This is a genomic window from Paraburkholderia sp. SECH2 (assembly GCF_030464795.1).
GTDB lineage: Bacteria > Pseudomonadota > Gammaproteobacteria > Burkholderiales > Burkholderiaceae > Paraburkholderia > Paraburkholderia aspalathi.
The window spans coordinates 286,381-344,051 of the sequence record NZ_JALPRH010000005.1; the positions used below are offsets into that span (position 1 = coordinate 286,381).

At 60.5% G+C, this 57,671-nt stretch carries 46 protein-coding genes (2 of these 46 only partly in view); 15 read left to right on the forward strand and 31 right to left on the reverse strand.

Annotated features, from left to right (window positions below):
* The 8 genes from M0D66_RS12385 to M0D66_RS12420 all read right to left on the reverse strand — a co-directional run.
* On the reverse strand, positions 1-492 hold the 5' portion of the coding sequence (locus tag M0D66_RS12385; protein ID WP_054036000.1) for a bestrophin family protein. It extends 420 nt beyond the left edge of the window; 492 of the gene's 912 nt are visible here — the first part of the coding sequence; it begins with the start codon at positions 490-492; its stop codon lies off the left edge, out of view.
* Positions 493-528: 36 nt separating this feature from the next.
* Positions 529-1,536, reverse strand: coding sequence for a cytochrome d ubiquinol oxidase subunit II (gene cydB, locus M0D66_RS12390; RefSeq protein ID WP_093636022.1), 1,008 nt, complete (start codon positions 1,534-1,536; stop codon positions 529-531).
* A 4-nt stretch (positions 1,537-1,540) separates the two neighbouring features.
* Complete coding sequence (locus M0D66_RS12395; protein ID WP_093636024.1) at positions 1,541-2,929, reverse strand: cytochrome ubiquinol oxidase subunit I; 1,389 nt, start codon at positions 2,927-2,929, stop codon at positions 1,541-1,543.
* 120 nt (positions 2,930-3,049) lie between these two features.
* The gene (locus M0D66_RS12400) at positions 3,050-5,332 is read right to left on the reverse strand and encodes an FdhF/YdeP family oxidoreductase (RefSeq protein WP_093636026.1); all 2,283 of its coding nucleotides are present in this window, start codon (positions 5,330-5,332) and stop codon (positions 3,050-3,052) included.
* Between the two features lie 251 nt (positions 5,333-5,583).
* Entirely contained in the window at positions 5,584-8,373 is a 2,790-nt protein-coding gene (locus M0D66_RS12405; RefSeq protein ID WP_093636028.1) for an ATP-dependent Clp protease ATP-binding subunit, read from the reverse strand.
* A 448-nt stretch (positions 8,374-8,821) separates the two neighbouring features.
* On the reverse strand, positions 8,822-9,202 hold the full coding sequence (locus tag M0D66_RS12410) for a TraR/DksA family transcriptional regulator (protein WP_211706963.1): 381 nt from the start codon (positions 9,200-9,202) through the stop codon (positions 8,822-8,824).
* 98 nt (positions 9,203-9,300) lie between these two features.
* Positions 9,301-9,501, reverse strand: coding sequence for a hypothetical protein (locus M0D66_RS12415; RefSeq protein WP_211706964.1), 201 nt, complete (start codon positions 9,499-9,501; stop codon positions 9,301-9,303).
* Positions 9,502-9,529: 28 nt separating this feature from the next.
* Positions 9,530-9,781 carry a hypothetical protein gene (locus M0D66_RS12420; protein WP_093636035.1) on the reverse strand — a complete coding sequence of 84 codons (252 nt, stop codon included), beginning with the start codon at positions 9,779-9,781 and terminating at the stop codon, positions 9,530-9,532.
* Positions 9,782-10,011: 230 nt separating this feature from the next.
* On the opposite strand from M0D66_RS12420, the gene M0D66_RS12425 reads away from it, so the two are divergent.
* A complete protein-coding gene (locus M0D66_RS12425) occupies positions 10,012-10,350 on the forward strand; it encodes a DUF6566 family protein (protein ID WP_244869788.1) in 339 nt (112 codons plus the stop codon).
* 72 nt (positions 10,351-10,422) lie between these two features.
* Here the strand turns inward: M0D66_RS12425 and M0D66_RS12430 are convergent, their stop codons facing one another.
* From M0D66_RS12430 to rhaM, 7 genes are all read right to left on the reverse strand, one after another.
* On the reverse strand, positions 10,423-10,782 hold the full coding sequence (locus tag M0D66_RS12430; RefSeq protein ID WP_234487718.1) for a host attachment protein: 360 nt from the start codon (positions 10,780-10,782) through the stop codon (positions 10,423-10,425).
* Between the two features lie 291 nt (positions 10,783-11,073).
* Positions 11,074-12,081 carry a rhamnose ABC transporter substrate-binding protein gene (rhaS, locus tag M0D66_RS12435; RefSeq protein ID WP_054035983.1) on the reverse strand — a complete coding sequence of 336 codons (1,008 nt, stop codon included), beginning with the start codon at positions 12,079-12,081 and terminating at the stop codon, positions 11,074-11,076.
* A 94-nt stretch (positions 12,082-12,175) separates the two neighbouring features.
* The gene (locus tag M0D66_RS12440) at positions 12,176-13,192 is read right to left on the reverse strand and encodes an ABC transporter permease (protein WP_211706965.1); all 1,017 of its coding nucleotides are present in this window, start codon (positions 13,190-13,192) and stop codon (positions 12,176-12,178) included.
* On the reverse strand, positions 13,185-14,243 hold the full coding sequence (locus M0D66_RS12445) for an ABC transporter permease (RefSeq protein WP_211706966.1): 1,059 nt from the start codon (positions 14,241-14,243) through the stop codon (positions 13,185-13,187). The genes M0D66_RS12440 and M0D66_RS12445 overlap by 8 nt, the downstream gene beginning before the upstream one ends.
* Positions 14,240-15,769, reverse strand: coding sequence for a sugar ABC transporter ATP-binding protein (locus tag M0D66_RS12450; RefSeq protein WP_266210784.1), 1,530 nt, complete (start codon positions 15,767-15,769; stop codon positions 14,240-14,242). Before M0D66_RS12450 ends, M0D66_RS12445 begins: the two co-directional genes overlap by 4 nt.
* A 53-nt stretch (positions 15,770-15,822) precedes the next feature.
* Positions 15,823-16,716 carry an amidohydrolase gene (locus M0D66_RS12455; RefSeq protein WP_211706967.1) on the reverse strand — a complete coding sequence of 298 codons (894 nt, stop codon included), beginning with the start codon at positions 16,714-16,716 and terminating at the stop codon, positions 15,823-15,825.
* Positions 16,717-16,747: 31 nt separating this feature from the next.
* Positions 16,748-17,071 (reverse strand): L-rhamnose mutarotase, encoded by a 324-nt coding sequence (gene rhaM, locus M0D66_RS12460; RefSeq protein ID WP_200651976.1) that lies wholly within the window; start codon positions 17,069-17,071, stop codon positions 16,748-16,750.
* A gap of 140 nt (positions 17,072-17,211) precedes the next feature.
* On the opposite strand from rhaM, the gene M0D66_RS12465 reads away from it, so the two are divergent.
* A complete protein-coding gene (locus tag M0D66_RS12465) occupies positions 17,212-18,210 on the forward strand; it encodes a LysR family transcriptional regulator (protein ID WP_200651975.1) in 999 nt (332 codons plus the stop codon).
* Positions 18,211-18,225: 15 nt separating this feature from the next.
* On the opposite strand, the gene M0D66_RS12470 is transcribed toward M0D66_RS12465, so the two are convergent.
* The 6 genes from M0D66_RS12470 to M0D66_RS12495 form a co-directional block, all read right to left on the reverse strand.
* Positions 18,226-19,008, reverse strand: coding sequence for an SDR family NAD(P)-dependent oxidoreductase (locus M0D66_RS12470; RefSeq protein ID WP_200651974.1), 783 nt, complete (start codon positions 19,006-19,008; stop codon positions 18,226-18,228).
* 75 nt (positions 19,009-19,083) lie between these two features.
* Positions 19,084-20,262, reverse strand: a complete 1,179-nt coding sequence (rhmD, locus tag M0D66_RS12475) for an L-rhamnonate dehydratase (RefSeq protein WP_200651973.1) — start codon at positions 20,260-20,262, stop codon at positions 19,084-19,086.
* Between the two features lie 49 nt (positions 20,263-20,311).
* The gene (locus M0D66_RS12480) at positions 20,312-21,640 is read right to left on the reverse strand and encodes an MFS transporter (protein WP_211706968.1); all 1,329 of its coding nucleotides are present in this window, start codon (positions 21,638-21,640) and stop codon (positions 20,312-20,314) included.
* Between the two features lie 109 nt (positions 21,641-21,749).
* Entirely contained in the window at positions 21,750-22,502 is a 753-nt protein-coding gene (locus M0D66_RS12485) for an SDR family NAD(P)-dependent oxidoreductase (protein ID WP_054035966.1), read from the reverse strand.
* Between the two features lie 172 nt (positions 22,503-22,674).
* Positions 22,675-23,922: an MFS transporter gene (locus tag M0D66_RS12490; RefSeq protein WP_200651972.1), complete on the reverse strand. Its 1,248-nt coding sequence runs from the start codon at positions 23,920-23,922 to the stop codon at positions 22,675-22,677.
* Positions 23,923-24,223: 301 nt separating this feature from the next.
* A complete protein-coding gene (locus M0D66_RS12495; RefSeq protein ID WP_211706969.1) occupies positions 24,224-24,532 on the reverse strand; it encodes a hypothetical protein in 309 nt (102 codons plus the stop codon).
* 787 nt (positions 24,533-25,319) lie between these two features.
* Between M0D66_RS12495 and M0D66_RS12500 the strand changes: the two genes are divergently transcribed.
* A complete protein-coding gene (locus tag M0D66_RS12500; protein ID WP_093636065.1) occupies positions 25,320-25,646 on the forward strand; it encodes an H-NS family nucleoid-associated regulatory protein in 327 nt (108 codons plus the stop codon).
* Between the two features lie 79 nt (positions 25,647-25,725).
* On the opposite strand, the gene M0D66_RS12505 is transcribed toward M0D66_RS12500, so the two are convergent.
* The 3 genes from M0D66_RS12505 to M0D66_RS12515 all read right to left on the reverse strand — a co-directional run bounded on the left by M0D66_RS12505 (position 25,726) and on the right by M0D66_RS12515 (position 27,537).
* Entirely contained in the window at positions 25,726-26,247 is a 522-nt protein-coding gene (locus tag M0D66_RS12505) for a low molecular weight phosphatase family protein (protein ID WP_093636173.1), read from the reverse strand.
* Positions 26,248-26,461: 214 nt separating this feature from the next.
* Positions 26,462-26,662, reverse strand: coding sequence for a hypothetical protein (locus tag M0D66_RS12510; RefSeq protein ID WP_093636175.1), 201 nt, complete (start codon positions 26,660-26,662; stop codon positions 26,462-26,464).
* Positions 26,663-26,856: 194 nt separating this feature from the next.
* Positions 26,857-27,537, reverse strand: coding sequence for a J domain-containing protein (locus M0D66_RS12515; RefSeq protein WP_093636177.1), 681 nt, complete (start codon positions 27,535-27,537; stop codon positions 26,857-26,859).
* A gap of 473 nt (positions 27,538-28,010) precedes the next feature.
* Between M0D66_RS12515 and M0D66_RS12520 the strand changes: the two genes are divergently transcribed.
* The 8 genes from M0D66_RS12520 (at position 28,011) to M0D66_RS12555 (ending at position 35,425) form a co-directional block, all read left to right on the forward strand.
* A complete protein-coding gene (locus M0D66_RS12520; protein WP_097396232.1) occupies positions 28,011-28,670 on the forward strand; it encodes an NADPH-dependent FMN reductase in 660 nt (219 codons plus the stop codon).
* A gap of 477 nt (positions 28,671-29,147) precedes the next feature.
* A complete protein-coding gene (locus tag M0D66_RS12525; RefSeq protein ID WP_093636067.1) occupies positions 29,148-29,363 on the forward strand; it encodes a transcriptional regulator in 216 nt (71 codons plus the stop codon).
* A 179-nt stretch (positions 29,364-29,542) separates the two neighbouring features.
* Positions 29,543-30,997: an indoleacetamide hydrolase gene (gene iaaH / locus M0D66_RS12530; RefSeq protein ID WP_211706970.1), complete on the forward strand. Its 1,455-nt coding sequence runs from the start codon at positions 29,543-29,545 to the stop codon at positions 30,995-30,997.
* A 73-nt stretch (positions 30,998-31,070) separates the two neighbouring features.
* A complete protein-coding gene (locus M0D66_RS12535; protein WP_200621499.1) occupies positions 31,071-31,865 on the forward strand; it encodes a CDP-diacylglycerol diphosphatase in 795 nt (264 codons plus the stop codon).
* A 201-nt stretch (positions 31,866-32,066) separates the two neighbouring features.
* A complete protein-coding gene (locus M0D66_RS12540) occupies positions 32,067-33,095 on the forward strand; it encodes a fatty acid desaturase (protein ID WP_266210785.1) in 1,029 nt (342 codons plus the stop codon).
* Positions 33,096-33,484: 389 nt separating this feature from the next.
* Entirely contained in the window at positions 33,485-33,772 is a 288-nt protein-coding gene (locus M0D66_RS12545; RefSeq protein WP_200621031.1) for a hypothetical protein, read from the forward strand.
* 395 nt (positions 33,773-34,167) lie between these two features.
* Positions 34,168-34,437 carry a hypothetical protein gene (locus M0D66_RS12550; RefSeq protein WP_211708067.1) on the forward strand — a complete coding sequence of 90 codons (270 nt, stop codon included), beginning with the start codon at positions 34,168-34,170 and terminating at the stop codon, positions 34,435-34,437.
* Positions 34,438-34,843: 406 nt separating this feature from the next.
* The gene (locus tag M0D66_RS12555) at positions 34,844-35,425 is read left to right on the forward strand and encodes a hypothetical protein (protein ID WP_211708068.1); all 582 of its coding nucleotides are present in this window, start codon (positions 34,844-34,846) and stop codon (positions 35,423-35,425) included.
* Positions 35,426-35,603: 178 nt separating this feature from the next.
* Here the strand turns inward: M0D66_RS12555 and M0D66_RS12560 are convergent, their stop codons facing one another.
* From M0D66_RS12560 to M0D66_RS12570, 3 genes are all read right to left on the reverse strand, one after another.
* Entirely contained in the window at positions 35,604-36,326 is a 723-nt protein-coding gene (locus tag M0D66_RS12560; protein ID WP_211708069.1) for an OmpA family protein, read from the reverse strand.
* A gap of 81 nt (positions 36,327-36,407) precedes the next feature.
* A complete protein-coding gene (locus M0D66_RS12565) occupies positions 36,408-42,830 on the reverse strand; it encodes an ESPR-type extended signal peptide-containing protein (protein ID WP_211708070.1) in 6,423 nt (2,140 codons plus the stop codon).
* A gap of 1,238 nt (positions 42,831-44,068) precedes the next feature.
* A complete protein-coding gene (locus tag M0D66_RS12570; RefSeq protein ID WP_211708071.1) occupies positions 44,069-45,898 on the reverse strand; it encodes a YadA family autotransporter adhesin in 1,830 nt (609 codons plus the stop codon).
* Positions 45,899-46,341: 443 nt separating this feature from the next.
* On the opposite strand from M0D66_RS12570, the gene M0D66_RS12575 reads away from it, so the two are divergent.
* The 3 genes from M0D66_RS12575 to M0D66_RS12585 all read left to right on the forward strand — a co-directional run bounded on the left by M0D66_RS12575 (position 46,342) and on the right by M0D66_RS12585 (position 51,888).
* Positions 46,342-47,151, forward strand: a complete 810-nt coding sequence (locus tag M0D66_RS12575; protein ID WP_211708072.1) for a response regulator — start codon at positions 46,342-46,344, stop codon at positions 47,149-47,151.
* Between the two features lie 7 nt (positions 47,152-47,158).
* Positions 47,159-49,474, forward strand: a complete 2,316-nt coding sequence (locus M0D66_RS12580) for a sensor histidine kinase (RefSeq protein WP_211708087.1) — start codon at positions 47,159-47,161, stop codon at positions 49,472-49,474.
* Positions 49,475-49,671: 197 nt separating this feature from the next.
* Complete coding sequence (locus M0D66_RS12585) at positions 49,672-51,888, forward strand: TonB-dependent siderophore receptor (protein WP_211708073.1); 2,217 nt, start codon at positions 49,672-49,674, stop codon at positions 51,886-51,888.
* Positions 51,889-52,155: 267 nt separating this feature from the next.
* Here the strand turns inward: M0D66_RS12585 and M0D66_RS12590 are convergent, their stop codons facing one another.
* Positions 52,156-53,109, reverse strand: a complete 954-nt coding sequence (locus M0D66_RS12590; protein WP_211708074.1) for an alpha/beta fold hydrolase — start codon at positions 53,107-53,109, stop codon at positions 52,156-52,158.
* 224 nt (positions 53,110-53,333) lie between these two features.
* Here M0D66_RS12590 and M0D66_RS12595 point away from each other — a divergent pair, with 224 nt between their 5' ends.
* Positions 53,334-54,089, forward strand: coding sequence for a TetR/AcrR family transcriptional regulator (locus M0D66_RS12595; protein ID WP_266210786.1), 756 nt, complete (start codon positions 53,334-53,336; stop codon positions 54,087-54,089).
* Positions 54,090-54,147: 58 nt separating this feature from the next.
* Here M0D66_RS12595 and M0D66_RS12600 read toward each other — a convergent pair whose 3' ends face one another.
* The 3 genes from M0D66_RS12600 to actP form a co-directional block, all read right to left on the reverse strand.
* Positions 54,148-54,738: a YceI family protein gene (locus tag M0D66_RS12600; RefSeq protein WP_200621040.1), complete on the reverse strand. Its 591-nt coding sequence runs from the start codon at positions 54,736-54,738 to the stop codon at positions 54,148-54,150.
* A gap of 444 nt (positions 54,739-55,182) precedes the next feature.
* Complete coding sequence (locus M0D66_RS12605) at positions 55,183-56,070, reverse strand: LysR family transcriptional regulator (protein WP_054036079.1); 888 nt, start codon at positions 56,068-56,070, stop codon at positions 55,183-55,185.
* A 323-nt stretch (positions 56,071-56,393) separates the two neighbouring features.
* A protein-coding gene (gene actP, locus M0D66_RS12610) for a cation/acetate symporter ActP (RefSeq protein ID WP_211708075.1) crosses the window boundary here: on the reverse strand, positions 56,394-57,671 show its 3' portion. It continues 369 nt past the right edge of the window; only the last 1,278 of its 1,647 coding nucleotides appear in the window; the start codon falls outside the window, past its right edge; the stop codon is at positions 56,394-56,396.

The window sequence follows — 57,671 nt, forward strand, 5'->3', positions numbered from 1 at the left end:
ACGAAGCTCATTGAGCAGCGCGGTCGGTTTGTAGCAGGTGTGCTGCAATGCCTCTGTGCGCGTGCGTCCGAGAAAGCGAACGAGATCGGAAGTCGGGTCGGTCCCGCGCAGTTGATGCTTCAACGCGTACACACTCGCAATCAGCGTATGAGCCATTTGAACGTGGTGATCGCTCCGCGGCACGTAACACAGCATCTGCGAAGTCAGCGCCCGCGCCGAGATCAGGATGCTGCCCCAAAGATGGCGCGCCTCATTGAAGCGCTCGTAACTTGCGTTGTTGCGGAACGCCAGGAAGATCGCAAGCGCCAGGCCGAACAATGTGAACGGCGCCGTATTAAGTGGGATTTTCTCGCCGAAAATGCGCCCTTGCGTCACGACAGCAAGACTGCTGACCGCGGCCATAAAAACCAACTGCGGAATAATCGACTGCAACACGGAACCGTTCCAGACAAACAGCAGCCGGAACCAGTTCTGCCCTGGCCTCACAATCATAATGTGCTCTTTTAATGGTCTGGCTGCGCCGTCACCTCAGTGGTAACCGGCATCCCCTTCGCGCACCTTGCCCCGGAACACGCGATACTGCATGACGTTGTAGACAAGGATGATCGGCAGCACGATCACCGTGCCGACCAGCGCAAACAACTGGCTCGAGTGGCTCGACGATGCTTCCCAGATCGTCAGCGACGGCGGAACGATGTTCGGCCAGATGCTGATGAGCAAACCGCTATAGCCGAGAAAGCACAGCGCGAGCGTGAGCAGGAACGGCGTCGCCTCGTGCTTCTGGCGAAGCGAACGGAAGACGCCCCACACACAAGCGACCACAAGAATCGGCACCGGCAGAAACCAGCCGAGATTGCCGCTGCCGAACCAGCGATGTGCAACCGCCGGCAAGCCGATTACCGTCCATAGACTCACGACGACCATCACCCCGAGCAGGATGCTCACAAGCGGCCGCATCACCTCACGCATCTTGTGCTGCAATTCGCCATCCGTCTTCAGGACAAGCCAGCCGCAACCGAGCGTCGCATACGTGGTGAGTACGCCGATTCCGCAGAACAGGCTGAACGGCGACAGCCAGTCGAACGCGCCGCCGGCAAAGCGGCCATCGACGATCTTGATGCCTTGCAGCAGCGACCCCAGCACGATGCCCTGGCAGAGCCCCGCGAGCGCGGAACCGCCAATGAAGGCGAGGTCCCACGCGTGTTGGGTCCTGACGGCCTTGGCGCGCAGTTCGAAGGCCGCCCCGCGGAAGATCAGGCCGATCACCATCAGGATCAGCGGGAGATAGTTCGCCGGCAGCAGCGTCGAATAGACCACCGGGAACGCCCCGTAAAGCCCGGCGCCGCCGAGCACGAGGAATGTCTCGTTACCGTCCCAGACCGGCGCGATGGTATTGAGCATCACTTGCCGGTCGCCCTTCTCCTCGAAAAACGGAAACAGCAGGCCGATGCCCAAGTCGAAGCCGTCCAGCATCACGTAGATAAAAACGCCGAGTCCGATGATCGCGGCCCACACAACAGGAAGATCGATTTGCATGGCGTCACTCCCCTTCCAGTGCGTCCAACGGACGATTACGCAGGACCGGATGCCGACGGGAATCGCGGCGCTCGACGTGCTCTTCAGGTCCGCGCTTCATCATCTTCATCATGTAGTAGAAGCCCATGCCGAACACGAGGAAATACACCAGCACAAAAATCAGCAAGGAAACGCCGACCTGCTGGGAACTGACCGGCGAGACAGAGTCCGCAGTGCGCAGGACACCGTAGACCGTCCACGGTTGACGGCCGACCTCGGTCGTTACCCACCCCGCCAATAGCGCCACGATTCCGGAAGGCCCCATGCACAGGACGAAACCCTGATACCAGCGCGTCTCGTAGAGGCGGCCGCGCACTCTGAGCAGCAGACCAAGCAGCGCCGTCAACAACATCAACATGCCGAGACCCGCCATGATCCGGAAAGTCCAGAACACGATCGGCGAATACGGACGGTCCTCGGGCGGAAACTCTTTCAGGCCGCGAATCTCGCCATCCCAACTGTGAGTCAGAATCAGGCTGCCCAGATGCGGTATCTGGATCGTGTATCGCGTCACTTCCGCATCCATATCGGGCAGGCCGACCAGATTGAGCGCGGTGCCCCCGTGCTCGGTTTCCCACAGGCCTTCAATCGCCGCGATCTTGGCCGGCTGATATTTGCGCGTGTTGAGTCCGTGCGCATCGCCGACGAAAATCTGTATTGGCGTCAGGAAAAGCAGAATCCACAGCGCCATCGAAAAACTACGCGTGACGGGTTTGTCGCGCCGACCCTGCAACAGATGCCACGCACCGCACGCGGCAACAATGAAGCCCGCGACGATGAACGCGGCAATCGTCATATGCGCGAGGCGATACGGAAACGAAGGATTGAAAATCACCTTCATCCAGTCGACCGGTACGATCCGACCATTCTCGACAGCGAATCCTTGCGGCGTCTGCATGAAGCTGTTCGACGCGAGAATCCAGAACGTGGAAATGAGTGTGCCCACCGCAACCATTAGCGTGGCGAAGAAGTGCGCGCGTGGACTGACGCGTTGCCAGCCAAACAGCATGACGCCGAGAAAGCCGGCCTCGAGAAAGAATGCGGTCAGCACTTCGTAAGTCAGAAGCGGCCCCGTGACGTTGCCGGCCACGCTGGAAAAGCCACTCCAGTTGGTGCCGAACTCGTAAGCCATCACCACGCCCGAGACCACCCCCATGCCGAAGCCCACCGCGAAGATCTTCGACCAGAACTGGAACATCTCCTTATAGGCAACGTCGCCGGTGAGCAGCCAGCGCCATTCCAGCACCGCGAGGAAACTCGCCATGCCGATACTGATCGCGGGAAAAATAATGTGAAATGAAACCGTAAACGCAAACTGCAACCTGGCAAGGTGGAATGCATCGAAGATTTCCATAATTGATCAATGGCTCCAGGTGACAACCGCATTTGCGTAAAACGGCGTTCACGCCCGTTATCCTGCAGGCCGGTCAACTGGACGCGCACGTCCGGTTGATCGACCCGTCATCGCTCAAAGTCAGGCTTGTGCCGAGCGCACAACATGAACCGGAACAGACTTGTACGAAGGCGTGCCGCTCTCCTTATCGATAAAGTCGAGCGGCACCAGCACGTTCGCTTCAGGATAGTATGCCGCCACTGAACCCGGTGCGATGTTGTAAGCAATTACCGTTATTTTCTTCAAGCTTCGCTGCCTGCCCGCTGAAATCGTTTCAATGTCGACCAGATCGCCATGCTCGAGTCCACGTGCGGCAAGATCGTCTTCGTTCATAAACAGCACGTCACGGCGACCGAACACGCCCCGGTAACGATCGTCCATGGCATAGATGGTGGTGTTGTACTGGTCGTGGCTGCGGATTGTGATGAGTCGCAGCACATTTTCAGCGCCGAAAACGTCTGCATCTTCCTTCACCCCGCCGTACACCGAGAACATCGCCTTGCCTGACGGCGTGGGCCACACGCGTTCGGTCGGGGGAAGCGGCATACGGAATCCGCCCGGCACTCTGATTCGTGCGTTGAATGCCTCGAATCCCGGCACAGTTTGCTCGATCAGGTCCCGAATCTTGTCGTAGTCGGCAACCAGTTCCGACCATGCCACCTTGCTATTCGGTAACGCAGCTCTCGCAATACCGGCGACGATCGCAGGCTCAGATAGCAAGTGTTCGGAAGCAGGCTTCAGCTTGCCCGAAGAAGCGTGGACCATCGACATGGAATCCTCGACCGTAATGGATTGCCGGCCGGTCGCCTGGATATCCAGTTCCGTGCGCCCCACAACTGGCAGCACGTACGTTTCTTTTGCCACCAGCAGGTGCGAACGATTGAGCTTGGTACCGAGATGGACGCTCAGATCGAGCTTGCCCATGGCCGGAAAGCACTGCTCGGAATCAGGTAACGCAACAGCGAAGTTTCCACCGAGACAAATCAGCGCCTTGGCCGTACCGTCGATCATTGCCTGCATCGCCTGGACGGCATCGTGTCCGTGCGCCGCGGGCGGCTTGAAGCCAAATACATCTTCGATCTGCTTGAGGAAGGTGGCGGACGGTTTTTCGGTGATACCGACCGTGCGGTTCCCCTGCACGTTGGAATGCCCGCGCAAAGGACAGATGCCTGCGCCGGGTTTGCCGATGTTCCCGCGCAATAGCAACAGATCCGCAATCAGACGGACATTGGCGGTACCTTTGTTATGCTGGGTAACGCCCATACCATACGTGACAATCGTCGCATTCGATTTTGCATAGGCAATCGCAACCTCGTCGATATCCTCACGCGTGAGTCCACTGGCCTTTTCGATATCGTCCCATGACGTCGCTTCCAGATCGGCGGCAAACGCGTCGAACCCCTGGGTATGCGTTGCAATGAACTCGTGGTCCAGAACCGTGTTGCCCTGTTCCGCGTCCATCTGCAGGAGCGCCTTCATGATGCCTTTGAGGGCGGCTGCGTCTCCACCGGCGTCGAGCTGAAAATAGGTCGACGCGATTCGGGTCGACGCGAAGGTCGCCATTTCGAAAACGCTCTGCGGATCAGCGAAGCGCTCCAGCGCGCGCTCGCGCAGCGGATTGAACACGATGATCGGCACGTTGCGCCGCGAACATTCGTGGAGCGTCCCCATCATGCGGGGATGATTCGTGCCCGGGTTGTGGCCGATCGAGAGGATCAGTTCGGTCTTGTCGAAATCATCCAGCGATACCGTACCTTTGCCGATCCCGATCGACTGGGGCAAGCCAACGCTGGTCGGCTCGTGACACATGTTCGAGCAATCCGGGAAATTGTTGGTGCCATATTCCCGCGCAAGCAACTGAAAGAGGTAGGCGGCCTCATTCGACGCTCTGCCTGAGGTATAAAACTCGGCCTCGTCGGGCGAGGACAAGCCGCGCAGCACTTCACCAATGCGAGCAAATGCGTCCTCCCATTCGACCGCCCGGAATTTGTCCGTGGCACGGTCGTAGACGAGCGGATGCGTCAGGCGGCCGAGATCCTCCAGTTCGTAATCCGTCCGTTGCAGCAGCGACGACACCGTGTTGTTCTCGAAGAACTCCGGCGTGACCCGCTTGGTCGTCGCTTCCCATGTGACCGCCTTGGCGCCGTTCTCGCAGAACTGGAACGTGGATTTGTGCTCCTTGTCAGGCCACGCGCAACCCGGACAATCGAAGCCATCAGGCTGATTGGTCCGCATCAACGTGATCGGCGCCTCGATGCTTTCCATTTGTGTTCGGACGGCCTGAGCTGTCGCCCGGAGCGCTCCCCAGCCCCCAGCGGGTCCGTCATACGGTCGGATTCCAGGCACTTCGCGTCGTGTGGTCATCTGAAACTCCATGGCCTTTATTAGGATGCCTGATGGCTATCCGGATTGAGGTTACGCCGCATCACGGCATAAAGCGTGGATACGAGATCAGTCTAATCAGGTTGATGCATCGTGAAAGGTACAGATCGATCCGTGGCGGGCGTGCACAGTACACGCAGCACAAGCACTGTCACATCGCCCGGATCACCCAGGCTGGGACCCCGTACACCGTCGGCAATGACGTAGCGGTGGCTCCCAGCTGGTTATGCACCTCATTGCTTCGAGTGAGCGCTTTCCGTTTCCTCGGGGCTGCTGGCCTCTTTGGACGGTTTCTTCTTCGCACGTCCGTTGCTACCCTTCGCGCCCGTTGCCTTGGGCGTGGATGGCGCCTCGCTCTTGCTGAACTTCACTTTGCCGCTATCCTTGTCGTAACTGACATCGACGGTGTCACCCGACTTCAGGACGTCGCCAAGCATCTCCTTCGCAAGCCGCGTTTCCAGTTCCTGGCGAATCTGGCGCTTCAACTCGCGTGCACCGAACTCCGGCCGGTAACCAGCATCGGCGAGGTGATCGACAACCGATTCGTCTATCTTGAGAGTAATGTCCTGTGCAGCGGCAGTGCGCACGACCCGTTCGAGCTGGATCTGCACGATCGAGCGGATGTTGTCGCGCGAGAGCCCGTGGAAAACGATGATCTCGTCGATCCGGTTCAGGAACTCAGGCCGGAAGTGGCCCTTGAGCACCCCCATCAATTCCTCGCGGATTGCTTTCTCGGTCTGGCGGTCCCCCTCCGGTTTTTCGAGGTTGTCCATGATGATCGATGCGCCGAGGTTGCTCGTCGCAATGATGATCGTGTTGCTGAAGTCCACCACGCGGCCCTTGCCGTCGGTCAGCCGCCCGTCGTCGAACACCTGCAGCAGCACGTTGTACACGTCGGGGTGCGCCTTCTCGATCTCGTCAAGCAGGATCACGCTGTAAGGGCGCCGCCGCACGCGCTCGGTCAGTTGCCCGCCCTCGTCGTACCCGACGTAGCCCGGAGGGGCCCCGATCAACCGCGCGACCGAGTGACGCTCCATGTACTCGGACATGTCGATACGAACGACCGCCTGCTCGTCGCCGAACACCGTTTCTGCCAGCGCCTTAGCGAGTTCGGTCTTGCCGACGCCCGTGGGTCCGAGGAACAGGAACGTCGCGATCGGCCGGTTCGTCTGGCCGAGTCCGGCTCTTGACAGGCGCACGGCATCGCTCACGGCAATCACCGCGTCATCCTGGCCGACCACGCGTTCGCGCAGCTTCTTCTCCATATCCAGCAGCTTCTGGCGCTCTTCCTGCGTGAGTTCCGTGACCGGAATCCCGGTAAGACGCGACACCACTTCGGCGATTGACTGCACGGTCACTTCGAGCGTCTCCGAACCGGTCTTGCGCTGCCATGCTTCCATCTGCTCGTCGAGTTTCGTCTGCTTTTCGCCGATAGTTGCCTCGAAAGCCTTCGCTTCATCGAAGCGTTTGCGCGAGGAGGCATAATCCTGCTCGCGCTTCGTCTGCGCGATTTCGGCTTCGAGTTCCTGGATGGCCGCGGGACGCGAGGTCGCGCCGATGCGCACACGTGCCGCCGCCTGGTCAATCAGGTCGATGGCCTTGTCCGGCAAAAAGCGCGACGTAATGTAGCGATCCGACAGTTCGGCTGCCGCAACGAACGCATCGTCGGCGAACGTCACCTGGTGGTGTGCCTCGAGCTTGTCGCGCAGGCCACGCAGGATGACGATGGTCTGCTCGACCGTCGGCTCCGGCACCAACACCGGCTGGAAGCGCCGCTCGAGCGCGGCATCCTTTTCAATGTACTTCTGATACTCGTTGAGTGTCGTTGCGCCGATCAGACTGAGTTCGCCGCGCGCAAGCGCAGGCTTGAGCACGTTCGCGATATCGAGGCCGCCCTCGCCCCCGCCCTGCCCCGCGCCCACGATCGTGTGCAGTTCGTCGATGAACAGAATCAGCTCGTCCTGCTTCGCTGTGACTTCATCGATCAGTTGCTTGGCGCGCTCCTCGAATTCGCCGCGATACTTCGCGCCCGCTACCATCGAGTTGATGTTGACTTCGACGAGCCGCTTGCCGCGCAGCACTTCAGGCACGTCGCCGTTGATGATGCGTTGCGCCAGCCCTTCGACGATCGCTGTCTTGCCGACACCCGGCTCGCCGATCAGCACGGGGTTGTTCTTCTTGCGCCGCGCGAGCACTTCGATCGTACTTTCGATTTCCTGCGCGCGGCCGAGCACCGGGTCGAGCTTGCCCTGACGTGCCATGGCTGTGAGGTCGCGCCCGAACTTGTCAAGGTTGGGCGTGCCGGTGGGCGTGTCGACACGACCGTCCTCCGCGCCTTTGCCCACGACTTTTACGACCTTCTGCCGCAACGCCTCTGGCGTCACGCCATATTTCTTCAGCAGTGTGCCCGCGATACTGTCCGGCACGGCAGCAAGCCCAATGAGCAGATGTTCTGGGCCGACGTATGAATGCCCGAGATCGCGCGACGCCTGGAACGCATACTGGAACGCCTTTTTCAAACGAGGCGATATGGTCATCTTGTCGACCGGCGAGTCAGGATCACCCTTTCCTTTTTGCGCATGCTGATCGATGTAAGCCTTGATGTCCTGCGGCGAGAGCTTGAGTTCCTTCAGCAACGCCGCACACACATCAGTGTCCGCGAGCACGTACAGCAGGTGTTCGGTGTCGAGTTCGTTACGGCCAAGCTCGTGTGCTTTTTCCGCGGCGCGCTGTAACAATTCGAGCGTCTGCTCGCTGAAAGCATCGGTGGCATCGACCGATTCACGCGGCACTTCGGCATAGCCAGCATCATCTTCCTCGTCCCCGCCCTCCATGCCGCCGAAGAAGCGCGACAGGCCTCCGCCTCCCAGCAGTGAATCGAATGGGTTCTGCATGCTTTGATGTCGCATCAATTGCCGATAGTCGTAGTCGCAGATCGATAAGGACTTCCGCTCGCCGTTTTGCACAACGGTTACACGGGCGACAGCGGGACGGGCATTACAGATTTCGCAGAGAGCTGGCATCGGGAGTCACCTTTTCGGTTAAGGCATCCGGCTACGTAAAAGGTTATGGGGCACGGTCATATGGGTTGCGAACGTTCGACGGGCTTGGTGAACATGTCACCTGAGTGACGGTTGATGGCCCGTTTGTCTGGCTCAATAACCGGGGACACGTGATAGTGATAGCTCATCGAGCGCGTTTAAGCATCGGCGCGGAGCAGCTGTTCGTGCTCGACGAGCACTGTCTGAACAATACGGATTGGTTACAACGGCGATATCAGCATGATTAGCATAACGAAACCCTGAATCCGTCATTGGATTCTATGAGGGGCTTGTGAATAATGGAACATTGGTTTTTCCGATGATAGGCATTGGCGCAATCTGCCAGCGGCACCTCATGGAACAGGATTTCGCGGTCCGGATTCAGGACCGCATCAGGTCTTTTCTGACATCACAGCGGCGTTGGACACCATTATTTGCCGGTCTCGCGCCGGCTCTGCTCTTCAACAGTCAGGATCGCTTCCGGGGCGACTTCGAGCCGGCCTTTCGGTATCGGGTCACCACTCTCATCGGAGAGACCGTAAGTCCCCTCGTCGATCTTCTGAAGCGCGCGCTCGATATCGCTGATGCGTTGGTCGTTCACGTCGTGCAGCGCCTGGTTGACCTCGTTCTGCGCCATGCCCTGCGCCTCGTCCTCGAACTCGTGCGCTTCGTCGCCGTGCTCCTCCTCGGCCGTTCGCTCGTCCGCGATCGTATTCTCCTCTCCACCCAACAGTTCCTGGCGTAACGCGAGGAGGCGCTTGCGCTGCTGCGCGATGAACTCGTCACTCAACGTACCCTGCTGCTCCGACATGGTTCTCTCCCTCGCCCTATATCATTCGACAGCGCGCTTTCAGCCAGCCTAAGGCAAGAATAGTACTAATCTGTAGAGATCAAAGTGCTATGTCGCGGTCAGGCGCCCAACTCCTGAAACGCATGGCCGTTGGCCTCGAGCCCCTTCAGAATGTCCGGCGTCAGCTCGCCTTGCCACACGTGTCCACTGAGTTGCCAGTCACTTGTGTCGACGAGGTCGGGGAGGCCCGCTCCCGCGCGCACATAGAGACCGAGTGTCGGCTTCTTCAGGTTGATGTAGAAATCGAATTCCTGCTGCATGGCAGCACCTCATGCGGGATACGGAGAATCAACTATCGTCGACGTTGTCCGCATAGTGGTCGATAGTGACTTTGCATTCGTCCACAACGACCTGAAGGAAAGCGGGCTCATTTCTTTCAACCCATCGTTCCACATGGAGAAAGCGTGCCGTTCCCAGATCGGCAATGCGCGCCTGATCGGAGGTTGTGACATCGACTGTGACGATCCCCCGGTTACCCTGCAGCGGTGAGATCGTTGCGGCGATCTGGAACCGCCGATATGAAAGTTCATTCTGTGCCATGAAACCTCCCATCAATCGAAAAGTTTGAGCCTCATGATTCTTTTGTACTCGAAGTCTATGAGCAAAGTCATGCTCATGTGAACATCGGTTTCTCCGATGCTAGATATTGGTGAAATACGTCTACCGGTTTGTCACTTAACCTCAATAATCCGCGTGTCGGACTGCTGGAGTTACGGCATGATGACGCTGGAAGAGAAGCCCGCACGCCGCGTTGCGGGCGGATATCGATCATGACCGCTGCAAAGGAGAGAACGATGCCAGCACGCACTGTTTCTTACGGCGAATTCGAAATCGCCGTGCGCCCTGAGCGCAACAAGCTCGGCGCCTGGATCGCAAGTGTGAGTGTGAGTCACGGCACCCGAACAGTCGTCGATATTCGTCCCATGACCGTTCAACCCGAGTGGCTAACCGAAGAAGAGGCAGCAAGAGACGGGGTCGAATGGGGATGCCGGTTTGTCGATCGCGAGTTCAACTCGCCGCCGTCCCGCTCATGGGTTGCCGAGCGCTCTCATGCGGAAACCTGGTTCCGTGATGCAGAAGAATCGGGTAGCTCTGAAACCAGCGCGTAGATAACACACTGACACAGAAACCCTGCGAGGCCACGAATCGTGGCCTCGCAGGGTTAAGTGTGTGAAGGCCGATCAGTGTCGCCGCAGGCGCGCCTCGATTTCCCGGGCATTGAGCGTCGACAGATCCTCACTGGTTTGCTCGAATATCAGTCGACGGGTTTCCTCGCTGAGATCCGCTTTGACCATGCCGAGAAATTTCGGCTCGATGGCAAGTCTTAGCCGATTGTAGAGTTGATGGAGCCGCCCTGCCTCCAGATACTCGGCAACGCGCTTCGCGAATTTCTCGCGGTCCTTTTCCGTCAGCATCGTGCCGGTATATTCAGTGTTGATGAGACTTTCTTTTTCATGCAAGTCGAGTGTGAGCCCGGGCGTCTGGAAAACACGCGCACGGCCTCCGTCAGCCACAACAAGCCACGTCATTCCGATCATCATGCACCTCTAAGCAGGGATTTATCTGCGTGTACGGCATCCGTTCTGACTGCTCGCCTCCGTCCTCGCCGAAAACCGCGACCGCCAACTGCTGCGTCAATGATCATCCATGGTCTGAACGGCGATCACTCAAGATAGCAGTTCGGAGCCACCACGCCCACGGTCGATTTACCGATTCATAGTATAGGTCTTAAAGTTCACGACAACGCCTCCCGTGCGCATCCGCAGCGGCTTCCGGTTTGGCCGGGAGGCACGCATATCCCGTACCCGAATTGCGGGTCTCTGGCTTGCTGGTTAGAAATTGAAGTTGTCGATATTGCTTGAGTCGAACGTGGTCGGCGGTCCAAGAATGATTTCGCCTTGCGGTCCGATCGTGCGCTTGCCGAGCTTGCCGGCATCAAACGATTCGCCTTCCTTGCCGGCAATCGTCCCCGACGACAGCGCCGCTGCCGCATAGGCCGCCAGATAGCCGAGCTGATTCGGATCCCACAACTGGAACGCCTTGACGGTCCCGTTCTTCACGAATGCACGCATCTGATTCGGCGTGCCCAAGCCGGTCACCTGTACCTTGCCCTTGCTCGACGACGACGAGATGTAACGCGCCGCCGCTGCAATGCCCACCGTGGTCGGCGCAACGATCGCCTTCAGATTCGGATACGCCTGGAGCAAGCCTTGTGTTTCGACGAACGACTTCTGGTCGTCGTCATTGCCGTACGCGATCTTCACGAGCTTGATCTTCGAATACTCGGGCTTTTTCAACTCCTCCTGCATCCACTTGATCCAGGTATTCTGATTCGTCGCGTTAGGCGTGGCCGACAGCACGGCAAACTCGCCCTCGCCGCCCATCAGTTTCGCGACCAGTTGGATCTGGCCCCGCCCGATTCCCTCCGCGTTCGCCTGGTTGACGAAAAGCTGACGCCCTTCAGGCGCCGTGTCCGAGTCGAAGGTCACGACCTTGATGCCTTGCGACATCGCTTTCTTCAGATACGGCACGACCGCGTTCGCGTCGTTGGCCGCGATCACAATTGCGTCCTGCCGCTGCGTGATCAGCGTATTGATGTATTGCACCTGCGACGATGCGCCCGCATCCGACGGTCCCACGACCTTGCCTACCCCGTTGAATTCCTTGATCGCGGCCATGCCACCGTCGTCGGCAATCACTTCATAGGGGTTGTTGATCTGCTTCGGCACGAAGGCAATCTTCAGACCGCTTTTCAGGCCTGCTGCGGATGCGGCACAACTGATCGCGACCAGCGCAATGCACAGCGCAGTCTTGCCGGTGTGACGTAAAGGATTGAACATGAGGTGTCTCCTGCTTTGTTGTTGGACGACATGCTGTCCGGGTTGTCGGTATTTGGTATTGGGTATTTCTTGTGGAGCCGGTTATAAGAGAACGTTATAAAGAAGAAGCGGACTTCGCGATGAAACGCCGGTCACGCGCCGCACGCCAGCGCGCAACCAGATTGGGAATCAGCACCGATGCCAGCAGCAGCACGCCGGTGACGATCGCCAGCGTTTCGCTCGACACGTCGTCGAGCGTCAGCGCGTTCTTCAACACGCCGATAATCAGCAGCGAGAGCAGAACGCCGAACATCGAGCCGCGTCCGCCGAAAATACTCACGCCGCCGAACAGCACCGCCGCGATCACGGACAATTCGAACCCTTCGCCGTTATCACCACGGGCGCTGGTGAAGCGCAGCGTGTAGACGACGCCCGCCAGCGCGCTCATCGCGCCGGACAGCACGAACAAACGCAGCCTGATCTTCGCGACCTCGATACCGGAGAAAGCCGCCGCGGTAGGATTCGCGCCGATTGCGTAGAGGCTGCGGCCGAACGCCGTGGACTGCAGCAGCACGGTAAACAGCACCGCGCCGACGATCACGATCGCAAAGGGCAACGGAATGAAAGTCGAGCCGACCGTATCCATGCCGAACGCCGTATAAGCTGCGGGAAAATCCGCGACCGCCTGATCGCCGAGCAACACATAAGCCAGACCGCGAAACAGCGCTAGCGTGCCGATGGTGACCGCGAGCGAAGGCAGGTTGAGTTTGACGATCACGAGGCCGTTCAGCAGACCCGCCAGCGCGCCGGCAATCAATACCAGCACGATCACGACCGGCATCGGCAAGCCCATGTGCCACAGCACGCCCATCAGTGCGCTGGACGCGCCCAGCACTGACGCCACCGAAAGATCGATTTCCGCGGCGACGATAATCAGCGTCATGGGCAGCGCCATCAATGCGATCTCGGTCAGATCGGCGAGGATATTGCTGACATTCGCACCCGTGAGAAAGACCGGCGACAACAAGCGCCCGAGCACGAGCGACAGGGCCAGTACGATGACCAGCAACACTTCCCATTGCAAGGGCGTTTCGCGTTTGCGCGTGAGCAGTGCCGAATCGGGTTTAGCCATGATCGCGTTTCCTCATCATGCGTTTGGCGACGGAGCGGGCCAGCAAGGTGTCGGCGGTAATGGCGGCGACGATCAGCGCACCCTGAATCGCCTGCTCCCAGAATGGCGAGACGTGCAGCACAACGAGCGCGATGCTGATCACACCCAGCACGAGCGCGCCAAGCGTGGCGCCAAGAATGGTGCCCACTCCACCGGTGATCGCCACGCTACCCACCACGGCGGCGGCAACGACCTGCAATTCGATGCCCTTTGCGGTGCTTGCATCGACGGTGCCGAAGCGAGCGAGCCACAATGCGCCCGCGAAACCGGCAATCGCGCCGGACAGCAGAAAACCCGCCATCACGCGACGTTCGACGTTCACGCCGGCAAGCCGCGCCGCCTCCGGATTCGAGCCGATGGCGTAGTGTTCGCGTCCGCCGCGAAACTGCTTCAGATAGACAGCCAGCCCCGCCAGCAGGACGATTGCGATCAGCGCGAGCGTCGGTATGCCGAAGAAAGTGCCGGTAGCGAGACGGGAAAACGCGTCAGGCAAACTGGTCGCGTTGATCTGGCCGCCGTGTACCCATGCATAATCCGCGCCGCGAAAGATGTAGAGCGTGGAGAGCGTCGCCACTAGCGACGGCACGCGCCCCACGGCAACGAGCAATGCGTTGATACTGCCCGCCACCAATCCGATCGCAAGTCCGGCCAGCAACGCGACGATCACCGGCATATGCGGGAACGCAACGTACAGGCTGCCGACCGCATATGCGCTGATACCGACCGTCGACCCCACCGACAGATCGATATGCCGCATCAGGATGACCACGGTCATGCCGGCCGTCAGCAAGCTGATGATCGACACATTGAGCAACACATCGCGCAGATTCTGCAGATTCAGAAACTGCGGTTTCGCGAGCCCCGTACCCACGATCAACAGAATCAGCACGACGAAAAGCGTCGTTTCGCGGCTCTTCGCGACGCCCGCAATAAAACCGCCTGGCGCACTGCCGGTGCGCTTGGGGGCTGACGCCTGAACCGGCGCGGGATGGGTCGTCGAATGGCGCATCATGCGGCGTTCCCCAAGGGTGGAATCGGTTGACCGAGCGCCGCACCCATGATGCGTTCTTCATCGGCTTCAGCGCGCGCTATGTCTGCGCTGATACGTCCCTCGTGCATGACCAGTACGCGATCGGCCATGCCGAGTACTTCCGGCAGCTCGCTCGAAATCATCAGTACGGCCATGCCATCGCGCACCAGTTCCGCCAGCGCGCCATACACCTCGGCCTTGGCGCCGACGTCGATGCCACGCGTGGGTTCGTCGATGATCAGGACCTTGGGATTCGTGGCGAGCCACTTGCCCAGCACGACCTTCTGTTGATTGCCACCTGAAAACGTGCCGACTGGCGCGTTCGGGTCACCCGCTTTGAGGCGCAAACGCGTGCCCCACTGATTGGCCAGTTGCGTTTCGCTTCGCGTGGAAATCAGCCCATGTTTGACCAAACGCCCGAGTACCGTCATCGAGGCATTGCGCGCGATGCTCAACTCCAGTGCCAGGCCTTGCTGACGACGGTCCTCCGGGACCAGCGCGAGACCGGCACGCACCGCGGCGGCCGGACTCCCTGCAGCGAGCCGTTTACCGCCAAGCGAAATTTCACCCGAATCGAGGGGATCGATGCCGAAGATTGCGCGTGCCACCTCACTGCGTCCCGCGCCGACGAGCCCCGCCAGCGCGACGATCTCGCCCGCACGGACGTCGAAGGAAATATCCTTGAATACGCCGATGCGCGTGAGTCCACGCACGGACAATCGCACTTCGCCCGGTGGCCGGTCGGCCTTCGGATAGAAGGTTTCCAGATCACGGCCCACCATCTTCGCGACGATGGATTCAGTGGTGAGATCGGCGGTGAGTCCGTCAAATACTTTCGCGCCGTCGCGCATGATCGTCACGCGTTGCGTCAACGTGAACACTTCATCGAGCCGGTGCGTAATGAACAGAATCGCTACGTCACGCTCACGCAGCTTGCGCACGATCGCGAAGAGCCGCTCCACTTCGGGCAGCGACAAGGCGGCGGTCGGCTCGTCCATGATCAGCACGTTCGCGTTCAACGACAACGCCTTCGCAATTTCGATCACCTGCTGATCGGCAATCGAGAGCCCTCGCACCAGTTGATCCGCACGCAGATCGACCCCGAGCGAGGCCAGCAAACCATCCACTTCGCGGCGCATGGCGTCGTACTGAATGCGGCCGATCCGGTCGACCGGCTGCCGTCCCATGAAAATGTTCTCCGCGATCGAGAGATCGAAGAACAGCGTCGGCTCCTGATAGATCACGGCGAGGCCCGCATCGCGCGCTTCGGCAGGCGTCGCGAAGCGGCGCGCCACGCCGTCGACCAGCAGTTCACCGGTATCCGGTTGATGCACACCCGCGAGAATCTTCACGACCGTCGATTTGCCCGCGCCATTTTCGCCGAGCAGCGCATGCACTTCGCCCGGCCACAACGCGAGATCGCCGTCGGACAACGCGCGGACCCGGCCGAATGATTTGCTCGCGTGCCGTAGTTCGAGCCTGGGCACAGCGGATGGGGATTGCTGCACTACGTGTCTCCTTCTTTTTTGCTTTCGGGAATGCGTCAGACGCGGCAGGTACGTCAGATACGATAAAAACGCTCCGCGTTACGGCAAAACAGCGCTTCTTTTTCAGCGTCGCTCGCGCCGTCGACGATCGCCGCGTACGCGTGCCATAAATTCTGGTAAGAGCCGAACAGCCGATCGACCGGAAAGTTCGACGCGAACATCGCGCGCTCGACGCCGAACGTATCGATCGTTTCGAGCACATAAGGCCGTAGGCTTTCGACGCTCCACTGATGATCGAACATGGCGAGTCCGCTGATCTTCACCGCGACGTTCCTGCAACCCGCGAGCATTCGCATACCGTCACGCCAGGCGCGATATCCAGCGACGCTGCCGCGATCCACGAACATGCCCGCATGGTTGACGATAAAAATCGTATCGGCATGCGCGCGCGCCAATGCAGCCGCCTCCTCCATCTGCGACGGATACAGTTGCAGATCGAATGACATGTCGTAACGGTGCAGCAAGGCAAAATGTTCGCGCCACTTCGACTCGCGCATGAAATGACGGCCTACGTAATCGAACAGCTTGTTCTCGTGCACATTCAGGATCTGCCTGATGCCACGCGTATTGGCGAACGACGCGTGCGCTTCGAGCAGTTCGGGTGCGTTCGCCGCGGACAGATCCACGGCGGCGACAATCGCATCCGGCATGCCGCGCGACGCCGGGCGATCCGCAATGGACTGCAACCAGCGGGTTTCTTCGACCGGATCGGCAGGATCGTGGTTCGCTTCCACGTGCACCAGTTTCAGCACCTCGATATCGCCCGCCTCTCGAAGCAGATCGTCGAGCAGGTAGTCGTGCTTCAGGTCGCGCGCGTCCCCCACGAACGACACACCCGGGTTTTCCAGCCACGGATAGCGATGCGTCTTCAGATCCCACAGATGGATATGCGAATCGACAACCTGCATGCGACACCCTCCGCCCATTGGGCAAGCACAGTCAGCTAAGCGAATTCAGACGAAAGACCGGCTCCAGCGGTTGCTGAAGCGGAGTATGGTCAGGGGCCGTCTGCATGATGTCGGCCATGTAATCCCACCATTTGCGCATCACGTCGAGCTGCGGCAGCGCATTCATGGTGTGATTCGTGTTGCGCGTCAGAATGGCGAACAGGTGATGCGAGTCTGCGTCGAAGAAGATCCGATAGTCGCGCACCCCGGCGTTGTGCAATGCATCAACCAGTTCAGGCCAGATTTGCGCATGACGTCGTTCGTATTCCTCGCGCATGCCGGGGTTGAGCACCATCCGGAAAGCGATTGTTTCCATTGCGGCCTGTCTCCCGTCGTATCCGGGCGCTTTCCCTGAGAAGCGCAGAAGCGTCTGGTACGACTATAATTCCTGCGTCGATAGCTTCTCAATCCGTTGTTGGGATTGGGCGATCCACAAACCGAATCGCACCCGGAACCATGAGCCAACATTCAGCTGCCATCGCACTCGTCAATCGGCTCAAGTTCAAGCACCTCGCGCTGCTCGTCGCGCTCGACGACGCGCGCAATCTCCACCAGGCCGCCGAAGCCATCAACGTCGCGCAACCCAGCGCGAGCCGCATGCTCGGCGACATCGAGGAAGCGTTCGGCTTCCTGCTGTTCGAGCGCAACGCACGCGGCATGACGCCCACGCCGCTCGGCGTGGTCACGCTGGCGTATGCGCGGCGCGCACTCGCCGAGCTGACCCGTTTTGCCGAAGACCTCGACGTCAAACGCCGTGGCGGACATGGACAGTTGACCGTCGGCGCGATCATGGGCGCCGCGCCCGATCTGCTGGCCATGGCAGTCGCCGCCCTGAAAACCGAGAGCCCACTGCTCAACGTGCGCATTCTTGGCGAAACCAGCGACCAGGTCGTGCAATTGCTGCATCGCCGCGAAGTCGATCTGGCGCTTGGCCGCCTGACCAGTCCGTTGCAACACAACGATTTCAGCTTTGAGCCGCTCGCACGCGAGACGTTGTTGCTGGTGGTGCGTTCGGTGCATCCGCTGGCGCAGCACTCGCGCATCACATTGCGGGAGCTGATCGACTGGCCGTGGGTCGCGCAACCTGTTACCAGCCCGGCGCGCGTGCTGTTCGAAGAGGAGCTCGCGCGTGCGGGTCTGGCGACACCCGTCAACCTGACAGAGTGCGCGTCGATCTTCGCCACGCTGCAATTGCTCGAGAACTACGACGCCGTGGCCATGCTGCCTGAATCCGTGGTGCGTGATCACGTGCGCGGCAAACTGCTGGTCGCGCTGCCGCTCGAGATCGGCAAGAGCCTCTCCGGCTTCGGCATTCTCACGCGCAAGGAAGAAGCCCTCGCCGAACCGGCGCTGCGCTTTATCGATTTGCTGCGCGGTTTCTCGCGCAAGCTCGCACGCGATGATTCCAGCGCGACGGCGATTGAGCCTGTGATCGTATCCGCACCGGTTCATTGACGTCGACATCGCCCGTTACTGCAAGTTGACGAACAGGCCGCCGTCCACCAGCAGCGCGGCGCCTGTTACATAACGGGCACGGTCGGAGGCAAGGAATACCACGCAATCGGCGACGTCCTCCGGGCGGCCCAGTCTGCCCAGCGGAATACGTTTTTCGAAGTAGGCTTTTTTCGCTTCGTCGGCGAGATCTTCCGCGTTGAGGTCGGTCGCGATCGTGCCGGGCATCACCGAATTGCAGCGAATACCGTACGGCCCCAACGCCACCGCGCATGACTGCATCAACGAATGCACACCGGCCTTGGTCGGCGTGTAGTGGGTTTGCATGCCGCCGCCCACCAGAGCGCTGATCGAGCTCGTCGCCACGATCGCGCCGCCCGTGCCCTGCGCTTTCATCTGCTGCGCGGCGGCTTGCGTGACGTAGAACGCCCCGTTCAGATTGACTGCCACCGTCGACTCCAATATCTCGGGCGGCATGTCGAGAAAGGCGTGAAACGGGCAGATGCCTGCATTGCTCGCGAGCACATCGACTTTGTCGAAGGCTTCAACGGTGCGGCGAACAAGTTCCTGACCGGTTTCGCGTAAGGCAACGTTCCCTTCGATCGCGATCACGCGCCGCCCCAAGGCTTCAATTTCTCCGACCACTTCCGCGACGGCCGAACGGCGCCCATACGATGCGTCGTTATCGCCCCAGTAGTTGATCGCTACATCCGCCCCTTCGGTTGCGCACGCAACGGCTATCGCGCGGCCGATGCCACGCGAGCCGCCGGTAACGATCACGACCTTGTCCTTGAGCAACACGTCATTCTCCTGTTGGCTGGATCGATCAGATGTCTTGCGGGTTGAAATCCGGTCCAACCCACCTTCAATAAGCATTCAACGCGGATAAGGCCGCACCAGCGCACACTCCGGATTGAGCCGCACACCAAAGCCCGGTGTGTCAGGCACTTTCATCCGCCCATTCGCGGGGACCGGCTCATCGAGCAGCAGCGGCGTGAACATCGGCACGACTTCGTCCGCCTTCGGCGCCATCATCAGAAACTCGGCGAACGGTGAGTTGTGCCGCGTGACGACGAAGTGATAGCTATACACCGATGAACCATGCGGCACCACCATCACATTGTGGGCATCGGCGAGCGCGGATATCTTGATGAGTTCGGTGATCCCACCGCACCAGCCCACATCCGGCTGAATCAGATCGCAGCACTGCATCTCCAGCAGCATGCGAAAACCCCAACGCGTCGCTTCATGCTCGCCGGTCGACACCATCATGCCGCGCGGCACGTTGCGGCGCAGTTCGGCGTAACCCCAGTAGTCGTCCGGCGGCAGGCACTCTTCGATCCATTTCAGACCGTACTCGTGCGCCGCCTGCGCGAGCCGCGTTGCATACGGTACGTCGAGGCTCATCCAGCAGTCGTACATCAGCCAGAAGTCATCGCCAACGCGACTACGCATCTCGGCGAGTTTCTCCAGATTCTTCTTGAGACCCGCCTCGCCTTCAGCAGGACCATGCTGCAACGGCAATTTGCCGCCAATAAAACCCATCTCCTTCGCGAGGTCCGGACGCGCGCCCGTCGCGTAGAACACAAGTTCGTCGCGCACCGGGCCGCCCAATAGTTGGTACACCGGTTCCTTGCGCACTTTCGCAAGCAAATCCCACAACGCGAGATCGACGCCCGAGATCGTATTCAGCACCACGCCTTTGCGGCCGTAGTACAGCGTCGAGAAATACATCTGATCCCACATCTTCTCGATGTCGGTGACAAGCTGGCCCTCCAGAAAACGTGCGAGATGTTTTTCGACGATGAAGGCGCCAATCTCACCGCCCGTCGTCACCGCAAAACCGACCGTGCCATCGCTCGCTTCGATCTCGACCACCAAGGTGCCGAGCACATTGATGCCGAACGACTGGCGGCTCTGGCGATACTCCGGATAACGCGCCATCGGCGTGGAAATGTGATCGTCGATCCAGTGTCCGTCGGGTTGATCGTGATAGTCCGCACCGCCACCGCGGACGATGAAGGCACGCACGTGCCGGATAGTAGGCATGGCCATGAAAAGGGCTCCGTTATGGGTGCGTCGAACGTGCAGCCAGAAAATGCGCCTAGCGGGCGCGGTGCAGTAAATGTTGGAAAGACCAGCTTGATTCGGTTCCGTCACGACGCAACAGCGTGCCGATCAGGAGCGCAGCCAGCAGACTCGACGCGCCCAATACGATCAGCCCCGCCGAGGTCGACGAAAACACGCGTTCCGCCGCGGTGCGCAGGCTCGGCGCAATAAATCCACCGAGGCCGCCGAGCGAATTGATCAGCGCGATCCCACCCGCCGCTGCGGCGCCCGTGAGGTAGCGCGTCGGAAATGTCCAGAACAGCGGTTGCGCCGCGATGAAACCACTAGCCGCACAGCACAGCGCGATCAGGCCAATCGACGGGTTATGCGCGAGCCCCGAGGCACCGATGCCGAGACCCGCGAGCACCAGCAGCGCAACTGCCCAGCGCCGGTGTCCACCCGTACGATCCGCTCGACGCGGCACGTACCACGTCACGGCCAACGCACACAGCCATGGCAACGCACCGACGAGGCCCACGCGCAAACCGACCGTCGTGCCGAGCAAAGCCGCCACCTGCTGCGGCAAATAGAAGATCACGCCGTAGACACTCATCTGAATCAGCAGATAGATCGCTGACAGCAGCAACACACGGCGGTCCACCAGCGCCGCGAGAATATGACGCGGCCCATGCGCCGATGCGGCGAGCGCATCGTCGTCGAGCGCGCGGCGCAAGGTGGTGCGCTCCTGCGCGTCGAGCCACCGTGCGTCTTCGGGGCGGTTGTCGAGATACCAGAACGCCCATACGCCGACCACCGAGGCCATCGTCCCCTCGATCAGAAACAGCCACTGCCAGCCGGCCAAACCCATCGCGCCATGCAGTTCGAGCAAGGAACCCGACAACGGACTGCCGAAGATGAACGCCAGCGGCGCGCCGAAATAAAACACGCCCACCGCGCGAGCTCGCGCCGCTTGCGGAAACCAATGCGTCAGGTAATAGATCACGCCGGGGAAGAAACCCGCTTCGGCAACGCCGAGCAGAAAACGCAGCGAGTAGAAAGCGGTCGGCGTATGCGCAAGACACATTGCCGCCGAGACGAGCCCCCAGGTCACCATGATCCGGCACATCCATGCGCGCGCGCCGACCTTATGCAACAGAAGATTGCTCGGTACTTCGAATAATGCATAACCGACGAAGAACACGCCCGCGCCGAAGGCAAAAGCCGCATTGGACAAACCCGTATCGTGCTGCAACGCTTTCTGCGCGAAGCCGATATTGGCTCGATCGAGAAACGCCAGCACGTACATCAGCAACAGAAACGGCAACAGCCGGCGCATGACCTTGCTGTTGATCGCCTCCAGTGAAGCGGGCGAATGCGGATTCATGTCGTCTCCTTCGCAGAGCATGCGGGTCGCGCTCTGCGTTTTTCTACCTTTTGCACTGCCACTGCCACTGCAACTGCCCCTGCTACGGCTTAGGCGAGGCTATGACGACTCAATAAGTGGCGCGGCCACCGGACAGGTCGAATACCGAGCCGGTGCTGAACGCGCAGTCTTCGGAAGAGAGCCAGAGAATCAGCGACGCCGCTTCTTCCGGCAACAGGAAGCGGTTCATTGGAATTTTCGAGAGCATGTAGTCGATGTGCTGCTGCGACATCGAGTCGAAAATCTCCGTTTTCGCCGCTGCGGGCGTGACCGCGTTGACGAGGATGTTCTTCGTCGCAAGTTCTTTGCCGAGGGATTTGGTCAAGCCGATGAGCCCGGCTTTGGAGGCGCTGTAGTGCGAGGCGTTCGGGTTGCCCTCTTTGCCGGCCACCGACGCGATATTGACGATCCGGCCGTAGCCCTGCTTGAGCATCTGCGGCACGACCGCGCGGCAGGTGAGATACGGGCCGATCAGATTCACGTCGATCACGCGGCGCCAGACCTCGGGGTCCAGCTCCCATGTCGTGCCGTTGCCGCCGGTGATGCCGGCGCAGTTGATCAGCACATCGATCGCGCCATGGGCGGCGACCGTTTGCGCCACTGCCTGAACCACTGACGCTTCCTGGGTGAGTTCGACCGTGACGGCGGTGACTTTGCCCAGTTCGCTGAGTTCGCGCTCGCTGCGCGCGAGGCGTTCGGCGTCGATGTCCCATAGCGCGACCGACGCGCCCGAGTTCAACGCCCGTTGAGCCACTGCGTAGCCAATGCCGCGCGCGCCGCCGGTAATGGCGACAACACGCCCCTCCAGATCGATTCGATTCATCGCTGTGCTCCTGTAGCAGGCCCGGGAGGCTTGCCGTTCAGTTGTTGTATTTCTGCTGTCTCTGCTTTCGTCCAGCAAATATACGAGCGGTGCGATGCGCCAACAATCCGTGTATTGGAGAGGGCGATAACAAAAGCGGATCGGTGTGGGCGTGGCGCTCGACGCTTACCGGCTAGTCAGTACACGCCGGACAGACCACCGCTTTCGCGGGCACTTCCTGCTTGCTTCGTCCGAAACTCGCGAGCGCGGCGAGCCCCAGCAACGCTAGGCCGCTGCCAAAGAGAAAGTCCGCGGAAATGCCGACATGGTCGACCACCACACCGCCAATGAGCGATCCCAGCGCGATGGCAACCTGAATGATGCTGACAAACAGCGCCGAGCCTGCTTCGGGCGAATCCGGCGTGGCGCGCTGAATCCAGATGCTCAAACAAAGCGGCAATGCGCCGAACGAAACACCCCACGCGAGCACGAGCGCGGCGACGCCGATCGGCGATTGTTCCAGCAAAGGCATTGCCAGCAGCGCGAACATGAGCAGAGAAACCATCACGCCCAGAGACACTTTCAGATTGTGCGTCACCGTCGACGATACGGCGAAGTTCGAGAAGAAGCCAATAATGCCGAAGCCGAGCAGCAGCCACGTAATCGTCGACATCGAAAAACTCGCGTTGTGCAGCAGGAACGGCGTGATGTACGTGTACGAGGAGAAATGCGCGCCGAAGACGAGCGCCACCATCAGCATGCTTCTACGCGGATGCGGGCGGCGCAGCAGCGCAACCAGATCGCGCAGCCGCAATGCGGTGCTCGACGGCAAGGACGGCACGAAAACGAACTGCGCCACGAGCGCGATCGCGACAAGCACGCCGGTTGCCATAAACGAAGCACGCCACGAAGCGAAGCTGGCGATGAACGTGCCGAGCGGCACACCGATCACCGTCGCGCAGGTCACGCCGGTCAGGATCGTCGCCATCGCTTTGGCCGAATCCTTCGGCTGCACGAGGCGCCCCGATGCCGCAGTCGCCAGGGTCCAGAAGCCGCCCAGCGCCGCGCCGAGCAACGCGCGTCCGACCAGCATGACCAGGAAATCGGGCGCAAAGGCCGAAATCAGATTCGACGCGAGCAGCAAGGCCGTGAGCAACAGAAACACGCGCCGGCGATCCATCCGTCCGGCCACCAGCATCAATCCGGGCGCCGAGATGGCGGCAATCACGCCCGGCACCGTGACCATCAATCCTGCAGTGCCAGGCAGCACACCCAGATCCGCCGCGATACGCGGCAGCAGGCCAACAGGTAAAAATTCCGTGGTCACGAATGCGAACGCACCGATTGCAACGGCCACGACGGCGAGCCAGGAACGCAGGGACGACGAAGCCCCATCGTCCGGCGAGGCAATGCTCGCCGGCAGATTATCTTCCATCAACATAGTATTGTTTGCGAGTAACTAAACAACGGGTGGGATTGGAGCAGTCACACCAGACTAATCAAATCGCAGACGGCAAGTCATGAATAAAAAAGCAGGCGGTATTGGCCTGCTTATGATTGCGATCGGAAAAGACAGCGGGTGAAAACCTGAATGGAAGACACCTTAACATCGTATTAATTCGCCCGCTGACGACTCCGTAAAATTGCACTCGGGCGTGTGGGTATTCCGATCAGGGTGCCGTACGTGGATGGAAGTGGAAGCGGTGCGCTCTGTCCCCACCGCCTCCTGAACTGCCGGCCTGCTACTGGCCAAAATAGATCCTGCATTGCGGCCCGGAAGCGCACGGCCGCTCCTGTCGGCCTCCCACTTCCGTCGCGCCTGCAGCCACTCCGCCATAGGAGACGTTCTGCACCGCCTGCCCGGCCGGCATCACGGTCCGCACAGTGTCACCGTACGACATGTCGGTGGTGGCTTGCGCTGATTCGTTTGCGTTCTGCATGAGGGCCTGGCCCGATACGGCCTGGCCCTGCTGGCTATCCAGTGCGCCGGCTGTGCTCGGCGCCAGAAACAGAGCGGTGCTTGCCAACGCCATCAATAAACGTAGTTTCATGTCCAGACTCCTCGAATCCGGCGCAGCAGCGCTTATCCCCTTCGAAAAAGAATTGATCCGCGAAAAAACGTCGTGTCATGAAATCGAACTAACTCACTGCCGAACTGACAAACGGGCGAATGCCTATGCGGGACTGCTGCGGCGAGTCACCGAACTAAATGAGTAAATAGTTGCCAGACCTGAAACCGATGTCGGGCGTGCGCGCACGGCTAGCCGGAAACGGTCGCCACCAGGCTGGAAACGCAGATTGTTGCTCCGCTGTTTCGTTATAGCTCGGCCACTCAGGATTTCAATCCCGGCGGTGCGGACGGCCTTAGTGGCACCCGCCGCCGCTCAATCGGCTGCATGCAGTAACAAAATCAGGCCGGCAGGCGCGTGCGTTACCCGAACAGTGCGTTATGATGCTGGCATAACGCACAAAAATCGGCCCCGCGCGAGGCACCGGCGAGAGACGGAGCGTGGACTTGAGGCCGACTGTTCGCAATCATTGCATTGTCATCACCGTTTTTTCCATTGCGGCCGTAGGGCTTACCCAGCCGTACCTGCCGCGCGGCGGAGCGCTTGAATATTCACTGATTGGCACAGTCAGCCTTATAGCCGGCCTTGTTGGACATATGCTGTACCGCAATGTATGGGGCGACGTTCTTTGACGCAGCCACTGGAATTTCCTTCGATCAATAACCTGACCGCGAGCGGACCCCATATACATGGGCTCGATGCTTTCGCGGCTTCCCCTTGCAATCTGTAACTGACAGAACGCCGGACGCTTTAGAAGGACGAATATCTTATGGACGAAAGGAAGCGAGATAGCATGATTGCGTATCTCCGCCACCGCATGGAAGAGTTTGGTATCAAACCAGAAGACCTCGCCGCCGTGCTGGCGGCCGAACCGAAGGGGCAAAAAGCTGAACGCTACCGCAGCGCAACGGGAGATAGCTGGGACGGCCAGGGTGAAATGCCCCAATGGCTTAAACAGGCAATTAGCGCTGGTCAATCAATCGACCACTTCGAATTATCGGCCACGCCGGCACCCGCCCCGCAGCCGAAAAAACAGGTGGATTGGCTAAACGACCCATTCGCGGGAAGTCCGCTTGCGCGCCCGAACAACCGCTAAGCCGTCCGATCGCCACACCGCCAGAGCAAAGGCATAACCCCGAGGCATCACCCCGTACTGGCTGACGCGCCGGGGCCGTTCACACGTTGCACTGAATGGCGGGATTCGTTGCGCCGTTCAGCGATGCACACGACGCGTCGCCGGTACAAGCCGGCGCCGCCGCGTACTGCGGCAATTCGATAAACGTGCTGAGCTGCCGGACGATCTGCCAGAAGACCTTTTCAAACGAACGGACGCGCTCCGGCTCGAGCATGCCATCGGCAAGCGGATCGGCGAAGTTCCAGCTACACAACGCAGGGTCTCCCGGAAAGCGCGGCGCATGATGCCTGGCGACGCACGCGTCCATGGCAATGACGAGGTCCATCCGCGGCGCCCATTCACCGGTGAATTCCAGCCAGCTTTTCGGGCAGAGCACGCCGAGGTCCGATATACCGGGCCGCAATTGCGCGATCGCAATAGGGTGAACACGCGCGGCCGGCTCCGGCCCCGCGCTGAACGCTTCGAACCGGTGTCCAGCCAGTTCGCGCAGTAAAGCTTCGGCAATGATGCTGCGTGCTGAATTCTCGCGACAGAGAAACAGCACCTTGTATTTTTTGGTCACGCTCACCCCGAGTTTTTTTTATCTCTCTCTATGCGCAATTATGCCGGCCTAGTCTTGCGTCCCCGTGACACTACGATGACGTAAATTGTTGCGCCACAAGAATTTGTATCAGGGCGCTCGATCCACGGATATCGCGCGCTGCATTGGCGACAAAGTTTAGCAGCGCAAAGTCGAATCTTTCATTAAGCCGACAATTTTTCGCGGCGGCGCCTCCTCATACGGAAGCGCCGCTGTCGCGGTGTTCGGACACGATTCGATTGGCGGCGTCGCTTGCGCCGTCCGACGCAGCCGGTGAAGTTTCGAACAACATCGCCGCAGGCTGCGCGCTGATCGACTTGACGCCGTTCGCAATGCCAGGCGCCGCGACGTACGGGATAAACGCCGCCATCGCAACGACAAAAATAAAAGTAACCATGGCCGTCGTGCCTCTCGGAATCTGCAACGTGGAGGTCAAGCGAAGCGGGTCATTCGCGGGGGGAAGTGGAGTCGGCGACAATGACACATGTCACGGACATGTCATTGATTCTAGAAGCGGATAGACCGATGCCGAAGGCCGCCCTCTATATCAATTCGGCCTACGTGTGGGGTCTTTCGGCCAGAACTGTCTGTTCAAAACCGCAAGCCGTTCAGGAACTGGAACCAGAGTCCACCCAGTACGCCGGCCGGATGGGCATCGCTGGCATTTTCTTCGCGCTTGCCTGAGTTGGCGGGCTTACCTGAGGCGTCACGATTGGCGGCATCGTCGTTCACCGTCGTTGCCTCCGCTTTCGCTGAAACGTCGGGTACGTCCACCGCCTTTGCTGCCGCTTCGGCGGCAGCCGCCGCCTTCTCTGCCTCGCGCCGCGCCGCCTGCAAGGCAGACACGCTGTCGGCGATCTGCGCGGCCCGCTGCGCCTCGCATCGACGTCCTAGCAGCACACCGAACAGCACGTCGCGATTGTGGCCGTCGTCGGCGAAACGCATGGCGAGCGACACCATCTCGGCGTAGGCCGCTTCGTCCGCGGCACGTACCGCCGCTTCACGTTCGGCCTGCGCTTTTTGCTGGCGGGCACGCTGCGCTTCCCAGCCACGCATCTGCTCGGCATAGACTGCGTCATACACCTTGCGCTGCGCGGCGTCGGAGAGAATCGCATACGCGTCCTTGATTTCCTGGAAAGTAGCGCGCGCAACTTCCTCGGCGCCGTTGTTGCGATCCGGATGCCATTTCATCGCGGCCTTGCGATAAGCCCGCTTGATTTCTTCGTCCGTGGCGTGCGCGTGCACACCAAGCGTGTCATACAGGGTTGCCATTGCTTGTTCGACCTCGCCGTGATTCGCGTTGCGGACCATCGTAGCATGCAAAAAACGGCTTTATCGTGAAGCGGCACGCCCGGGCGCCGCTGAAAGTCCAGACGAAAAAAAGGCCTCGCCACTTACGTAGCGAGGCCGAGTCCCATGTCAAGGAGATGTCATGGAGGAGACGACTCAATCATAGCCGCGTGTCATCGCGCCCCCAAACAATGGTTCGCCATATGCTTATCGGGGGCCGCCTCAACTGCATTGCACAGGGCGGCGCATGTGGATCGAAAACGGCTTCGATACATCCGTCAAACGGCCCACTGAGCCGCCGATAACCCCGCGCGGTTATATCGTTAGAACAAAAAGTCGCTTCGCCCGGCTCCCGGCGGTCATTAAGATGACACTTCAAAGTCCGGTTCGCCCCGGTTCGTCTACGCGCAGCCCCGCGCCAGCGTCCCGTGAGCCGTTACCGAAGGAGCATTTCGTTGACCAGTTTCGACCATCATCGCCGGCCGCTCGTAATCGGCATCGGCGGCACGACACGTGCGGCGTCGTCGACCGAGCGCGCGCTCGGCTTTGCGCTGCGTGGCGCGGAAGCCGCAGGCGCGAATACCCGCCTGTTCGGCGGCACCTTCCTGCATAGCCTGCCCCACTACGCTCCGGAAAACCCTCAACGTACCGCCGAACAGCTTGAGCTGATCGAAGCCGTGCGCCATGCGGACGCGCTGATCATCGCGACGCCCGGTTATCACGGCGGCGTCTCGGGCCTCGTCAAGAACGCACTCGACACGCTCGAAGAACTGCGCGCCGATGAACGGCCGTATCTGGATGGCCGCGCGGTCGGCTGTATCGTCACCGCTTATGGCTGGCAGGCTGCCGGCTCGGTGCTGACGTCGCTGCGCTCGATCGTCCACGCGTTGCGCGGCTGGCCGACCCCGTTCGGCGCCGGGATCAACACGCTGGAAACACGCTTCGACACCGTCGACACCTGTTCCGACGCCAAGGTCGTCGATCAGCTCGCCACAGTCGGCCAGCAGGCCGCGCAATTCGCCCTGGCGTTCAACGCGCATCGCACGCCGACGGCCGCGCCGCTCGGCAATGCAGTCAAGGAAGCGCAACCCGCCAGATTGCTGCACGCGGTTTAACGCCTTTGCGTGCGATGTCGAGGACCCACGCTTGTGGGGTCCCCGACGCACTTGCGTTTGCGTTGAGCCGGCGGCCATCCCACTGCCTCGACGAACCATTCGACGCATGCGTGCGCTTGCCTCCTCTCCCCGCTAACCGCAGCATCCTCCGACGATACTTTTAAGGCTGACAAGTCACGCCGAGCGCGCTCGAACGCGCTCGTGTTTCCGCTGGTCCAAACCGTGCGCCACACAACAGACCGCTCTCCCACAACGCCGGATAGTGTGTTCGAACGCTGCGACTATGGTCCGATCCGGTCTCCTGAAGACCGTTCCCGAACCTCGCTGATTTGCTTACGACGAAAGATTGGTTCACCCGCTGCGCGGCGCGGCCTACGCTTGATCCTGCCCGCTCACCACCGGTTGCCTGACGCACAGGGTTGCGTCCCGCGCGCCGGCTCCTTAGCAATACACGCGGGCACACTCACTGCCACGATCATGAATTCAAATATCCGCTACAAGGGCTACGAAGTCGCACCGGCTGCGCAACGGCTGCCCAACGGCCTGTTCGCCGCCAACCTGACCATCGAAAAAACGTCTGCAAGTCAAGGCCAGGCTTACTCGTTCGACGCACTCGATTATTTCTTCGACGAAGAGCACGCACTCGCCTACGCGTTCCGCTGGGGACGCATGTGGATCGACAGCCGGCAATAGCACGCCGGCAGACTCATCAGATAGCGTCAAGGCGGTCGCGCGGGTCTCGCGTGCAGAACCATATAGAAGGCCGTCCGGCCTGCGAGCCGGCAAACGCGCACCACCTTGCGCCACCGGGCGTCGATTTTTAAGCGGCTGTGCCAGAATAGGCGACACCTCAGTTAAAGGAGACGCCTGCGATGACATGGACCGTCGATCAACAGTTGGCCCTAACCGCAACCGAAGCGGTCGCCGCGATCCAGTCCGGGCGCCTCAAAGCCGCCGACTATATGGCCACGCTGCTGGCGCGCGCGGCGTCGCTCTCGAGCCTGAATGCGCTCACCACGCTCGATCTCGACGGCGCGCTGGCCGCCGCGCAGCGCATCGATGCCTTGCCGCCCGAAGCAAAAGCGCAATTGCCGCTCGCCGGTTTGCCCATCGTCGTGAAGGACAACATCAACACGGCCGGTTTGCAGACCTCGGCGGGCACGCCCGCGTTGGAAGGCTTCGTGCCGACGACGAACGCGCCTTCGGTGCAACGGCTTCTCGATGCCGGCGCGATCATCCTCGGCAAAGCCAACATGCACGAACTCGCGTTCGGCATCACCAGCACCAACTTCGCCACGCACGCCGGACCGGTGCGCAATCCTTACGACCCCACGCTGATTCCTGGCGGCTCGTCGGGCGGCACCGCCGCCGCGATCGCCGCGCGCATCGTGCCCGCGGGTCTCGGCACCGACACCGGCGGCTCGACGCGCATTCCGGCTGCGTTGACCGGCATCGCGGGGTTTCGTCCGTCGGTGGGTAACGGTGGTGCCGAACGGCGCTATCACGACCCGGATGCCGTCGTGCCGATCAGCCATACGCGCGATACGGTGGGGCCGATGGCGCGCACGGTTGCCGACATCGCGTTGCTCGACGGCGTGATCACCGGAGCGGGGGCGCTGCCCACACTCACGCTGAACGGTTTGCGCATCGGCCTGCCCGAGCCGCTCTGGGAAGGGCTCGAAAAGCAGGTGGAAGACGTCGCGCACGCCGCCTTGCGCCGCCTCGAAGCAGCGGGCGTCATCTTCGTGCCTGTAGCGATGAGCGAACTGGAGATCTTGAACGGCCATGTCGGCGGACCGATCGCGATCCACGAGCCGCGCGAAGACGTGCTCGCCTGGCTCGTCGCCAATAACGCGCCGGTAAAGACAGTCAAAGAATTGGCAGCCCGCATCGCGAGCCCTGACGTGCGCGCGATCTACGACGGCGTGCTCGCCGACGTACTCGGTGCTCATTACGACGCAGCGCTGAAGCAATGGCGGCCGCGCTTGCAGCAGTATGTCGCCGCGACTTTCGCGGATGAGCGTCTCGATGCGCTGCTGTTCCCGACCACGCGCCTCGCCGCGGTGCCGATCGACGACCTGAACGGCTCGTCGACAGTATCGATCGATGGCGCCGCGCCAATCGATACGATGGACGCGTTCCTGCGCAATACCGACCCGGCCAGCACGTCCGGCATTCCGGGCTTATCGCTGGCGGCGGGGATGACTGCCGGCGGCCTGCCGGTCGGCCTGGAACTGGATGGTCCGCTCGGCGAGGACCGACGGTTGCTGGCGATCGGCGTCGCCTTCGAGCAATTGCTCGGCGTGCTGCCGGCGCCAGCGCTCTGACGGTTCTGAAAATGCCGTCGAAGGTGCCGTTGAAGATGCCATTGAAGATGTCGCTGAACACTCCAGTAAAAAAATGCCGATCCGCATGCCGATGACCGTGCCCAAACCCACCCGCCTTCGCCACACTATTCTGCGCACCGCCGCCGCATTGGCGGTCGTCTTCACCGTCGCCTCCTGCGCGCGCCTTGCTGCAGTCGATTCGAACGCGCTCTGGAAAATCGTCGATATGCGCTGCGTGCCGTCGCAGCAGGCCACCGGCACGCCGGGCCAATGCACGGTCGTCGATCTCGACAAACGCTATGCGATCCTGAAGGATATTGTCGGCCGCTCACAGCATCTGCTGATTCCGACCGACCGCGTCACCGGCATAGAAAGCCCGTTCGTGCTTGCGCCGAATGCACCGGACTACTGGGACGATGCGTGGGTGTCGCGGCTGTACGTCGAGAAGTCCGTCAAGCGCTCCTTGCCCGACAATCAACTCGGCCTCGAGATCAACTCGCAATTCCGCCGTACGCAAAACCAGCTGCATATCCATATCGATTGCATGCAAAGCAAGGTGAGCGACGCCTTGGCGCGTCACGCGAAGGACACGCCTGGCGAATGGCGTTGGGATACGCTCGACGGCCAGCGCTATCGGATCATGCGCGTCACCTCACTCACTCAGGCGAGCAATCCGTTTCTCATCGTCGCGCGTGATAACAAAGACGCTGCAGCGATGGCCATGCAAACCATTCTCGTGACGGGTGCGGGGCCATCCGCGGAGAAAGACGGCTGGCTCGTCGTGAATAGCAGTCTCGATGCCGACAACGGCAGCGGCTCCGCGGAAGGTTTGCTCGATCACGCTTGCCACGTGGCGGACGATAAATAAGCGTCTTTTACCGATTGCCCGAACAGGATCCGCGAGGATCCCTGCGCGCCGGGTGATAGCGGCCGGGCGCTGCGCAAGGGCCGGCGATATGGCCCCGCGCTTTTGCACGTATTTGCAGATGCATTGCTGAACAAAATGGTTCTAGTCGCGTGAATTGGTCCGTAGGATCGGTCTAAACCTGCATTCCGACCGATCCAGCCGATGGCGATTTACCTCGACGACACGCAACGTAAAGCACTCGCCCAACAGGCTGCAAGCTGGACATGGCGCACGCAATGGCCGACGTGGCTGCTGATCGCCACGATCTACGGTGGATGGTTCGGTGTGGCGACGCATGCGCGCATGCTCGGCCTGCCGCTGACCGTTGCACTGCTAGCGTTGCTGGGTGCGTGGTACATGTCTCTTCAACATGAATTGCTGCACGGCCATCCGACGCGTTCGCCGTTCTTCAACGCACTATTAGGATTCGCGCCGCTCGCGGTGTGGTTTCCGTACAGCGTCTATCGTGATTCGCATCTTCAGCATCACGACGATCCGCATCTGACGCTTCCTGAGCGCGATCCCGAAAGCTACTTCGTCAGTCAGCGCGTGTGGCAACGTGCGGGTCTGGCGATTCGCGCGCTGCTGACCTTCCGCAATACGTTTGTCGGCCGACTGATAGTTGGGCCGGCTTTTTCCATAGCGGCAACGGGTGTCGATGAACTCCGCACTATCAAACGCGGCGATTTGCGTCATGTGCCGATGTGGGTTGCGCATCTGGTTGCATTGGCAGCGCTGACGATATGGCTTCAACGTGTCTGCGGAGTCCCTGCCTGGGCATTTATCGTCGGCGCGGGATATGGATCGTTGTCGTTAGGTTCGATCCGCTCGTTTCAGGAACATCGCGTGGCACATGCTCACGAGCATCGCACTGTCATCAACGAAGCGGGGTGGTTGTGGCGGCTGCTGTTCCTGAACAACAACTACCATCTGGTTCATCACGACTTGCCTCATGTGCCCTGGTTTGCACTTCGAGAGGTTTATGAAACGTCCCGGCAGCAGTACGTAGAACGCTCGGGAGGGTTTCTCGTACACGGGTACAGCGAATGGCTGAAGCTTTATGCATTCGCCTCGGTTGCGCCTCCGGTTTATGGGGATCTGTCTGGAGCGGCTATTCAGGCCGCAGGACGCACGACGCCCGCGGCACGTTTAGCACTTAGGCGCACGAGCAGAGATTCTCTCCACTGGTAGTACAGTCATTCGCGAAGATCGCGCGGGATGGACCCCAGCATACCGTTAAGCACGGCCGCGCAGCTTACGCTGCTGTAGCGACACCATCCGTTCGACAATTTCTTCCGGCAGTTTCCGTTCCCATCCTCGACATACACAGCAAGGGCTTTATTCAATTCCACGGCCGGTTGGAATTGGCATTTTTTTTGCATCCGTCCACAGCAGCAACCACCGTTGGGCTGCCGATGGCCTATAACAGTATCGGTAGTTCAAGATGATCGTCTATTCAGCTACCGAGGGCACGAAAGCCCGCGAACTTTTGACCGGGCAAGGAGGTTTAGCGAGTACGACCGGACGAATCCATGCTTTGTCTTTTCGAATCCTGAATAGCCTGAGTATCGGAGGTAATCATGAAATGCGGGTACCGTGGATGGATCATCGACGCGGCTCCGGATTTCTCCCTTGGGAAATTCTTCGCACACGCGCGACTGGTCCGTGTTTCGAGTGACGACGACGTTGATGGCGAGATGCACATCGAGCGTGATCTTTCCTACTTCGACACCGAGGACGAGGCGATCGAGGTTGCCCAACAATGGGCGTTTGCATGGATCTGCGAGCGCGAAGGCAACGTCGAAAGTACGCAGGCTGGGACGCCCACGTTCCGGAGCCGCATTCCAGCCGAATCTCGATCAGCATGAGATGCTGGATGCGCGGCCCCTGTCGTTTTTTTGCGACCGCTTCGCCATCCACAGATGGCGCCAGGCACGTCGAGCAAGCCTTGGCGGGGAGACAGAAATCATCACACAAGACACCCGATTTGCATCCGCTGCGAGCCTCGATACCCTAAGAAAGCACGTCAGCGTTCCCAACGTTCGGCGTGTGTGTTTGTTCGCCGCAGCATTGCCTGCGGCATTTTTTTAGCATTGCCCAGGCATCGGCCACTGTCTCAGGTCACGGGGTAGCACTTCTTAAGCTTCCCTTCAGCCCCCTGGCGTAAATTAATTCCACACTAACGTTCGCCGCTCACTGCGACTCAGTCCAGCTGTACGCCCGGCAGTGCATGTACGCGTACATAAAAAGATTGGGGGACCTCATGCCACAAGGAAATACAGGTGGTGCCACTCTGGTGGATGCTCGCGCAGCTTACGTGCTTGAACTGGCACGAGGCTGTTCATACATCAGCAGCACTTTGAGTCCGGAAACGCGGGACAGCGCTATCGCTGAGGTTCTCGGCGAATTTCGCGAACTGTACGGCGAACAGGAAGAAACACTCTTTCAGAAACTGCTTGCTGAGGATCTGCTGCGTCGAGGCAGACCTAACGCCGCCGCGGCAGTTCTCGCCTTCAAATTCATCAGCCCGTGAGGCAGGCGCAAGTTACATGAACTGTTCGGGCACGCGCCTTGAAGCGCCACCGCGGGCAGCATGACAATCGTCAGCAACGCGGCCGTCGTCGCCACGGCCCACGTTTCGGTCTCGATCCAATACCCGTTTCACTCGACGTATGACAGGCATAGTTGTTGCACAAAGGAACAAACCGAGTGAACGGCAAGCGCACGATCGTTGAAGGCCAGACACCACGGGCGCGGACAAATGCGAAGCGTGCGCTGGTCCGGTGAAGTTCTGATTCTACGAATCCTTGTAATTGTTACTGCCAGCAATGAACCCCACTCCAGTCTCACGACATCGTCCGGCACTCATCGTCGTGCCCGGCGTCGTCCGCGATTTAGTCCAATTGAATCTTTCCAGAGCCGATCCAGGGAGCACGGCAATGAAGATCCAGTATTTCCTTGTGGCGGCCGCCGTCGCCATGATGACCTGCCCGGTATTTGCCCAGCCACAGACATCTGTGGAGATCAGAGAAGGCGCGGACAGGAGCACCGTAACAGGAACTGCAACGGTAATTGCCACGGTCGTCACCATTGATCCTGCTACCCGGACCGTCACGCTCAAAGACAGGAACGGCCGCGTCGAAGAACTTGAGGCCGGCGCGGAAGTGCAGAACTTTGATCAGCTCAAGGTTGGCGATGTGGTCACCACCGAGTACCGGGAGGCGAGGTCTCTGAGTCTCACGAAAACGAACGGCCCACGGTCTGCCAGCGAGCGGCAGATCTCACAGCCGGCCGCGTCCGGGACCAAACCGGGCGGCACAATCAGTCGTGAGGTGACGGTAGTGGGCGATGTCGTTGCCGTCGATGCAAAGGGGGACCACGTCACAATAAAGGGGCCGCAGGGCACGGTGGATGTGTTGGTGGACCCGGAGCAGTTGAAGAACATTCGCAAGGGTGATCAGGTTAAGATTGTGCACACTGAAGCGGTTGCGATATCCGTCACACCCGGAACGAGCAAGTAGTCATCGGGAGAGTTCACGTACCGCGTTTTGCCGGTACCTGTTGAACACCCCACTCTTTTCGGCAAACCTCCTCCGTACAACTGTCGACTCCTTGCCCCACCGCCCCACGTCGTAGATGAGCACCCGTAGCGCCGAACGTTCGCGCGTTCATCGCGAACCAGTTCGGCGCCGAGCCATCTTACTGGGCCCGAACTTCGATGGAGACCCGCCGGTCCGGTTGCAGGCAAGCGATGACTGCCCTGCTCCCGCCGTCCGGACATTGGGTTGTTGAATCACGGGACCCCACTCCCGTCGCATGAATCACCTCACCGTCAAGCCCATGATTGATCATGTATTCCCTTATCGTCTCCGCACGGGCCAGTGACAACGACTGGTTGACCGCATCCGGCCCGAGGCGGTCGGTATGGCCTACGACCGAAATGGACTGAACACCCCTTCGCTGCTTGATACGCGCGATGACCTGCTCGAGGTTGGCCGCGCCGCCCGGCGAAATCGAAGCCAGACTGGACTGGCCGAAAGCAAACAGGGTATCGGTTTGCAACACGAACTGATCAACCGTTTGCGCCACAGGTGCGGCCGGCTGCGTGGCCGCCGCTGCTGGGGTATCCGGCGCGCCACCACACGCGAAGGTCAGCCGCCGCGTGACATCGGATTCGTCATTATCCGGCAGGAGGCGTCCGACTTTCTGCAGCGGGCGAACCGGCTCTCCCTGACATATCCGTTGGGCCACCTTCATACAGGTAGCAGGTCCTTCGAAGATCCCGTGACATTCGACCTGATGAAGCCGCGAACCGTCCGCGGCCGTAACCGTATATGCGTTAAACGTCGGCCCGGAAGCACTCGAACATCCCGCAAGAAAAACCAGGCTCAGCGACAAACTCCATCCAGAAAGCTGCTTCATTGTGTTCTCCATACTATTTTTTCGTACGTCCGGTTCGACGCACGATCACGTTGTCCGCACTTGAGCGAAGGCGTCTGCGCTCTACCATTGCATGGCCGCACCCATCCCGAAGGTTGTGCCGCCGGGGCTCATACCGACGCCTGCTTTCATCTTGATGTTCTCGGTGATACGAGCGGTTCCGCCGAGCGCGACGGCCTGATAGCCTCGGAAGCCCGCCGTGCCGACGCCAAATGACAACGTCTTGTCCTTGTCGACTTCTGGAATCATCGTCAATGCCGTCGCTGCGGCGATGCCGGAATAGGCATTGCGCGCGACGGAGTTGATTCCCGACTGCAGTTGGTCCACCCGTTGATCGGTATAGGCGTTGGCCTGTGCGAGCCCGGCATTGAGCTGGTCCACGTTGACTGCGTCCGTCCCCTGCGTTCCCGCAGCCACATTTGCCACCTGCCGCGTATCGTTAAGCGAGCCGACGGATACCACGTTGCTTCGGCCTCCGTCCGTGCTGTTGGAACCCAGCGCCACCGAGTTATTCCCGCTCGCGGCCGCGCCGACGCCAACCGCAGTGGCGCCATTCGCGCTGGCTTGCGAACTGTTGCCGACCGCCGTGCTATTCGAGCCGGAAGCTACCGAACCCTGCCCGCCCGCCGAAGAATTCGCCCCCGTGGACGCGGGCGAAGAACCCGGAGTGGACGAGAAGGGGGCACCGCCGCCGCCGCCGCTTTGATTGTTGATCAGCGTGGTCAACTGCGTGGTGACTGCGGCGAGCTGGCTTACGTTGACCGCATCGGTTCCAGCCTTGCCGGCTGCCACGCCGGTGATCTGCCGATTGCCGATATTGACCTCGCCCGCCGACGACTGCGGACTGCTCAGTCCGTACGCAATGTAGTTGCTCAACGCGCCAACCGTCGTCACCGATCCCGCGCCCAGCGCAACGCTGTTTGCCATCGACGCGCTCGCGCCTGAACCCATCGCGACCGCATCGATGGCGCTGCTTTGGGCCCCCGAGCCGATAGCAATGCCGCCTGCATTCGCGGCCTTCGCGTTCGCCCCTTGTGCGATCGACTGTGCGCCGCTTGCGATGGAACCGCTGCCGAGCGCAATCGCGTCGGCCTGTGCCGCGTTCGAGCTTTCTCCGATCGCGACGCCGCCTGGCGCCGTCGCGTCGACGATGGCGCCGTTGCCGATGCCCACGCCGTTGTCACCGTTGACCACCGTCGTCGGTCCGACCGCAATCGACTGCGCGCCGACCGCGAGCGAATCAGCCGCCGTCGAATTCGCGTGAAAGTACATCTGTCCGCTCACGGCGAACGAGGACAGCGCACCCGCAAGCTGCCTGATGGTGACCGCATCCTGTGCCTGCGTGCCGTCCGCGACGTTGGTCAACTGGCGATACGTGTTGCCGGCCGCGCTGCCGAAAGACACGGCGCCGAGCAGCGTTTGATCCGACGTGTTGAAGGGAATCGCATGGGTGCCGTTCGCAATTGAACCGATACCGGATAGAACCGCGCGATTGGACACCGATCCCGAGCCGATCGCGACCCCGCCGGCCACCGAGGCGCTCGACAGAGCGCCCAGCGCAAGCGCGTTGTCCGCCTGTGCGGAGGCACCGTTGCCGCCGGCGAAGCTGCTCACGCCGCTTGCCGTCGCCCCCACGCCCGCCGCCAACGCATTGGTGCCGGTGGCGCCATCGTTGTTGTAGTTGCCACCCTGCGTGCCGCCATCGTTGACGCTGTAGTAGTGCGTCTTGCTGGCCGTCACTACGCTGGCGAGGCTGCCGACCGCCTGATCCGTCGCATAGAGCTGCGAACCGTTCACTGCATCGGTACTAGTCGCGTTCACCCGGCCCGCCGCCACGTTCGTCACCGTACGCTCGTTACCTGCACTGCCCACGCTCACCGTGCTCGTCGGCGCGGTCCCCGCGTAGGTGTAGGCCGTGCCGTTGATCGTGTCGCCGGTCGTTGCCACTGCCGCAGCCGTGGTCGAACCACTGCCCAGCGCTACGGCATTGGCGTTATTGGCCACCGCGCCCTGACCCAGTGCCGTGCTGTTGGCGCCGGCCGCGGTGGCGGCCACGCCTGCCGCAAGCGCGTTGGTGCCGGTGGCGCCGTCGTCGGCGTAATTGGCGCCCTGTGTACCGCCGTCGTTGACGCTGTAGTAGTGCGTCTTGTTGGCGGTGATCGTCGTGGACAGACTGCTGACTGCCTGATCGGTCGCATACAGCTGCGAGCCGTTCACCGCGTCGGTACTGGTCGCGCTCACCCGGCCTGCCGCCACGTTGGTCACCGTGCGCTCGTTACCCACGCTGCCCACGCTCACCGTGCTGGTCGGAGCCGTACCCGCGTAGGTGTAGGCCGTGCCGTTGATGGTGACACCCGGCGTCGCCACCGCTGCGGCGGTTGTCGATGCGCTGCCCAGCGCCACGCTGTTGGCGAACGTCGAGCTCGCCCCTGCGCCAAGCGCTACGGCGTCCGTGGCGCTGCTCTGCGCGCCTGAGCCCACAGCCACGCCGCCCTGGTTAGCGGCATTCGCGTTGGCGCCTTGCGCGATCGACTGCGCACCGCTCGCCACCGCGCCGCTGCCGAGCGCCATTGCGTCGGCCGCGGCCGAATGCGTTTGCTGGCCGATCGCGAGGCCGCCGGGCGCCGTCGCATCGACGACTGCCCCGTTGCCAACACCGACACCGTTGTCTCCGTTGACGACGGTCGTCGGTCCGACAGCGATCGACTGCGCGCCCACCGCCAGCGAATCGGCCGCCGTCGAATTCGCGTGAAAATAGTTCGTGCCCGTCACCGAGAACGATGACAATGCGCCCGCGAGTTGCCTGACGGTGACTGCGTCTTGCGCCTGCGTGCCGTCGGCGACATTGGTCAACTGGCGGTAGGCAGTGCTACTGCCGACGGACACCGCACCCAGCAAGGTCTCGTCGGAGGTGTTGAACGGAATCGCGTGGGAGCCGTTGGCGATGGATCCGACTCCGGGCAGAACCGTGCGATCTGCAACCGATCCCGATCCGATCGCCACGCCGCCGACGACCGAAGCCGTCGCCTGCAGGCCGAATGCGGTTGCGTTGTTCGCCAACGCCTGGGCACCGTTGCCCAGTGCCGTGCTGCTTACCCCGGAAGCCAGGGCGCCGACACCCGCAGCGAGGGCGTTAACACCAGTCGCGCCGTCGTCGGCGTAATTGGCCCCCTGAGTGCCGCCGTCGTTGACGCTGTAATAGTGCGTCTTGTTGGCGGTTACCGTCGTGGACAGCGCGTCGACCGCCTGATCGGTCGCATACAACTGCGAGCCGTTCACTGCATCGGTACTGGTCGCGCTCAACTGGCCCGCGGCAACATTCGTCACCGTGCGTTCGGCACCCACTTTGCCGACGCTCACCGTGCTCGCCGGCGTGGTGCCGGCAAACGTGTACGCGGTCCCATTGATCGTCGCGCCTGGCGTCCCCACCGCGGCGGCCGTCGTGCTTCCCGCACCCAGGGCCACCGCGCCGGCATTGGTGACGGTGGCGCCGGAGCCAATCGCAACGCCTTGCGTCGCCGCGGCCGACACCGTTGCAGCGTCGCCGAACGCAACCGAACCGGCATTGTTCGCTTGCGATGCATTGCCCAGCGCGACGGCGCCCTGGCCGGTCGCTGTATTGGCATTGCCGAGCGCCACCGCGCCCTGGCCGTTGGACGTATTGTTCGCGCCCATGGTTATCGCACCGGTCCCGATCGCCGAGTTCGGATCGCCGATGGCAACCGCGCCGTTACCGCTGGCCGTATTGCCCACGCCGATCGACACGGCCTTGCCGCCTGTAGCGGTTGCCGTCTGACCGATCGCTATGGCGCCGGCCGTGTTCGCGGTTGCCCCGGTACCCTGGGCGATCGAATCGCCACCCGTGGCTTGAGCCCCATTGCCCAAGGCAATATCGTTGGCCGTCGTCGGCGCGCCGTTCACGCCGGCCACCGCATTCAGACCCTGGGCGATCGAATCGTTGCCGAACGCATTGGCCGCTGGTCCCACTGCGATCGCATCTGTGCCAGTGGGGACGCTGTCCGCCAGCACCGAATTGGTGTGGAAATATTTGATCCCGCTGCCATTGTTGATGTTGGAAATCGCTGTCGTATTGGCCGTGACCTGCTGGTTGGTGGCGAACAGCTGGGAGCCGTTCACCGCATCCGTGCTCGTCGCGTTCAATGCAGCCGGCGCCATATTGGTGATGGTCACCGGAGACCCGGCTCCCGCGCCGCCGGTCGCACCGAGCGTGATCTTCGTACCACCCGCCGCGTCGTACTTGACCGCGACATTGGCCGTGTTGTCGATATTCGTATTCAGCGCGGTCAACGCACCGGCGACCGTCGTCTGCGCCGTGGGTCCGCTTACGGCCCCGGTCGTGCTGACGGTGTTGACCGGCTGGCTAAAGCCGGTGAGATCGCCGGTCGCCGCGCTATAGCTGGCGCCGCCGCCCAAGGTGCCCGCGGTCGACGCGCCGAGATTATTGACACCGGTGACAACCGTATTCAGTTGCGAGCCGTTGATTGCGTCGGTGCTAGCAGCTGAGATCACGCCCGCCGCCACGTTCTGCAGTTGCCGCTCTTTGCCAGCCGAGCCGACCGACACCACGCCATTGGCCGCGCTCGCGATGCCGGCTGCCGTGCCGCCATAAAGCGCAGTGGTGCCCGTATGCGGCGCTGCGGTGGTGCTGCCCGCACCCAACGCGACGTCGTTCGCGTTGCTGGCTGACGCGCCGGCACCCAGCGCGATCGCTTTGGCCTGGTTGGCCACCGCGGAATCGCCAAGCGCCAGCGCGCTCGCGCCGTTCGCGTTGCTCGCGTTGCCCAGCGCGACCGCGCCTTGACCATTGGCGGTATTGCCGTTGCCCTGCGCTACCGCGCCATCGCCCGTGGCGGTATTGTTCGCGCCCACGGCGACAGCACCATTACCGGTCGCGGTATTGGGATCGCCAATCGCGACCGCGCCGTTGCCGCTCGCGGTTTGCGCTTGACCGAGCGCGACTGCGCCCGTCCCACCGAGTACCTGGGAGTTATGGCCGCCGGCGAACGAACCGGCGCCGGCTGCTGCGGCGACGGTGCTGCCGTCGCCGATGGCAACCGTGGAGGCGGCGAGCGCTCTTGCAGCATTGCCGATGGCGGAAGCATTGGCCGCGTTAGCCGTTGCGGAGGTACCCATGGCGAGGGCATCTGTGTTGGCGCCCGTCAGAGCCGAATCACCTATCGCGATGGACGACGAGCCAGCCGAGCTCGCGCCGGAGCCGATCGCAATTGCGCGAATGCCCGACGCCGCGGCGCCTGCCACCGTCGCCGGGGTAGACGCGCCGCCTTCCGCAACGGTATCGGATGACCCCAACGCTATTGAATTAGCACCGGTGGCTTGTGAGCCGTTCATCATACCGAGGGCGTTGAGCCCTGAGGCGGCGGCGCCCGCTCCCAAAGCCACGGCATTTTGTGCCGTGGCTTTGGACACTGTGCCGGCGGCCAGTGAAGAGGGACCGGACGCAGTCACGTCCGTGCCGACGCCAATCGCACCCGCCGCCGTTGCGCCCGTGCCGGCGACGGCACGCGGCCCAAGATAAACGGCGTTGAGTCCGCTGGCGATGGACTGAAAGCCGACAGCGACAGCATGCGTCCCGGACGCTGTGGCGATATAACCGATCCCGACGGCTGCCGGCCCGCTTACCACCGACTGGAAGCCAATCGCAGCGGCATAATCGGCGGTTGAGGTAACGTCAGTGCCAATCGCAATGGACCCCGTTCCCGTCGAACCGGTGCCCGCCGCAGTGCGCGCTCCCAGATAAAGGGAGTTTGCACCGGTGGCACTGGCTCCCGCACCAACGGCTATACCGTTGGTTTGCGAACCGGTGGCGCCGCCGCCCAATGCGACGGCGCCTGACGCGGCAGCGTTGGCGCTCGCACCCAGTGCAACGCCGTTATCTCCAGTTGCCTTCGCCAAGGGGCCGACAGCAGTCGACTGGTTGCCACTCGAGACAGCGTCAACGCCAATCCCGATGGCCGCCGAGCCGCTAGCGGTGACATCCGTGCCGATGCCGATCGCAGACTGCGCGGTCGCGCCGGTACCCGGAGCAGTGCGCGCGCCCATGTAAATGGCGTTGATACCATTGGCAATGGCCTGAAAGCCAAAGGACAAGGCATTAATGCCCGTGCTGCTGGCGCCATAACCTACCGCAGTTGCTCCGCCGCCAGAGGCGGTAGACTGTTGGCCCACACACGTCGTGCTGCCACTATAGAAGTTATAGGGCGCCGACGCGCAGCTCAGCTGCGCCTGTGCCTGCGCGCCCCATCCCCCCACGCCAATCAGCAACAGAATGGTCAGGACCCGCGGACTCGAACCGTGCGACACCGCGGCACCCTGCTCGCCACTGCGTGCGTCGCATATAGAAGCAGCCGCTCCCGACTTTCCCTTGCCACGCGACGAGTCCAACTCCGACGCGGCCACGAAGGCGCCAAGCGCCTTGTTCCAGATGGTCCGATATGCTTTGTTCATGTCGTTGCCTCACCAGATAATTGAAATGAGAAGTTCATAAGCGCGAGCGTGTGCATGCACCCCAATTATTCAGGATGCCTATTTATAGTGTTTAAAACGTCTCATCACGGCGCACATTGCTTCAGCGTTGGAACTGAGGCAAGTTGCTTCCGCCCTCGGTGAATGACGAATCCTGAGCGCGAGCGAATACCCACGCTGGCGTAGGAATTCGCATGACTAAGTAGACGATGAGGGTCGGTCAGATGGCCAGTTTTCGGCGAGCTGGCCGCTGAGACGATCGACGAATGTCTGGGTTATGAAGGTCCGAAGGGGGGACGCAGAGGAAGGGCGGTCGCGTGGCGGAGCGCCAATCGGCGGCCAGACTGATGCGCTTTCTTCGCTGAGCCAGTGCCCGGCTCTATTCCGACTGGGATATTCATCGTTACTGCCCCCTCAGTAGCCTGTTGCAACGTTCTCTCGGCTCGTGGCATGACAAATAGTTTTGCGCCAGGCTACACGCACCGTTTTCTTTCTCGCAGCATCTTGAGCACTATGTGAGACAAAGGCCGCCAAGCCATTCGCACTGAATGCGACATCTCTCTTTATTAAATCGTGTAATGGAAAGAAAGATAAGTGCCCGCGGGAACTTTCTCATAGGTCTTTTAATTTGTCTACAAAAAGCCTTTGCGACCATGGACCTATTGCGAATTCGCCTTTTGACTGTGTCGCGCTCGACACAGCATGGCGTTCGCGTCGCGGCCATAAAGCACTATCAAGAGCTGCCGAGCCGTGCTGCGATGGTCATTGATGCGTGCAACGTACTTGATTTCAAAATTCATTCATCACCAAACAAGCTAAATATCGGTCAGAATTTCCTTAAGAGACTATGAATTCCCGGCGCTCTGCCCGGTACTTTTTTAAGTCGGTTTTGTGAAACAATTCTTATTAATAAAATTCATGCAAGACAGATAACGAAGACTCTTCCAGCCTCGCCATTGCTCTCACGCCCTTATGAAAGCCAGGGAGTGGAAATGAAATGGAAATTCATTCGTGGTGCTGTGCTCCCAGGCGCCTCTATTCCTTCAATGTCTGCCCGCGTCGACTGATTCGTTTTTCTTAGAAGTAGGAGCGGACTATCGAAGTATTTTCTCTTCGTGCCGCTTCGTACTTTTATGAACATGGTCTTCCTCTGCTAACTCCAGGCGCTTCGCCCGCTGCCGCAACACAAGGGCGACGGCAGCGGGATACCGACAAATTACTTACCAGCGATAGCCAACGCCCGCGCCTGCACCCACGGAGCCGTGGCCAGAGACCCCCGTTGTGACTGAGCCTTTGACCATCCACTTTTGCGTCGCGACCGAAAGACCGACAGCCATCGCGGACTGCCCGCCGTAGTTGCCGGCCGCGAGTGCTACAACCTTCTCACCCGGCAACACAGCTTGCGGCAAGTTCGCCATGGCGATTGCGGATGCTGTACCCGCGCTCGCGTCACGGCGATATTTCTGCATGTCGTCGCGAACGCTGTTGATTGCACCATTCAGCTGTCGCACGTTGACCGCATCAGTCGGAGCCGTACCGTCTGCGACGTTGGTAATCTGACGCTCAGCACCCGGTGCACCAACCGAAACCGTGTTGTCCCGGTCTGCAACTGAATTTGCACCCAAGGCAACCGAATTATTCGCGGTGGCCTGGCTGTTGGTGCCGATTGCAGTCGAATCCGTGCCGGTGACTTTGGAATTCGTGCCGATGGCGGTTGCACGCGCAGCCGTGACAGTCGAGTTCGTGCCGATGGCCGTACCATCTTGACCCGAGACATTCGAGCCGTTACCAACAGCCGTTCCATTGGGAACGGATACGACCGAATTGTTACCAACTGCCGTACCTGTCGGGTCTGCAACCGTGCCATTCGAGCCGGATGTCGAAATCCTGTCGACCGTGGTGGTGATTGACGTCAGATTGCTCGAGAGTGCCGAAACCTGCGAAGCAATCGAGAAAAGCTGCGAGCCGTTCACCGCGTCCGTGCTGGTGGCGCTGATTTGACCCGCGGCGACATTTTGCAACTGATGTTCCTGACCGACCGCGCCGATACTCACGACGCCGGTCGGCGTCGCGCCTGCGAAGCCACCGAAGGTGACGCCGTTCAGCGTGACGCTACTCACGTTCGTTGCCGCACGTGTGACCGCGCCGGAACCGAGCGCTGTCGATTCAGCGGTCGAAGCCACGGCTGCGTTACCGATCGCGATTGAATTTGCGCCCGTCGCCTGTGCGAGGCCGCCCAGTGCAACCGTGCCCGCTACTGCCGCATTGGCGCTCACACCCATGGAAATGGAGCCGTTACCTTGCGCAAAAGCGCCATTTCCGAGGGCGACGGCTTCGCCGTTTACTGCCTGGGCGCCCGGGCCGATTGCAATGGGCGAGGCAGGCGTAGTCGACGTTGCAGTCGCATTTGCTCCAATTGCAATTGCGGAGTTGAAGGATGCACCGCCGTTTGCGACTGCGCCCACCCCTGCTGCAAATGCACCGTTACCAGTTGCAGAAGCGTGATTACCTATCGCCGTTGAATTTGCTCCGATGACCGACGCTTGTGCGCCCAAGGCGGTTGCACCCGATCCGACTGCACTCGCGCCACCGCCATACGCTACAGCGTTATTTCCGCTTGCAACTGAATTGGCGCCGGCTGCCGTGGCATTCTGGCCGCTTGCAGTTACCGTATCACCCAGAGCGGTTGCGGCTCCGCCATTAGCGGTGACATTGATCCCGACCGCTGTGTTCTGACTCGTGTTGCTCGCGTCACCGGCTACAGCGGGAAAGGTCCCGCCTGTACTCGCGGACGGAGCCGTAGCACCCCCAATCGTTGCAGTCGTCCCTCCGACCTCGCCGCCAACTGCCAGGTTATCTGCATGTGCGTATCCAGCCGAGAGCGTGAGCGCCGCGAGTGCAGCCAGTGCTACTTTCGACTTCAGCGGTCGACCGACCTGCCCTATTTCCGCTTGTCCCGCTTCGCCCTGCACGCCGCGTTGCGTCTCCGCTGCCGCGACCAGCGCGCCAAATCGGCGATTCCAAACCAATTTATATCTGCTCTTGTTCATTACGTTCCGCTCTCACTCGTCTGATGGCCAATAAAAGGATTCATGTCTGGTCTCCGTCACGCTCTATCTGAGTCTTTAGCTTGCCCATGCCATCTGGTTTTTCTCGGCACGCCGTTCCATAGCGGCGGTCGCTACAACGCGTAGACCGCCACAGTCAAGCCACTGATACCCACGGCTACAAATTTTTGAATTAGAAATTTTTCGTAAGGACGCGAGGAATTATGGGCAGCGTTACTGCCACGATCGTTTTGCCGGAGGGACGAAATGCTTTGCCGGAGGGAAAATTCTTTTGATATCCGTGCGGAAACCGCTCGATTTAAATTGAATTAACAATCTGGTACGCTTCGCGGCTCTATGCTGGCGACCGATCCGCGCGAGCCTCAAGCTGCGCAATCAGCCGCCGTTAACCAGACGGTTACCCGTCAGCTTCTTTCGCCTACACGATGTCGCCCCGAAACAGTGCCCTCACGGATGCCCATCTTCTTGTGGTAGACGACCAGCCGGACCAGCTTCGATTGCTAATTGATGTGCTGCGCAAGGCTGGATGCCGGATCAGCGTCGGATTCGACGGGTCACAGGCGTATCAACGAGCACTGGCGATTTCACCCGACCTGATCCTGATGGACGTACGGATGCCGCGGATGGACGGATTCGCCGCCTGCCGGCTTCTTGCCGCGGACCCTCGCACCTCTGCGATTCCCGTCATTTTCCTCACCGTGGCTGGGGAGCTCCACGAGCGCATCAACGGTCTGGAAATCGGTGGCGTGGACTACGTGCTCAAGCCATTCGAGGCGGACGAGGTACTTGCACGGATTCGCGTTCACCTTGCCCGGACACGGGGCAATCGGGATACAGAAGATGAGGTATCCGCTTCGGACTTCACCGGCAACAGCGTCATCGTTCGCGCAGCCATTCGACATTTGTCGCAAAGGCTGAACGATGCGCCAACGGTCGAGCAACTCGCGCGCCTCGTGGGGACCAATGAAAAACGACTGTCGCGTGCGTTCAGGGACAACCTGGGCCGGACAGTATTCGAGTATCTCCGGGACGAGCGCCTGCGGATTGCACAAAAGCTGTTGAGTAGCACGTCATTGAGTATTGCCAGCATCGCCGAAGAAATTGGCTTTTCCAGTGCTGCAAATTTCGCCACGGCGTTTCGTGAGCGGTTTGGCATGCCCCCCTCAACCTATCGAGAGGAGTATCGCAACCGGGACCTGGTTGATACCGCGGAACCCACCCTCGAGGCAGAGTGACGACATCATGACTACAGCTCGGTGGTTCCGCTTACTGTTCATATGTCTGAGCTGGTGGGCCACTCACTCTTTTGCCGTCGGTCTCGACACCACCGGGAAACAGACACAACAGGTTCCCACCTTGGACCAGGTGGAGGTATTCGAAGACGTCTCGGGCAAGATGAGATTGGACGACATACTCACACTTTCCGCGGGAGTCGCGCCAGGCTTCCTTCCGGTGCAGGGGAATCGACTGAAGCCAGGTTTCACCCGCTCGGCATGGTGGCTCCGCGTGGCGGTGGGCAACCGTAGTTCAGCAGCCGCCCCGCTCGTGCTCGTGTTCCAGGACGCGCGCCTTCAGAAAGTGGACTTTTACACGGTGTCCAGTGGCCACTGGACACGTGAGGGCATCGATCCTGTCCGACCCGCATCCGAGTCATTTTCATCCCGCTATTCGTTGGTGCATTTCACGCTCGCTCCCGGTGAAAAGCGCATTTTCCTCATCCGGGCAGCCAGCGATACGGCACTCACGCTTGAACCGAGGCTGTATTCCGCAGCGGCATACGACGCGCTGGAGAAACGCGCGGCGCTCTGGGACGGTGGATTGATTGGCGGCACACTTGCACTGGCGTGGTGCGCGCTGCTCATCGCCTATTTTTCCCGCAGTGTCTCGTTTCTCGTCCTGACAGCACTGTGTGCCATGACAGCGCTGTTCGAAGCTGCGGATCGCGGCTATACGAAGCTATATCTGTGGCCGTTCGCAATCGAGTGGAGTGCGAGAAGTGTGACGGTGCTCGGATGTACCGCCGTGCTGCTGTTCATTGTATTTATCCTGCGCATCTCTCACAGCGAAAAAGCAAACCTGCCAGCACGCTACATACTGTTCGGGTTTGCGTTTCTGGAGTGCGTTGCGGCAATAGGCGCCGCATTCGGCAATCTGTTCGTGTTCGCGCAAGTCGGCGTGTATGTCAATGCGCTGTTCGGCGTCTTCACGGTGATTATCGCTGCACACCTCGCGCGTCAGTCGACCCCCACCGCGCGGATCATGCTGCTCGTCATGATCTTCTCGCTGTTCAGCTTTGCGTTGCGCATGCTCGAAACGCTTGGGTCCTTGCCGACAGCTCTCGCCTGGCTGAAGTCCGACATTCACCCGAATCCCGTCGTTGCAATTATTGGGTTAGCCACCAACCTTATTGTGCTCGCAGCGTGGATAAACCACGTCGGAAAGCAGCGAATCGCGGCAAGAACCGAACTCGCAGACTGGCAAAGAACCGAACACGACCGACTACGCGAACAGGTTGCACAGCGCACATTGGAGTTGAACGAAGCATTGCTTTACGCCGAGGAGAAAAACCAGCAACTGATCGAAACCTTGGGTTACGTGAGTCATGACCTCCGTGCGCCGCTTGCTACGATCACGGGCTATGCCAGACAGTTGCGGGATCTGGCGGATTCGAAGCAGGTGAAACCTATCCAGGCAATCGAACGCAGCGTGAACTATCAACTCGGCCTGATCGACGAACTGGTCGGGTACGCGAAAACTGAGTTGCAGCCATTGGATATCGCGCCGGTCGCAACCGATCTGCCTGCACTTCTCGATGACATTGCCGAATACGCGCTCGCACTCTGCTCGCAGTTGAACAATCAGTTTAACTATCGGGCACTGACGTTGTTGCCCCGTCGACTGACGATCGACGGCCGCCGGTTGCAACAGGTATTGCTCAATCTGCTCTCGAACGCATCCAAGTTCACCCGCGACGGCTTCGTCACGATGACGGTGAGCGCGCGCCTGCAGGACGATCAATGGCACATGGGTTTTGAGGTCACTGATACCGGCATCGGCATCGACGTCGAAGCGCAGTCGAAACTCTTTACGGCTTTTCGCCAGATACAGGCTGTGAACGGTAGCACCGGGCTTGGCCTTATTATTGCGCAGCGCATTGTCAACACCATGGGCGGCGACTTGCGCGTGTCAAGTGCGCCGCATCGCGGCACCTCGTTTACCTTCGAACTCATCGTTCCATCTGCGGCAGATAAGGATGCGTTGCCGTCGAACATCGTAGAGCATTCTTCCGGCGGCTCTGCTCCTATTCGTTCACAACGCAAACACGGGTTCGCCGTTGCCGTTCCTCCAGAGAGCGATCGCCAGGAACTGGCCGTTCTCGCAAAGGACGGACGCCTGACTGACATAGAGCGATGGATAGAAAACACGATCGCCGCTCACCCCACCTGCATTGCATTTCTGACTGACATGCGGCATTGCCTCGAAGCATTGGATTTCGCGGGCATCGAGGCTCTTGCTCTCGCACCGCACGAAACATACGACGTCTCGCGCGCCTGCTAACGTAGCCTGCCTGTTTTCAAACTAATGCAACTTTCGGCCGATATCCTCGAAACACTCGTGCGCAACACAACGAAGAGAGACACGCCACTGAAGCGTGCGACGCTCACCGGAGACAAACGAGGCGGCGGCCGGACGGCTGTCGCTCTTTGACAAACGGGCCGGCCGAGCAGGCTGCCAAGAAAACGGAGCAGCAGAAGATGGTGTGGACAACGGGCGCGAGGCAGCGTGCGATCTCTGTCACAGTGAAGGGGATGTTTTGCGCAGCGGCAGCCGGTCATGCACATGCGCAGGTGACACAACCAGCGAACGATACTCAGGCGAAAAGCGTCGCAGTACAGGCCGATGTGAAGCCCGGCGTCACGCTGTCGGAGATCAAAGTGAAAGACGTGGCAAATGCGGCGTCAGTCGGACTCGTCGGCAAACGCACCGTGACCGGCACGAAGACCGACACACCGATCACCGAGGTTCCTCAAACGATCAACGTCGTCACTGCGCAGCAGATCGAAATGACCGGCGCGACCGACCTCAACCAGGCGCTGCGCTACGTACCAGGCTTCGCATCCTTTGGATCCGACAGCCGCACAGACCTGTATGCGGTGCTGCGCGGCTTTACTCCCACCTTGTTCATCGACGGATTGCAAGCGCCGAATACAACACCCATCGCGAGTTGGCGCGTCGACCCGTACATGATCGACAGCATCACTGTGCTACGCGGGCCGACGTCGGTTCTGTATGGGGCAGGAGATCCGGGCGCGATCGTCGACGTGCAAAGCAAGCGGGCCGACGGCGAGCGCGTGCGCGAGGTGGATGTGCAGGTCGGCAACTACGCGCGCAAGCAGATAATGTTCGACATCGGCGACACGCTCGACGCCGACGGTAAGTACGCGTATCGCTTCGTTGGCGACGCGCGCGACGGCAACGCGGTGACCGGACCGAATGCGGACCAGCGCGTCGCGCTTGCGCCGTCGTTTCGCTGGCGACCGGATTCCGGCACTTCGCTGACGTTCACGGCGACCTACCTGCAAGACTGGAATGATATTTCGCATAACTTCCTGCCCGCGCAGGGCACCGTACTGCCAAACCCGAATGGGCAGTTGTCGCATGACGTCTACACGGGAGAACCGACATTCAATGACTACCACAAGAAGCAGTGGTCGCTCGGCTACCAGTTCTCGCACAACCTCGATTCCATCTGGACGTTAAACCAGAACCTGCGCTGGATGCACCTGTCGCTTAGCGACGCGTCGGTCTTTGGCGGTGGCCTTGCCGAGAGTAGCACGACCGATATCACGCGTTACGCAGGACTGTTTCAGCCCAACTACAGCCGCTTCGACATCGACAACAACGCGCAGGCACGTTTTGGTACTGGCCAGCTCGAGCATACTGTGCTGCTCGGCTTTCAGTACAACCGGCAGACGACGACCGACAGCGTGTGGCTCGCGCTGGCGCCAGAGCTAAACCTTTACAACCCGGTCTACACGCCGGTCACGACCGCGATCTTCTCGGGCCCGACGTCGCTCGGCCGCCAGGACCAGTACACGACGATGAACACGTTCGGCGTGTACGCGCAGGACCAGGTCAAATGGAACCGCTGGACCTTGACGCTCGGCGGCCGCGAGGATTGGGTCAACACGCGCCTGGATGACCACGAGGCCCGCTTGCAGACGAAACAGGATGTCAGCGCGTTCTCCGGTCGTGTCGGCCTCACGTACGAAGGCGACTACGGGCTGTCGCCATACATTAGTTATTCGACATCGTTCAATCCGGTCATCGGCGTGGACATGTTCGGCGGCGGATTGCCCGAGCCGACGCGCGGCAGGCAGATCGAGGCAGGCCTGCGCTGGCAGCCGGCCCGCAAGAACCTGATGTTGAGCGCAGCCGTCTATCAGATCAACCAGACGAACGTCGTGACACCGGCACCGACGAACCTCGATCCCACAGGAACGTCTTCCGTGCAGACCGGAGAGGTGCGTTCGCGCGGTATCGAGCTGAGCGCGGTCGGAAACGTCACGCGCGAACTCTCCATTATCGCGTCGTATATCTATCAGGACGTGAAGAACGTAAAGGCAAACGACGCGTCGCTGAACAACTGGCCGGTCGACATTCCTCGCCCCCGCCAGATGGCGTCGCTGTGGACCGACTGGTCATGGCATACAGGAGCGCTCGCCGGCTTCGGGATCGGTGGAGGGATACGCTACCAGAGCGCATCCGCGGGTGCGCCGGACAACTCGCTGACGGTCGCAAGCTATACGCTGTACGACGCGGCACTCCACTATCAGATGCGCAACTGGCGTTTCACACTGAATGCGGCAAACCTGTTCGACCGTCACTACATCAGCGGCTGCCAATCGTACTCGATCTGCGCATTCGGCAACGAGCGAACCGTGCTAGCCAACGCGAAATACACCTGGTGATAGAGCATTCCCGATTTTTCGGGGCGGCTCCAGATAACGGAATTTAAACCACGCCAAGCCGTCGGCGACGTGTGATGGGGCTCGACTAGTGCGCGGCGACGGCCTGATTCATCTGGCGTGAAGGCGCGCCCGATGCGGACGCATGAGAGTCACTAGGCCCGCAACGCCGCCGAAGCCAGCGATACGAACCTGTGTCGTAAAGAGTGCGGGCTTGGCGTGCGTTCATTGAACGTCGCCAGAGCCGCGGCGCAGCAGCGGCTGCCGGACTCAGTTCGCTGCGAGGAAGTTCTGTACCGCGGCGATCGTCGGCGCGGGCGCTTCGTCCATCAACCAATGGCCGGCGTTCGGCACGATGACTTCCTGCACGTTCGTCGCCGCGTTGCGCATCTGGACCGCCACATTGGCGCCGAAGGCCTTCTCTGCGCCGATCGCGAGCACCGGCATCGTCAGCTTCGCCTGCATCGCCTTGAGGTTGTCGGCATCATCCTTCTGGTCGATCGCGAGGAACTGGGCGAACGCTGAATGCATCGCGCCAGGTCTGGCGTAGATCGCGGCGTAGTGGCGGCGGGTCGCTTCGTCGATCTTCGACGGATCGCCGGCGAACTCGTCCCAGAAGCGGTCGAGGTAGATGCGCTCGCGGCCGGCGACCAGGCGCTCGGCGTCCCGGCCGCCGAAGTTGAAGTGCCACAACGCAGGCATGCGCACGATCTGGCTCCATGGCGGGATGCCAGGTACCGGCGAATCGATCACGACGAGGCGGCTTGTTTTGTCCGGATAGCGTGCCGCGTAGGCGTACGCGACCATCACGCCGATGTCGTGGCCCACGATGTCGGCGCGATCGATGCCGAGCTTGTCGAGCACGGCGCGGATGTCGCCGGCCTGAGTCCACTTGTCGTAGCCGCCGGCGGGGTGCGAGGACAGGCCCATGCCGCGCAGGTCGGGCACGATGACGGTGTGATCCTTCTCGAGCGCGGCGGCCATCGGCGACCACATGTCGCCGGTCTCGCCGAAGCCGTGAATCAGCACGACCGCGGGTCCGTGGCCGCCGACGCGGACGTTGATCGTCGCGTCGTCGTTCACCACCTGCGAGGTGCGGAAGTCGGCCGGAAAAGGCGTGGGCGCCGCGTACGCCGACACGGTGCCCAGCACCAGGCTGGCGGCAAGGCCGGCGACGACTCGGCGGAAACGGCGGGAGAACGTGGACGAAACGGCTGCGGACATGCCTGGCTCCTTAGGATGGGGGGACGGGTATCCCGGATTCGAGAACGTTCGCCGGATGTCGTGACGCCAGTCACGCTTTACCGCCACGTCTGCACCCTCCGAACGCACGCCATCGGCAACAACTCGTGCAAGTTTTTCGGTGTGTCCGTGGGTGGAGTCCTGGAGAACAAATACCTTCGCCATGGTGAATTTTCCTTGCCCTGGGGCAATGTGGATCGGTTGAGATGCGCTGCAGTTCGGCGGTCGAGGCCGGGTGCGGCATCGACTCCACGTATTTTATGACGGTCGTCAGAAAATCCGCAACAGTTTTTTGTGACGATCGTGATAAAATGAGTTTTGGGTTGTTCACTCTCACCACTAACCGAAGGATCCAGATGGCCAGGCCCAGGGAATTCGACGAAGACACGGTGCTCGAAGCCGCAATGCAGCGCTTCTGGAATAACGGCTATGAGGCGACATCGATGCGCGACCTCGCCGACCTCACCGGAATGACTACGCCAAGCCTCTACAACGCGTTCGGTGATAAGAGAGCCATCTACCGTCTCGTGCTCGATCGGTATGTCCGTCTGGCGCTTGAGACCTGCTCGGTGATTTTCGGAGGCGATGAGCCGCCCTTACGCGCATTGGAGCGGTACTTCGACGCGACGATTGAAGAAGCGCTCGCCGACACGCTTCACAAGGGGTGTTTTGTCGTGAACACGGCGCTGGAGGTGGCGCCGCATGACCAGGGCTTCAGGGATGTTGTAACTGGGGTGTTTGGTGAAATCGAAAAATGTGTCCGCGACTGTGTCGCGGCTGGGCAGCACGACGGATCAATCCTTACCTCGCAACCTCCAGCCGACATCGCACGGCTCGCACTGAGCACCATCCTGGGCCTCCGGGTTCTGGCCCGCGCCAATCCCGACCACAATCTGCTGAGCGGGGTCGTTCGGCCGTTTTTCGTTTTGCTAAGGACACCGACTCAGGGAAGTGGCGAATAAGGACGGAAAGTTACGTTCGCGATGGCGGCACCGGGTAGTTGTCGATGCCGCCTACAGACTAATCCGCCTTCACGCCTTCAACCTGAATCTGCAGGCGGGTCAGCGTCTTGAAACCGTAATTGGTGCCCCAAGCAACGCCGTAGTCCGCGCGGTCGAATTGTGCGCTGGCTTCTGCACCGCACACTTCTTTCTTGATCAACGGGTTCATGAAGCACTTGAACGAATCAATCTTCAACGTCAGCGGCTTGGTTACCCCGTGAAACGTAAAGTCACCTGAGACTTCGACCGGCGTGTCGCCGTCAAAACGGAGCGCACTGCCTTTGAATGTCGCGCTCGGGTATTTGCTGGCATCGAGGAAATCTGCCGACTTCACGCGCGTATCGAGTGGCACATTTCCGGTGTCGATCGACGCGGTGTCAATCGACACGTCGACCGTGCCAGTCTTCGCCGCGACGTCAAGCGTCACTACGCCGCTGCTTTTCGTGAACTTGCCCCGCCACACCGAAATACCGCCAAAATGGTCGGCTTCGAAACTCGGATAGGTGTGCCTCGGGTCAAGGTTGTAAGTTGTCGGGGTCGCCATGGCTGAGCCGGCGATCACGGCAAGAATGCCGACTGCAATCAGGTGCTTGTTCAAATCAGACTCCATGAGTGTGGCATGTGTGTGCGACAAATGTTTGAATTGTGTCAGGATCACTAACGGATTTGTTCGTGGCGTGGCGCTCATATTGGCGACGCTCACGCAGTTATCGTATCCAGGTAACTTGCCGAGAACAAGTGAACAGGTTACGTATTCTGTTGCCGTCTGCGCAACAGTGTCGTCTGGCTAATCACGGAGACGAACAGGCACCGGCGCTGATCAGAAAAGCACCTTCGCTGCTAACCATGAGTTAGCTTCTGAAGAAAAATCAACGGGAGAGAGAGCTGCAAAGACGACAAAAGTCGAAGCGTTATTCACGTCGGAATTGACGCGCTGCGCTGTCTGCGGGTAAGTCAACTCCAGATTAAAACCATCGGCCGGAATTCGGCATAAATCGACACATCATGCCTTCAAACAGGCAGACTGAATCGCAAACGGCTACGGGCCCCGCGTCTATGCGGCGGCCATCATCGGCCCGAGCTGGGACCGTGCCACGTCAACGAAAGCCTGCATTGCACTCGAGACATAAGCATCATGCCGCCGGATAAACAGCGTTTCGACGTGCGCCTTCTCTGGCGATATCGTGTGGATACTGACGAGATCCTGTTCCGCTGCCGTCGAGACCACGCCTCGTGGCAATAGCGTGATACCAATACCCGCAGCAACGCAGGCAATGATCGCATCCATTGAACCAAATTCGAGCGGCGCGGCCGTGAGCACCCCCATTTCGGTAAGCAATGTGTCGAGCCGCTGACGGTAAGAGCAACCCAAACGGAAGACAATTGTTTTAAGGTCCGGTACCGATCTGATCACCTCCAGCGAGCGCATGGTGCGCGGTGTGACCAGAACCAGTTCCTCATGAAAGACCGTCTCGGTGTGAAGGTCCGGATGGTCCAGCGGACCTGCTATGAATGCCCCATCCAGCCGACATTCCGCTACATCGGCAGTGAGACCGCAACTCGTTCCGGTCGTCAGGGATAGCCGAACCTGCGGATACATTCGAGCAAAATTACTCAATATCGGAGAAAGCCTAAGCGCCGCCGTCGTCTCGAGCGTTCCAAGTGTGAGAGCGCCTCCCGGTGCGCCGTCATCCAGCGCAGCTATCCTGGCATCCGTAATGAGCTTCGCGATACGCGCGGCATACGGGAGCAAGCGCTGCCCCGCAGGGGTCAAGCTCACGCCGCGCACATGGCGCTGAAAGAGAACGACTCCGACCTCCCGCTCCAAAGCCCGAATTCGCGCCGTCACGTTCGACTGAACGGTATTTAGCTCGGTAGCTGCCCGGTTCATACTTCCGTGACGAGCTACGGCTTCGAAGACCTTGAGGTCGGCAACGTCCATGCTTCGCACCTGTATGAGATGTCCACAACCTTGATAAAGCTCCTCTTCCATCCTACATCAAAGCGAAATTAAACATCCAACGGATACAATTCCCGTTGGTCATTTTCGCAAGCGCCAGAAAGGTTCGAGACAGTCCAAAGTTCAGACGTTTCGCATCCAACGCAAAGACGCAGCGTAAACGGGCAAGGCGGACCTCGCAGATCCACCTTTGAACCGAACACACCCAATGCCACTCTTCCCCGCGCCGGGAACACCGCACTGACAGGCTCGCAAGCTCAACCGCCTGGCGGCGACCATACTTGCGTGTGCCGCCGTTCCTGAATCTAGTGGCCAACCGGCCCCGCGAATACATGACGCTCTTGGGGAACAGCACTCCGCGCCCGATCAGTATCTGCCTGTTTGCTGCGGTCCAGCACGGATACCAGCCAGCACGTCACAAAAGCGAGCGGCATAGTCACTATCGTCGGCGGATCGATCGAGAAAAGTGGCTTCGCATTCCCCATAACATGCACCCAGACGGCCGGGCCTGCGATGGTCAGCAATACGGCGGAGACCAAGCCGACAGTTCCTCCCGCAACGGCCCCAAACGTGGTCAATCGTTTCCAGTAAAGGGCAAGCAGCAACACTGGAAAAGTCGAGCTACAGGCGACCGAGAACGTGAGCCCAAGCATATAAGCCACATTCTGTGTCCTGAATGCAATGCCCAACACCACCGCGACCACGCCCAGTACCAAAGTCGATATCCTCGATACTCGCACTTCATCCACTTGACTTGCCGTACCTTTGCGGAACACACAGGCGTAGAGGTCATGCGAAACCGCTGAAGAACCGGCAAGCGTCAATCCCGACACAACCGCAAGGATGGTGGCAAATGCAACTGCCGAGATAAACCCCAACAACGCGTCTCCCCCCACCGCCTTCGCAAGATGGACGGCAACCATGTTTATCCCGCCCAGCGGCTTGCCCGCGGCATCCAGAAAGTCCGGATTAGAGGCGACCAGAGCGATAGATCCGAATCCGATGACAAACACTAGGGCGAAGAATATGTTCATAAATACACTGGCCCAAAATACTGACCCCCGTGCAGCCCGTGCATCAGGAACCGTGAAGAAGCGCATGAGAATATGCGGCAGGCCTGAAGTACCGAACATCACCGCGAGACCCAACGAGAATCCCGATACGGGATCTCTGGCCAGAAACTGGGGGCTCAGGATCGCATTGCCCTTTGGATGAATCTCCACCGCGCGCCGCAACAGTTCGGAGAAGCTGAAGTCGAATTGCCGCAAAACCAGAAAGCTCATCACAAGTGTGCCGGTCAGCAGCAACGCTGCCTTGACGAGCTGTACCCAGGTCGTGGCGACCATGCCTCCGAAGGCCACATAAAACATCATGAGCGTGCCTACAAGGATTTCGGCGTATATGTAGTCGATGCCAAACAGCAGCTTGATCAACTGCCCCGCCCCTACCATCTGCGCGATGAGATACAACGAAACAATGCATAGCGATGCGCAGGCCGAGAAGATGCGAATCGGCTTCTCGCCAAGACGCACGGAAACCGCATCTGCGACCGTATACTTACCGAGTTTTCGCAGCCTGGTTGC

Bases quoted from the DNA above. Each gene is read 5' to 3' on its own strand.
- cydB (WP_093636022.1), bottom strand. From the start codon at position 1,536: ATGCAAATCGATCTTCCTGTTGTGTGGGCCGCGATCATCGGACTCGGC.
- M0D66_RS12395 (WP_093636024.1), bottom strand. From the start codon at position 2,929: ATGGAAATCTTCGATGCATTCCACCTTGCCAGGTTGCAGTTTGCGTTT.
- M0D66_RS12400 (WP_093636026.1), bottom strand. From the start codon at position 5,332: ATGACCACACGACGCGAAGTGCCTGGAATCCGACCGTATGACGGACCC.
- M0D66_RS12405 (WP_093636028.1), bottom strand. From the start codon at position 8,373: ATGCCAGCTCTCTGCGAAATCTGTAATGCCCGTCCCGCTGTCGCCCGT.
- M0D66_RS12410 (WP_211706963.1), bottom strand. From the start codon at position 9,202: ATGTCGGAGCAGCAGGGTACGTTGAGTGACGAGTTCATCGCGCAGCAG.
- M0D66_RS12415 (WP_211706964.1), bottom strand. From the start codon at position 9,501: ATGCAGCAGGAATTCGATTTCTACATCAACCTGAAGAAGCCGACACTC.
- M0D66_RS12420 (WP_093636035.1), bottom strand. From the start codon at position 9,781: ATGGCACAGAATGAACTTTCATATCGGCGGTTCCAGATCGCCGCAACG.
- M0D66_RS12425 (WP_244869788.1), top strand. From the start codon at position 10,012: ATGACCGCTGCAAAGGAGAGAACGATGCCAGCACGCACTGTTTCTTAC.
- M0D66_RS12430 (WP_234487718.1), bottom strand. From the start codon at position 10,782: ATGATGATCGGAATGACGTGGCTTGTTGTGGCTGACGGAGGCCGTGCG.
- rhaS (WP_054035983.1), bottom strand. From the start codon at position 12,081: ATGTTCAATCCTTTACGTCACACCGGCAAGACTGCGCTGTGCATTGCG.
- M0D66_RS12440 (WP_211706965.1), bottom strand. From the start codon at position 13,192: ATGGCTAAACCCGATTCGGCACTGCTCACGCGCAAACGCGAAACGCCC.
- M0D66_RS12445 (WP_211706966.1), bottom strand. From the start codon at position 14,243: ATGATGCGCCATTCGACGACCCATCCCGCGCCGGTTCAGGCGTCAGCC.
- M0D66_RS12455 (WP_211706967.1), bottom strand. From the start codon at position 16,716: ATGCAGGTTGTCGATTCGCATATCCATCTGTGGGATCTGAAGACGCAT.
- rhaM (WP_200651976.1), bottom strand. From the start codon at position 17,071: ATGGAAACAATCGCTTTCCGGATGGTGCTCAACCCCGGCATGCGCGAG.
- M0D66_RS12465 (WP_200651975.1), top strand. From the start codon at position 17,212: ATGAGCCAACATTCAGCTGCCATCGCACTCGTCAATCGGCTCAAGTTC.
- rhmD (WP_200651973.1), bottom strand. From the start codon at position 20,262: ATGGCCATGCCTACTATCCGGCACGTGCGTGCCTTCATCGTCCGCGGT.
- M0D66_RS12480 (WP_211706968.1), bottom strand. From the start codon at position 21,640: ATGAATCCGCATTCGCCCGCTTCACTGGAGGCGATCAACAGCAAGGTC.
- M0D66_RS12485 (WP_054035966.1), bottom strand. From the start codon at position 22,502: ATGAATCGAATCGATCTGGAGGGGCGTGTTGTCGCCATTACCGGCGGC.
- M0D66_RS12490 (WP_200651972.1), bottom strand. From the start codon at position 23,922: ATGTTGATGGAAGATAATCTGCCGGCGAGCATTGCCTCGCCGGACGAT.
- M0D66_RS12495 (WP_211706969.1), bottom strand. From the start codon at position 24,532: ATGAAACTACGTTTATTGATGGCGTTGGCAAGCACCGCTCTGTTTCTG.
- M0D66_RS12500 (WP_093636065.1), top strand. From the start codon at position 25,320: ATGGACGAAAGGAAGCGAGATAGCATGATTGCGTATCTCCGCCACCGC.
- M0D66_RS12510 (WP_093636175.1), bottom strand. From the start codon at position 26,662: ATGGTTACTTTTATTTTTGTCGTTGCGATGGCGGCGTTTATCCCGTAC.
- M0D66_RS12515 (WP_093636177.1), bottom strand. From the start codon at position 27,537: ATGGCAACCCTGTATGACACGCTTGGTGTGCACGCGCACGCCACGGAC.
- M0D66_RS12525 (WP_093636067.1), top strand. From the start codon at position 29,148: ATGAATTCAAATATCCGCTACAAGGGCTACGAAGTCGCACCGGCTGCG.
- iaaH (WP_211706970.1), top strand. From the start codon at position 29,543: ATGACATGGACCGTCGATCAACAGTTGGCCCTAACCGCAACCGAAGCG.
- M0D66_RS12535 (WP_200621499.1), top strand. From the start codon at position 31,071: ATGCCGATCCGCATGCCGATGACCGTGCCCAAACCCACCCGCCTTCGC.
- M0D66_RS12540 (WP_266210785.1), top strand. From the start codon at position 32,067: ATGGCGATTTACCTCGACGACACGCAACGTAAAGCACTCGCCCAACAG.
- M0D66_RS12545 (WP_200621031.1), top strand. From the start codon at position 33,485: ATGAAATGCGGGTACCGTGGATGGATCATCGACGCGGCTCCGGATTTC.
- M0D66_RS12550 (WP_211708067.1), top strand. From the start codon at position 34,168: ATGCCACAAGGAAATACAGGTGGTGCCACTCTGGTGGATGCTCGCGCA.
- M0D66_RS12555 (WP_211708068.1), top strand. From the start codon at position 34,844: ATGAAGATCCAGTATTTCCTTGTGGCGGCCGCCGTCGCCATGATGACC.
- M0D66_RS12560 (WP_211708069.1), bottom strand. From the start codon at position 36,326: ATGAAGCAGCTTTCTGGATGGAGTTTGTCGCTGAGCCTGGTTTTTCTT.
- M0D66_RS12565 (WP_211708070.1), bottom strand. From the start codon at position 42,830: ATGAACAAAGCATATCGGACCATCTGGAACAAGGCGCTTGGCGCCTTC.
- M0D66_RS12570 (WP_211708071.1), bottom strand. From the start codon at position 45,898: ATGAACAAGAGCAGATATAAATTGGTTTGGAATCGCCGATTTGGCGCG.
- M0D66_RS12575 (WP_211708072.1), top strand. From the start codon at position 46,342: ATGTCGCCCCGAAACAGTGCCCTCACGGATGCCCATCTTCTTGTGGTA.
- M0D66_RS12580 (WP_211708087.1), top strand. From the start codon at position 47,159: ATGACTACAGCTCGGTGGTTCCGCTTACTGTTCATATGTCTGAGCTGG.
- M0D66_RS12585 (WP_211708073.1), top strand. From the start codon at position 49,672: ATGGTGTGGACAACGGGCGCGAGGCAGCGTGCGATCTCTGTCACAGTG.
- M0D66_RS12590 (WP_211708074.1), bottom strand. From the start codon at position 53,109: ATGTCCGCAGCCGTTTCGTCCACGTTCTCCCGCCGTTTCCGCCGAGTC.
- M0D66_RS12595 (WP_266210786.1), top strand. From the start codon at position 53,334: ATGCGCTGCAGTTCGGCGGTCGAGGCCGGGTGCGGCATCGACTCCACG.
- M0D66_RS12600 (WP_200621040.1), bottom strand. From the start codon at position 54,738: ATGGAGTCTGATTTGAACAAGCACCTGATTGCAGTCGGCATTCTTGCC.
- M0D66_RS12605 (WP_054036079.1), bottom strand. From the start codon at position 56,070: ATGGACGTTGCCGACCTCAAGGTCTTCGAAGCCGTAGCTCGTCACGGA.